Annotated in this window: 55 protein-coding genes and 2 tRNA genes (1 of these 57 running past the window's edge); 31 read left to right on the top strand and 26 right to left on the bottom strand. The window is 69.5% G+C overall.

Annotated elements, in window-relative coordinates; all coding sequences use genetic code 11:
- The 9 genes from H8N03_RS14805 to H8N03_RS14765 form a co-directional block, all read right to left on the bottom strand.
- On the bottom strand, positions 1-1,560 hold the 5' portion of the coding sequence (locus tag H8N03_RS14805; protein WP_187076971.1) for an alpha/beta hydrolase domain-containing protein. The gene continues 519 nt to the left of window position 1, outside the view; the window shows 1,560 of its 2,079 coding nt (coding positions 1-1,560); the start codon lies at positions 1,558-1,560; the stop codon falls past the left edge of the window.
- Between the two features lie 140 nt (positions 1,561-1,700).
- Positions 1,701-2,450: an SDR family oxidoreductase gene (locus tag H8N03_RS14800; protein ID WP_187076970.1), complete on the bottom strand. Its 750-nt coding sequence runs from the start codon at positions 2,448-2,450 to the stop codon at positions 1,701-1,703.
- Between the two features lie 292 nt (positions 2,451-2,742).
- The gene (locus H8N03_RS14795) at positions 2,743-2,982 is read right to left on the bottom strand and encodes a hypothetical protein (protein WP_187076969.1); all 240 of its coding nucleotides are present in this window, start codon (positions 2,980-2,982) and stop codon (positions 2,743-2,745) included.
- A gap of 237 nt (positions 2,983-3,219) precedes the next feature.
- Positions 3,220-3,295: transfer RNA gene (locus H8N03_RS14790), tRNA-Lys, on the bottom strand.
- Between the two features lie 17 nt (positions 3,296-3,312).
- Positions 3,313-3,388: transfer RNA gene (locus tag H8N03_RS14785), tRNA-Ala, on the bottom strand.
- Positions 3,389-3,442: 54 nt separating this feature from the next.
- Positions 3,443-4,312, bottom strand: coding sequence for an NAD(P)-dependent oxidoreductase (locus tag H8N03_RS14780; protein WP_187076968.1), 870 nt, complete (start codon positions 4,310-4,312; stop codon positions 3,443-3,445).
- Positions 4,313-4,372: 60 nt separating this feature from the next.
- Positions 4,373-5,731: an NAD(P)H-dependent oxidoreductase gene (locus H8N03_RS14775; RefSeq protein ID WP_187076967.1), complete on the bottom strand. Its 1,359-nt coding sequence runs from the start codon at positions 5,729-5,731 to the stop codon at positions 4,373-4,375.
- A gap of 2 nt (positions 5,732-5,733) precedes the next feature.
- A complete protein-coding gene (locus tag H8N03_RS14770; protein WP_187076966.1) occupies positions 5,734-6,615 on the bottom strand; it encodes a phytanoyl-CoA dioxygenase family protein in 882 nt (293 codons plus the stop codon).
- On the bottom strand, positions 6,612-7,307 hold the full coding sequence (locus H8N03_RS14765) for a GntR family transcriptional regulator (RefSeq protein WP_187076965.1): 696 nt from the start codon (positions 7,305-7,307) through the stop codon (positions 6,612-6,614). Before H8N03_RS14765 ends, H8N03_RS14770 begins: the two co-directional genes overlap by 4 nt.
- 102 nt (positions 7,308-7,409) lie before the next feature.
- On the opposite strand from H8N03_RS14765, the gene H8N03_RS14760 reads away from it, so the two are divergent.
- On the top strand, positions 7,410-8,264 hold the full coding sequence (locus H8N03_RS14760; protein ID WP_255428226.1) for an alpha/beta hydrolase: 855 nt from the start codon (positions 7,410-7,412) through the stop codon (positions 8,262-8,264).
- Between the two features lie 129 nt (positions 8,265-8,393).
- On the opposite strand, the gene H8N03_RS14755 is transcribed toward H8N03_RS14760, so the two are convergent.
- The gene (locus H8N03_RS14755) at positions 8,394-9,371 is read right to left on the bottom strand and encodes a GMP reductase (RefSeq protein WP_187076963.1); all 978 of its coding nucleotides are present in this window, start codon (positions 9,369-9,371) and stop codon (positions 8,394-8,396) included.
- 134 nt (positions 9,372-9,505) lie between these two features.
- Positions 9,506-10,156 (bottom strand): hypothetical protein, encoded by a 651-nt coding sequence (locus H8N03_RS14750; protein WP_354005132.1) that lies wholly within the window; start codon positions 10,154-10,156, stop codon positions 9,506-9,508.
- A 58-nt stretch (positions 10,157-10,214) separates the two neighbouring features.
- Here H8N03_RS14750 and H8N03_RS14745 point away from each other — a divergent pair, with 58 nt between their 5' ends.
- Positions 10,215-12,599 (top strand): UvrD-helicase domain-containing protein, encoded by a 2,385-nt coding sequence (locus tag H8N03_RS14745; protein ID WP_187076962.1) that lies wholly within the window; start codon positions 10,215-10,217, stop codon positions 12,597-12,599.
- Here the strand turns inward: H8N03_RS14745 and H8N03_RS14740 are convergent.
- The 5 genes from H8N03_RS14740 to H8N03_RS14720 form a co-directional block, all read right to left on the bottom strand.
- Positions 12,592-13,044 (bottom strand): hypothetical protein, encoded by a 453-nt coding sequence (locus H8N03_RS14740; protein WP_187076961.1) that lies wholly within the window; start codon positions 13,042-13,044, stop codon positions 12,592-12,594. The genes H8N03_RS14745 and H8N03_RS14740 overlap by 8 nt on opposite strands.
- A 230-nt stretch (positions 13,045-13,274) precedes the next feature.
- Positions 13,275-14,015: a FecR family protein gene (locus H8N03_RS14735; RefSeq protein ID WP_187076960.1), complete on the bottom strand. Its 741-nt coding sequence runs from the start codon at positions 14,013-14,015 to the stop codon at positions 13,275-13,277.
- The gene (locus H8N03_RS14730) at positions 14,012-14,791 is read right to left on the bottom strand and encodes a BPSS1780 family membrane protein (protein ID WP_187076959.1); all 780 of its coding nucleotides are present in this window, start codon (positions 14,789-14,791) and stop codon (positions 14,012-14,014) included. The genes H8N03_RS14735 and H8N03_RS14730 overlap by 4 nt, the downstream gene beginning before the upstream one ends.
- Before the next feature lie 19 nt (positions 14,792-14,810).
- Positions 14,811-15,782, bottom strand: a complete 972-nt coding sequence (locus H8N03_RS14725) for a homoserine kinase (protein ID WP_187076958.1) — start codon at positions 15,780-15,782, stop codon at positions 14,811-14,813.
- 1 nt (position 15,783) lies between these two features.
- On the bottom strand, positions 15,784-16,095 hold the full coding sequence (locus tag H8N03_RS14720) for a hypothetical protein (protein ID WP_187076957.1): 312 nt from the start codon (positions 16,093-16,095) through the stop codon (positions 15,784-15,786).
- A gap of 84 nt (positions 16,096-16,179) precedes the next feature.
- Here H8N03_RS14720 and polA point away from each other — a divergent pair, with 84 nt between their 5' ends.
- The 4 genes from polA to H8N03_RS14700 all read left to right on the top strand — a co-directional run bounded on the left by polA (position 16,180) and on the right by H8N03_RS14700 (position 22,980).
- Positions 16,180-18,999 (top strand): DNA polymerase I, encoded by a 2,820-nt coding sequence (gene polA / locus H8N03_RS14715; protein ID WP_187076956.1) that lies wholly within the window; start codon positions 16,180-16,182, stop codon positions 18,997-18,999.
- A gap of 186 nt (positions 19,000-19,185) precedes the next feature.
- Positions 19,186-19,767: an aldehyde dehydrogenase iron-sulfur subunit PaoA gene (gene paoA, locus H8N03_RS14710; protein WP_187076955.1), complete on the top strand. Its 582-nt coding sequence runs from the start codon at positions 19,186-19,188 to the stop codon at positions 19,765-19,767.
- Positions 19,764-20,741, top strand: a complete 978-nt coding sequence (locus tag H8N03_RS14705; protein ID WP_187076954.1) for an FAD binding domain-containing protein — start codon at positions 19,764-19,766, stop codon at positions 20,739-20,741. The genes paoA and H8N03_RS14705 overlap by 4 nt, the downstream gene beginning before the upstream one ends.
- 10 nt (positions 20,742-20,751) lie before the next feature.
- Positions 20,752-22,980, top strand: a complete 2,229-nt coding sequence (locus H8N03_RS14700; RefSeq protein ID WP_187076953.1) for a xanthine dehydrogenase family protein molybdopterin-binding subunit — start codon at positions 20,752-20,754, stop codon at positions 22,978-22,980.
- A gap of 103 nt (positions 22,981-23,083) precedes the next feature.
- Here H8N03_RS14700 and H8N03_RS14695 read toward each other — a convergent pair whose 3' ends face one another.
- Together H8N03_RS14695 and H8N03_RS14690 are read right to left on the bottom strand one after the other, a co-directional pair.
- Entirely contained in the window at positions 23,084-23,395 is a 312-nt protein-coding gene (locus H8N03_RS14695; RefSeq protein WP_255428225.1) for an I78 family peptidase inhibitor, read from the bottom strand.
- Positions 23,392-23,586 (bottom strand): 4-oxalocrotonate tautomerase, encoded by a 195-nt coding sequence (locus H8N03_RS14690; protein ID WP_187076952.1) that lies wholly within the window; start codon positions 23,584-23,586, stop codon positions 23,392-23,394. The genes H8N03_RS14695 and H8N03_RS14690 overlap by 4 nt, the downstream gene beginning before the upstream one ends.
- Before the next feature lie 78 nt (positions 23,587-23,664).
- Here H8N03_RS14690 and H8N03_RS14685 point away from each other — a divergent pair, with 78 nt between their 5' ends.
- Together H8N03_RS14685 and H8N03_RS14680 are read left to right on the top strand one after the other, a co-directional pair.
- A complete protein-coding gene (locus tag H8N03_RS14685; RefSeq protein WP_187076951.1) occupies positions 23,665-24,561 on the top strand; it encodes a dienelactone hydrolase family protein in 897 nt (298 codons plus the stop codon).
- 52 nt (positions 24,562-24,613) lie between these two features.
- Entirely contained in the window at positions 24,614-25,459 is an 846-nt protein-coding gene (locus H8N03_RS14680) for a ZIP family metal transporter (RefSeq protein ID WP_187076950.1), read from the top strand.
- Between the two features lie 88 nt (positions 25,460-25,547).
- Here the strand turns inward: H8N03_RS14680 and H8N03_RS14675 are convergent, their stop codons facing one another.
- Complete coding sequence (locus H8N03_RS14675) at positions 25,548-25,868, bottom strand: thrombospondin type 3 repeat-containing protein (RefSeq protein WP_187076949.1); 321 nt, start codon at positions 25,866-25,868, stop codon at positions 25,548-25,550.
- Positions 25,869-26,098: 230 nt separating this feature from the next.
- Here H8N03_RS14675 and H8N03_RS14670 point away from each other — a divergent pair, with 230 nt between their 5' ends.
- The 3 genes from H8N03_RS14670 to H8N03_RS14660 all read left to right on the top strand — a co-directional run bounded on the left by H8N03_RS14670 (position 26,099) and on the right by H8N03_RS14660 (position 29,147).
- The gene (locus H8N03_RS14670; protein ID WP_187076948.1) at positions 26,099-27,799 is read left to right on the top strand and encodes a hypothetical protein; all 1,701 of its coding nucleotides are present in this window, start codon (positions 26,099-26,101) and stop codon (positions 27,797-27,799) included.
- Between the two features lie 78 nt (positions 27,800-27,877).
- The gene (locus H8N03_RS14665) at positions 27,878-28,531 is read left to right on the top strand and encodes a DUF4142 domain-containing protein (RefSeq protein ID WP_187076947.1); all 654 of its coding nucleotides are present in this window, start codon (positions 27,878-27,880) and stop codon (positions 28,529-28,531) included.
- Between the two features lie 37 nt (positions 28,532-28,568).
- A complete protein-coding gene (locus H8N03_RS14660) occupies positions 28,569-29,147 on the top strand; it encodes a DUF4142 domain-containing protein (protein ID WP_187076946.1) in 579 nt (192 codons plus the stop codon).
- Positions 29,148-29,214: 67 nt separating this feature from the next.
- On the opposite strand, the gene H8N03_RS14655 is transcribed toward H8N03_RS14660, so the two are convergent.
- Complete coding sequence (locus tag H8N03_RS14655; RefSeq protein ID WP_187076945.1) at positions 29,215-29,706, bottom strand: DUF4019 domain-containing protein; 492 nt, start codon at positions 29,704-29,706, stop codon at positions 29,215-29,217.
- Positions 29,707-29,782: 76 nt separating this feature from the next.
- Entirely contained in the window at positions 29,783-30,691 is a 909-nt protein-coding gene (locus H8N03_RS14650; protein ID WP_354005131.1) for a DUF72 domain-containing protein, read from the bottom strand.
- A gap of 61 nt (positions 30,692-30,752) precedes the next feature.
- Between H8N03_RS14650 and H8N03_RS14645 the strand changes: the two genes are divergently transcribed.
- Entirely contained in the window at positions 30,753-32,825 is a 2,073-nt protein-coding gene (locus H8N03_RS14645) for an ATP-dependent helicase (protein WP_187076943.1), read from the top strand.
- Positions 32,826-33,021: 196 nt separating this feature from the next.
- Here the strand turns inward: H8N03_RS14645 and H8N03_RS14640 are convergent, their stop codons facing one another.
- Entirely contained in the window at positions 33,022-33,267 is a 246-nt protein-coding gene (locus tag H8N03_RS14640) for a hypothetical protein (protein ID WP_187076942.1), read from the bottom strand.
- Between the two features lie 128 nt (positions 33,268-33,395).
- On the opposite strand from H8N03_RS14640, the gene H8N03_RS14635 reads away from it, so the two are divergent.
- From H8N03_RS14635 to H8N03_RS14595, 9 genes are all read left to right on the top strand, one after another.
- The gene (locus tag H8N03_RS14635) at positions 33,396-33,620 is read left to right on the top strand and encodes a hypothetical protein (RefSeq protein ID WP_187076941.1); all 225 of its coding nucleotides are present in this window, start codon (positions 33,396-33,398) and stop codon (positions 33,618-33,620) included.
- Positions 33,621-33,639: 19 nt separating this feature from the next.
- Positions 33,640-34,353, top strand: a complete 714-nt coding sequence (locus H8N03_RS14630; RefSeq protein WP_187076940.1) for a tyrosine-protein phosphatase — start codon at positions 33,640-33,642, stop codon at positions 34,351-34,353.
- Positions 34,354-34,496: 143 nt separating this feature from the next.
- On the top strand, positions 34,497-35,000 hold the full coding sequence (locus H8N03_RS14625; protein ID WP_187076939.1) for a hypothetical protein: 504 nt from the start codon (positions 34,497-34,499) through the stop codon (positions 34,998-35,000).
- 22 nt (positions 35,001-35,022) lie between these two features.
- Positions 35,023-35,841, top strand: a complete 819-nt coding sequence (locus H8N03_RS14620; RefSeq protein WP_187076938.1) for an alpha/beta hydrolase — start codon at positions 35,023-35,025, stop codon at positions 35,839-35,841.
- A gap of 118 nt (positions 35,842-35,959) precedes the next feature.
- Positions 35,960-37,288: a cation:proton antiporter gene (locus H8N03_RS14615; RefSeq protein WP_187076937.1), complete on the top strand. Its 1,329-nt coding sequence runs from the start codon at positions 35,960-35,962 to the stop codon at positions 37,286-37,288.
- Positions 37,289-37,373: 85 nt separating this feature from the next.
- The gene (locus H8N03_RS14610; protein WP_187076936.1) at positions 37,374-37,547 is read left to right on the top strand and encodes a hypothetical protein; all 174 of its coding nucleotides are present in this window, start codon (positions 37,374-37,376) and stop codon (positions 37,545-37,547) included.
- Between the two features lie 22 nt (positions 37,548-37,569).
- On the top strand, positions 37,570-38,079 hold the full coding sequence (locus H8N03_RS14605; RefSeq protein ID WP_187076935.1) for a hemerythrin domain-containing protein: 510 nt from the start codon (positions 37,570-37,572) through the stop codon (positions 38,077-38,079).
- A gap of 165 nt (positions 38,080-38,244) precedes the next feature.
- Positions 38,245-38,664 carry a hypothetical protein gene (locus H8N03_RS14600; RefSeq protein ID WP_187076934.1) on the top strand — a complete coding sequence of 140 codons (420 nt, stop codon included), beginning with the start codon at positions 38,245-38,247 and terminating at the stop codon, positions 38,662-38,664.
- Positions 38,664-39,077: a hypothetical protein gene (locus tag H8N03_RS14595; protein WP_187076933.1), complete on the top strand. Its 414-nt coding sequence runs from the start codon at positions 38,664-38,666 to the stop codon at positions 39,075-39,077. The genes H8N03_RS14600 and H8N03_RS14595 overlap by 1 nt, the downstream gene beginning before the upstream one ends.
- Positions 39,078-39,141: 64 nt before the next feature.
- On the opposite strand, the gene H8N03_RS14590 is transcribed toward H8N03_RS14595, so the two are convergent.
- The 4 genes from H8N03_RS14590 to H8N03_RS14575 all read right to left on the bottom strand — a co-directional run bounded on the left by H8N03_RS14590 (position 39,142) and on the right by H8N03_RS14575 (position 42,816).
- On the bottom strand, positions 39,142-40,029 hold the full coding sequence (locus H8N03_RS14590; protein WP_187076932.1) for a sulfurtransferase: 888 nt from the start codon (positions 40,027-40,029) through the stop codon (positions 39,142-39,144).
- A gap of 85 nt (positions 40,030-40,114) precedes the next feature.
- Positions 40,115-41,014 carry a DMT family transporter gene (locus H8N03_RS14585; RefSeq protein ID WP_187076931.1) on the bottom strand — a complete coding sequence of 300 codons (900 nt, stop codon included), beginning with the start codon at positions 41,012-41,014 and terminating at the stop codon, positions 40,115-40,117.
- On the bottom strand, positions 41,014-41,646 hold the full coding sequence (gene leuD, locus H8N03_RS14580) for a 3-isopropylmalate dehydratase small subunit (RefSeq protein WP_187076930.1): 633 nt from the start codon (positions 41,644-41,646) through the stop codon (positions 41,014-41,016). The genes H8N03_RS14585 and leuD overlap by 1 nt, the downstream gene beginning before the upstream one ends.
- 21 nt (positions 41,647-41,667) lie before the next feature.
- Entirely contained in the window at positions 41,668-42,816 is a 1,149-nt protein-coding gene (locus tag H8N03_RS14575) for an aromatic ring-hydroxylating oxygenase subunit alpha (protein WP_187076929.1), read from the bottom strand.
- 139 nt (positions 42,817-42,955) lie between these two features.
- Between H8N03_RS14575 and xseB the strand changes: the two genes are divergently transcribed.
- The 10 genes from xseB to H8N03_RS14525 all read left to right on the top strand — a co-directional run bounded on the left by xseB (position 42,956) and on the right by H8N03_RS14525 (position 55,066).
- A complete protein-coding gene (gene xseB, locus H8N03_RS14570) occupies positions 42,956-43,183 on the top strand; it encodes an exodeoxyribonuclease VII small subunit (protein WP_187076928.1) in 228 nt (75 codons plus the stop codon).
- Positions 43,180-44,067, top strand: a complete 888-nt coding sequence (locus tag H8N03_RS14565; RefSeq protein ID WP_354005130.1) for a polyprenyl synthetase family protein — start codon at positions 43,180-43,182, stop codon at positions 44,065-44,067. Before xseB ends, H8N03_RS14565 begins: the two co-directional genes overlap by 4 nt.
- Before the next feature lie 4 nt (positions 44,068-44,071).
- Complete coding sequence (gene dxs, locus H8N03_RS14560; protein WP_187076927.1) at positions 44,072-45,958, top strand: 1-deoxy-D-xylulose-5-phosphate synthase; 1,887 nt, start codon at positions 44,072-44,074, stop codon at positions 45,956-45,958.
- Between the two features lie 211 nt (positions 45,959-46,169).
- Positions 46,170-47,249, top strand: coding sequence for a TRAP transporter substrate-binding protein (locus H8N03_RS14555; protein WP_187076926.1), 1,080 nt, complete (start codon positions 46,170-46,172; stop codon positions 47,247-47,249).
- A 212-nt stretch (positions 47,250-47,461) separates the two neighbouring features.
- A complete protein-coding gene (locus H8N03_RS14550) occupies positions 47,462-48,541 on the top strand; it encodes a TRAP transporter substrate-binding protein (RefSeq protein ID WP_187076925.1) in 1,080 nt (359 codons plus the stop codon).
- A gap of 146 nt (positions 48,542-48,687) precedes the next feature.
- A complete protein-coding gene (locus H8N03_RS14545; protein WP_187076924.1) occupies positions 48,688-49,767 on the top strand; it encodes a TRAP transporter substrate-binding protein in 1,080 nt (359 codons plus the stop codon).
- Between the two features lie 179 nt (positions 49,768-49,946).
- Complete coding sequence (locus tag H8N03_RS14540; RefSeq protein WP_187076923.1) at positions 49,947-51,029, top strand: TRAP transporter substrate-binding protein; 1,083 nt, start codon at positions 49,947-49,949, stop codon at positions 51,027-51,029.
- A gap of 74 nt (positions 51,030-51,103) precedes the next feature.
- Positions 51,104-52,786, top strand: a complete 1,683-nt coding sequence (locus tag H8N03_RS14535) for a cation:proton antiporter domain-containing protein (protein WP_187076922.1) — start codon at positions 51,104-51,106, stop codon at positions 52,784-52,786.
- Between the two features lie 175 nt (positions 52,787-52,961).
- Positions 52,962-53,999, top strand: a complete 1,038-nt coding sequence (locus H8N03_RS14530; protein ID WP_187076921.1) for an NAD-dependent epimerase/dehydratase family protein — start codon at positions 52,962-52,964, stop codon at positions 53,997-53,999.
- Positions 53,999-55,066 (top strand): dihydrodipicolinate synthase family protein, encoded by a 1,068-nt coding sequence (locus tag H8N03_RS14525; RefSeq protein ID WP_187076920.1) that lies wholly within the window; start codon positions 53,999-54,001, stop codon positions 55,064-55,066. The genes H8N03_RS14530 and H8N03_RS14525 overlap by 1 nt, the downstream gene beginning before the upstream one ends.
- The last annotated feature ends 28 nt before the right edge of the window (positions 55,067-55,094 follow it).

Here is a 55,094-nt window from a genome sequence, read left to right as displayed (position 1 = left end):
GGACTGCGCCGTCGTCGTGGTGAACACGGCCGTGCCGTCGCTCCGGCGCGGCATCCTGCTGGCGGGCGGCGCGGTGCCGTCGATCCACTGGTCCATCGCGACGAAGAGGGCGCGCAGCGCCGGGTTCGGGTCCGTGTTGTTGCGGAACTGGGCGCAGGTGCCCGCGGAGTTCGTGGGCGAGCCGGTCACCGTGTGCTCCAGGCCGGAGAGCAGGTAGAAGCGGACGTTCTCCGGGTCGGCGATGTCGTTGCCGGCCGTGTCGGTGTGCACCAGCGAGCCCGCCTTCACCCAGTACTCGTTCGCCGAATTGACGGACATGATCTTCGGGCACGTGTTCGTCTGCTGGCAGCGCCGGTTGCGCCCGTCGGTCCTGCCGGTGAGCGTGTCGGTCAGCGTGTTGTACGCGAAGGGGAAGGGCGCCTCCGGATACAGGTGGTTCTGGCGGTTGCGCTCGGTGCGGCCCGGCTGCGCGAAGCGGTAGTTGAGGAAGATGCCGTTGCCCGCGGCGATCCAGTTCTCGACGCCGTCGAAGACCTTGCGGCCGCGGATGTCCTCGTTGAAGCCCAGCCACACGAAGTCGTTCATGTAGCGTCCCGGCTGCGAGACCGTGTAGCCCAGGACGCGCTTCACGTCACCGGCCACGGGATTGGCAGTGCCTTGCGCATCGACGGTGTTGTGGCGCAGCCAGGAGATGAAGTCCCGCGTCGCCGCGAAGCCGATGCCTGCGACGACAGGGTCGATCGCGGTGTACGTGAACTCGTAGATCGCGCTCTGCTTGAACGCCGTGCCGGCGGGCAGCAGCCGGATGGACATGTCGCTCGCGTACTCCCACCCGGTCGACGGCACCGTCACCGGCGTGTCGGCCAGGTGGTCGCGCACCGTCAGCGTGGCTTTCGTCTTGTCGAGGGTGGCTGCCTTGTACGACAGCGTTGCACTCTGCGTGGTCGCGTTGTCGAAGACGATGTACTCGTAGGAAGGCCCGGTGATCGAGGACCCGTCGGGGTTCTTCGCGACCGGCACGTTGATCGTCATGCTGCCGCCGCCCGAGGGCGCGGACGGGTCCCACCCGTTCCAGGCCATCGTGTAGCCCTGCTTCATCAGGAAGGCGCCGCCGGCGTGCGCCGCGGTGCTCGGGTCGTTGCCGCCGCTGGACTGGTTGAACGCGCCGAACAGCTTGCCGCCCCTGTTGTTCACCTCGACGAACAGCTTGTGGTTCCCCTTCGCCAGGTCGGTGGGCTTGAGGATGTAGATGTCCATCGAATACTCGATGCGGCCGCGCGCGTTGCGGGGCGCGAGCACGAGGTCGGTGATCACCTGGTTGCGCGGATCGTTCGGGTCGATCTCGCCGTAGGCCTTGCCGACCAGCTTCTCGTACGTGCCCACGCTGCCGAAGGACGTGCCGTCGAAGGTGGTCGCGCGGGACGTGATCTCGATCTTCTGGATGCCGGCGGGCGCCAGGTCCGGCGGCCGGATGTCGATCCCGCTCCCGCCGCCGCCGCATGCGGCGAGGGCCAGGAGCGATGCTGCCGCGCCGGCGCGGACGAAGTTTCTCGGTTCCACTGTTGTCTCCTTCGTTGGGGAATCGCGCGCTGCGGACCACTATCCGCCTGCGGTGCATGCGCCGAACGAGGGAAAGCACGGAGCGGCCGCGCGCGCCTGCACACGGCCGAGTTCGAAACGAGAACCTTGGTCTTCGCGTGTCAGCGCGCCAGGTAGCCGCCGTCCACGGGGTAGTACGCGCCGGTCACGAAAGATGCCGCGGGCGAGCTCAGCCAGAGCACCAGTTCCGCCACTTCCTCCGGCGTGCCGAGCCGGCCCATCGGATGCAAGGCCGTGAGCTGCTGCGCCGTCGCGGCATCCTGCTCGAGGCCCGCGATCATCGGCGTGTGGATGAACGCGGGACCGACGGCGTTGATGCGCACGCCTTGCGCCCCGTATTCCACTGCCGCCGTCTTCGTGAGTCCCAGCACGCCGTGCTTCGCAGCGACGTACGCCGGTGCATTGGCGAAACCCACCGCGCCCAGGATCGAGGCCATGTTGACGATCGCGCCGCCGCCGGCCTTCAGCATCTGCGGGATCTGGTACTTCATGCAGTAGAAGACGCCCGAGAGGTTGATGCCGATCACGCGCTCCCAGCCCTCGAGAGGGTAGTCCGCGGTGGGCGCGAGATCGCCGCCGATGCCGGCGTTGTTGCACGCGATGTCCAGCCGTCCGTATTGCTGGATCGTGCGCGCGACCAGCGCTTCGCAATCCGCGGCGCGCGAGACGTCGGCGTTCACGTAGAGGGCATTGCCGCCGGTCTTGCGGAGGAGGGCGACCGTTTCCTCGCCGCCGGCCGTGTTCACGTCGGAGACGACGACCTTGGCGCCGGCGCGCGCATACGCGAGCGCGATGGCACGGCCGATCCCGGACGACCCGCCGGTGACGATGGTGACCTTGTCTTTCAGCATGGTGCGGGCTCCTTGCAGGCACTGTAGGAGCCGCGGCGGCGACGGCGATTGAGCCAGCGCAAGTGCCGCAGACCTTCACCCCAACGCCCTGCCGGGAGGGGAGGGAGGAAGGCCGGCCTCGTCGTCCGCCGGCACGAACATGTAGCCCGCGTCGCGCGCCGTGCGGATCACGCGCGGCTCGGCGTCCGGTACTGGTGCGACTGGTAGCCCGAGCCGCACCGAGCTGCGGGGCATCACCGCGTAATGCGGCAAGGGGGTGTCGTGCTTGCGCGCGGCGCCCCCGCGGCGCGGGTCAAGGCGTCGTGATGCCTCCGTACTCCGATTCCTCGGGGAGGCGCCTCGGTCCGGATGGCAAGTCGTGCGTGATCCGGATGCTTCCGTCCGGCGTCATGCGGATTCCGCTACCGAGGTCGAGGTCCGGCAGCGCCTCCACGGCGTCGGTTGGCCCGATGGCCAGCAGCAGGCCAGAGAACAGGACGACGGCGAGGACGACCGCGAGGACGAGCGTGCGGCGTGAGGACGGGAATCGCATGGCGTGCTCCGCAGGTACTGCAAGAACATCCTTGGGGTGGTGTGCGGCCATCCCGCCGGCAGCCGCAACCAGGCGGCCGGCACGACGAAGGAGGCTTCGTCAGCCGGCCCACTGTATGCCCCCTGGTGATGGGCCACAAGCAGCGCGCCCGCACAGCCGTCGGATGGGGGCCGCGCAACAAAAAGCGGCGCTACCTTTCGAGTAGCGCCGCTGCGTGCGGTGACGGAAGAGATGGAGTGGTGGGTCCTGTAGGATTCGAACCTACGACCTACGGATTAAGAGTCCGCTGCTCTACCAACTGAGCTAAGAACCCACTGTCGAAAAGAGTTGTGGTGGAGAGGAGGAGGATCGAACTCCCGACCTTCGCATTGCGAACGCGACGCTCTCCCAGCTGAGCTACCCCCCCACAACGAACGTTATTGTAGCAAAAGCCGCGCAGCCTTTTTTGCGCCGTCGCGACTCATCGCAGCCCGTTGCGCGACGCGAGCTCCACGAACAGGCCGGAATGGTCCAGGTCGGTGAGCCCGTGCTCGGCGGCCTGGGCGTACAGGCGCTCGAAGAGGCCGGTGATCGGCGCGTCGAAGCCGACTTCCTCCGCGGTGGCCAGGGCGTTGCGCATGTCCTTCAGCTGCACGGCGATCTTGGCGCGCGGGGCGAAGTCGCGCTCCACCATGCGCTGGCCGTGCAGTTGCAGGATGCGGCTGTCGGCGAAGCCGCCGGTGATGGCCTCGCGCACCTTCGCCATGTCGGCGCCGCCCTTGGCGCAGAGCAGCAGCGCCTCGGCGACGGCGCCGATGGTGATGCCCACGATCATCTGGTTGGCCAGCTTGGCGAGTTCGCCGGCGCCCGAGGGCCCGACGTGGGTGGCGCGCCCGAACACCTGGAACACGCCCTTGGCCCGCTCGTAGTCGGCCGCCTTGCCGCCGACCATGATGGCCAGGGTGCCGTTTTCCGCGCCGACCGTGCCGCCGGAGACGGGCGCATCGAGCTGCTGCACGCCGCGCTCGGCCAGCCGGGCCGCGTGGTCGCGTGCTTCCTTCGGCTGGATGGAGGCCATGTCGATGAAGAGCGTGCCCGGGCGCATGGCGTCCGCCGTTCCCTGCCGGAAGAGGACGTCCTCGATCACCGGCCCGTTCTCCAGCATGCAGACCACGATCTCCGCCCCGCGCACGGCGTCGGCGGCGCTGGCATGCACCTTCGCGCCGAAGGGCAGCAGCCGGTCCGCCTTGTCGCGGCTGCGGTTCCACGCATGCACCACGTGCCCCGCTTCGCAGAGGCGGCGCGCCATCGGGAAGCCCATGAGCCCGGTGCCGAGCACGGCGATCTGCATGGTGTGTCTCCGGAAAAGGAATGGGCCGCCATCATGGCGGCCCGGCCCGGGGAGCGCCTGTCACGCGGCTTTCAGCTGCGGGGCGGCGAATTGGGCTTCCAGCTCGCGGCGGATGCGGTACGCGTGGGTGGTGGTGTCCATGGCCACGTCCGACCAGCTCAGGCTCTGGCCCTTCTTCACCGGGCGCACCACCTTCACGTCGTGCGCCAGGCCGAGCGGCACCCCGCCCATGCGCACCGAGGCGTCCGCCGGCAGCAGCTTGCCCCACACCGTGTAGCCGCCTTCGCCGTCGAGGATCTCGCCCGGCTGCAGGTCGCGCTTGGCGGTGGCCACCACGTCGGCGTTCCAGCAGGTCGCCACGCCCGTGGCTTCGCCGCGCAGCGCGACGCTCGCCACCGACAGGCCCACCTCCAGGCCGATCAGGTGCCAGCGCTTGTACAGCGTGAAGTAGCGGCCGCTCGGGTCCGTGTGCGCCTTGTATTCCTCGAAGCAGTTCTTGATGTACTCCGTCTCCGCTTCCACGGTGACCCACACGCCCATGCGGATCTCGTAGGGGATCTCGCGGCCGTCGGTCTCCAGCGAGGAGATCACCTCCACCATGCCCTTGCGCTCCAGCACGCCGCCTTCGCTGCGCGGGCGGGTGACGTACGGGATGTCGGCGATGCTGGCGGGCGGGTAGAGGAGGCCGTCGCTCGGCACGGTCAGGCCGGTGGCGTTGGCGACGGCGGTGCTTTCGATGGAGGGCTTGGAGCCGTCCAGGAAGCTGTTGAACATCTTCGGGTTGAGTCCGCCGCGCTTCGCCTGCTCCGGCGTCAGGCCCCAGTTGTTCCACACGGTCTCGGGCGTGGATTCGCTGAAGTGCGGCAGCCACTTGTGGCCGCGGCCCGCCGCCACGACGGGGAAGCCGCAGGTGCGCGCCCAGTCCACCAGGTCGCAGATCAGGGCCGGCTGGTCGCCGAAGGCGAGCGAATAGACGACGCCGGCCTCGGCCGCCTTGCGCGCGAGCAGCGGGCCGCAGAAGGCATCGGCTTCCACCGTCACGTTCACCACGTGCTTGCGGTTCGCGAAGGCTTCCAGGCAGTGGTCGACGGCCGCGATCGGGTGGCCCGTGCATTCCACCACCACGTCGATGGCGGGATGGCGCACCAGCGCCTGCCAGTCGGTGCCCACGTGCGTGGCGCCGGTCTTGAGCGCTTCTTCCAGCGAGGCGGCCTGCGTGCGCTCCGGCTTCCAGCCCACCCGGGCGAGGTTGGCCCTGGCGTTGTCCGGCGAGAGGTCGGCAATGCCCGCCAGGTGCACGCCCGGCGTGCGCGGCACCTGCGCGAGGTACATGGAGCCGAACTTGCCGGCGCCGATCAGCGCCACGCGGATCGGCTTGCCTTCGGCCTGGCGTTGCAGGAGTTTCGCGTGCAGGGACATGGTCAGGCGGCCTTCTTCAGTTGGTCGAACGGTTCGGAGGTGGTGGCGAGCGCGCTGGCGGGCATGCCGTTCTTCCACGGCACGTCCACGGGGTAGGGCTGCAGCAGGCAGTCGTCCGGCAGGCAGGCGATGGGCGTGAAGTCGCGGTGCGCGATGTACTCCGGCCGCTTGAAGCGCCGGATGTGGTTGGACACGGCGCACAGGCTCAGGTAGACGCTCACGCGGTTCCACGGCGACAGGTTGCTGCTGGAGGCGTGCACCAGGCAGCTATGGAACAGGATCATGGAACCGGCGGGGCCCTTGGGGCTGACGATGCCGCCGTCCTTGCCGCCGGCCCGCTCGACGAGCTTCGCGATGAGCTCGTTGTCGACCGTCCACAGCGGGTAGCTGGTGGTCGTGAGGTCGTGCTTCGCTTCCACCACGCCCTTCTTGTGGCTGCCCGGGATGAACATCAGCGGGCCATTGAACTCGTTGACGTCGTCCAGGAAGATCGCGACGTTCATCGCACGCTCGGTGGGCATCATGTCGTCGTTCAGCCAGGTGCCGTAGTCCTGGTGCCACTGCCAGACGTCGCCCTCGAAAGCCATCTTCCCGTTGATCTTGAACTGGTGCATGTAGACCTCCTCGTCGAAGAGGTCCATCACCGGCTGCACCATGCGCGGGTGGCGCGCGAGCCGGGCGAAGGGCTCGCTGGTCAGGTGCGCGGCGAAGTTGGTGCGCACCGCGTCGCTGCCTTTTTCGCGCACGTTGTAGGCCTCGCGGCGGGCATACAGGTCCGGCACGGCGTCCGTCAGCGTGCGCGTCTCTTCCGGCGTGAACAGGCCGGGGAAGAACAGGTAGCCGTCGCGGTCGAACTGTTCCAGCTGCTGCGGGGTGAGTCTCACGTCTGTCTCCTGGGGTCGTTGGTGGGGGCGCTCTGGAGGACCTGCTCCAGCCGCTCCGCGAGGGTGCGGCTGGCCTGCAGGCTGTGGTCTTCGATGAGGCGGGCCGCGCGTTCGCCGTCGCCGGCCGCGATGGCATCGGCAATGCGCTGGTGTTCGTCCCACACCGCTTCGCGCTGGCCCATCTCCTGCAGCACCGCGCCCATCACGCGCTTGAGGTGCCGCCAGTGCAGCTGGGCGCTTTCGCCGATGAGGGGGTTGCCCGCCGCTTCGTAGATCGCGCGGTGGAAGCCCAGGTCGGCTTCGATCATGGCGGCGACGTCGTCGCTGCGCGCGGCGGCGCGGCCGGCGGCGATCACCTCGTCCGGCATGCGGTAACGCCGCTGCGCCGCCAGGCGGGCGGCCAGCGCGTCGAGGGCGCCGCGCACCTGGTAGATGTTGCGGATCGCTACCGTGTCGAGCGGCGCCACCTGCAATCCTCGGCCCGGGGCATCCTGCACGAAGCCGTCCTTCTTGAGCAGGCGCAGGGCCTGCAGGACGGGCTGGCGCGACACTGCCAGTTGCTGCGCGATCTCCTCCTGGGTGATGCGCGTGCCGGGTGCGAGGGTGCCGCCGCTGATCGCGTCCAGCAGGCTGCGGTAGACACGGTCGACCAGGTCCGGGGCTGCTTCGAGCTGAAGGAGTTGCGCAGGCATGTTCCGTACACTGTATACAGAACACAATGAGGAAACCGCCAAAAACCTCACCGACTGTATGTGACAAGTTGTGTCAACATGTTGCGAACTGCTGAGGTGGGAATGGAGAACAAGCGGGACGGAGCGTGGCACGACGCCATGTACAACAACCGGGACCGGGTGCCGGAGCACCCGGCCATCCTGGCGCGCTGGGCTGGAGATTCGGCCCAGGCACGGGCGGAGGGCCCGTGCGAACTGGACATCGCCTATGGCCGGGAGCCCGGCGAGCGGCTGGACGTCTTCCCGGCACCGAACGGCGATGCGCCGGTGCTGGTGTTCGTGCACGGGGGCTACTGGCGGGCGCTGGACAAGGCGGACCACTCCTTCGTGGCGCCGGCCTTCACGCGCGACGGTGCGTGCGTCGTGGTGCCGAACTACGCGCTGGCGCCGGCGGTCACCATTCCCCAGATCACGCTGCAGGTGGCGCGCGCGGTCGCGTGGACCTGGCACCACATCGGTCGCTACGGCGGCGACCGCCGGCGCATCGTCGTGGCAGGCCATTCGGCCGGCGGCCAGCTCGCGGCCATGATGCTGGCCTGCCTGTGGCAGCAGCTCGATCCGGCCCTGCCGCGCGACGTGGTGCGGGGCGCGCTGGCGATCTCGGCGCTGCACGACCTGGAGCCCATCATGAACACGCCGTTCCTGCAGGGCGCGCTGCGCCTCACGCCGGAGCAGGTGCAGCAGGCGAGCCCGGCGCGCTTGCCGGCGCCGCGGCAGGGCACGCTGTATTCCGTGGCCGGCGCGGGTGAAACGGCCGAATACCACCGCCAGAACCGGCTGATCCAGGACGCGTGGGGCCTGCGCCGCGTGCCGGTGTGCGAGCTGGTGCCGGGGAGGAATCACTTCACCGTGCTGGATGCGCTGGTGGAGCCGAAGCACAGGGTGCACCAGCTGGCGCTGGATCTGTTGCGGGATTGAGGTCCGATGCTGGGGTGCGCTTCGCGCCCGCAACCCAGCCTACCGGTGCGGCCCGCGCGCAGTCCGTAGGCTGGGTTGCGCGAAGCGCACCCCAGAAACGAAAAGGGCGCCCGCGGCGCCCTTCTTCTTTCACATCAGCAGGTGCTCCCCCGCGTTGTCCCCCCCGAGGATCACGTAGTTCACCTTCTTGATGTCCGCCAGCTTCGTGCCGCCGGCATAGCTGATCGAGCTCTGCAGGTCTTCCTGCATCTCGCGCAGCGTGTCCGCCAGCTTGCCCTTCACCGGCTCGAGGATGCGCTTGCCCTCGACGTGCTTGTACTCGCCCTTGTTGAAGTCCGAGGCGCTGCCGTAGTACTCCTTGTACAGGCGGCCGTCCACTTCCACCGTCGCGCCGGGCGATTCCTCGTGGCCGGCCAGCATCGAGCCGATCATGACCATCGTCGCGCCGAAGCGGATGCTCTTGGCGATGTCGCCGTGCTCGCGGATGCCGCCGTCGGCGATGATGGGCTTGGTCGCCACGCGGGCGCACCACTTCAGCGCCGACAGCTGCCAGCCACCCGTGCCGAAGCCGGTCTTCATGCGCGTGATGCACACCTTGCCCGGGCCGATGCCCACCTTGGTCGCGTCCGCGCCCCAGTTCTCCAGGTCGATGATCGCTTCCGGCGTGCCCACGTTGCCCGCGATCACGAACGAAGAAGGCAGCTTCTTCTTCAGGTGGTAGATCATGTTCTTCACCGTGTCGGCGTGGCCGTGCGCGATGTCGATCGTGACGAACTCCGGGACCAGGCCTTCGGCGGCGAGCTTGTCCACCGTCTCGTAGTCGGCCTGTTTCACGCCCACGGAGATCGAGGCGAACGCGCCCGCTTCCTTCATGCGGCGGACGAACTTCACGTTGTCCAGGTCGAAGCGATGCATGACGTAGAAGTAGCCGTTCTGCGCCAGCCACAGCGCCACGTTCTCGTCCAGCACCGTCTTCATGTTGGCCGGCACGACCGGCAGCTTGAAGCGGCGGCCGCCGAATTCGATGGAGGGGTCGCACTCCGAGCGGCTTTCCACGCGGCACTTGCGCGGCAGCAGCAGGACTTTGTCGTAGTCGAAGATTTCCATTTCCAGGCTCCGGAAACTGTTGTTGAACAGGTGAGCGCTTGGACTGGGACCCGGCGTCGTTCGCGGGGCAGGCCCGCAACGAAAAACCGGGCCACAAATGCTTGGGCCCGGTGATTGATTCTAAGCGGGCCCGCTTACCCGGAACATGCGGTCCGGCTGATAGCCCTGATACGCCCACGTGAATCGGCGAGCACCGCCACCAGCCTCAGCCGCTCCGGCTTCGCCCCGTCGTGGATCTGCATCGCGCGGCCGTCGGCGTGCCCCTTCGCCGGCTGCGACCAGTCGGGGCGGAACACGTTGCGCACCAGGTGGCGCTCCACGGGGCTGCCCTCGGTGCCGGCGGGCAGCTGCTCCACCAGCAGCAGCCAGGCTTGCCACGGGCCGCGGCCGGCGGATTTCAGCTCGATGGACGTGCCGATGTAGTCGTTGAAGGCGTCGCCTTGTGCCAGGCGCAGGCCCACCGCAGCGCCTTGTCGCCGACCGAAGACGGCGTCGCTCCCTTGCGGCGCGCTCCGGCCGAGCGTGGCAAGGCGCTCCGTCGCTTCGTCCAGCGCCACCGCGGCCAGCGGAGCGTCGTCCCCGCGGGTTCCGGGCACCACCCAGTCGATCGCGAAGCTGCCCGCCGCCGGCTCCGGCGTGGCGCGGTCGCGCCAGCAGTCCGCGCAATCGGCGCTCACGAAGCGCTCCAGCAGGGCGCCGGGCTGGGCGACGCCATCGCTGGTGCAGAGCGCCTGCGCCGCGAGGGGCAGCGCGAGGAGGAGGGCAGGGACGAGGCGGGCTGGCACGGCAGTTCGGATCGTGGGCGGGGCCGGTCGGTTCCCGGCCGCCTTTCTACAATGCCACATGTTCCCAGAAGCCGCCGCCGACTCGCCCCTGCTGCAGTCCCTCAACCCCGAGCAGAAAGCGGCCGTCACCCTCCCGGCCGAGCACGCACTCATCCTCGCCGGCGCCGGGTCCGGCAAGACGCGCGTGCTCACCACCCGCATCGCCTGGCTGCTGGCCACGGGCCAGATCGGCCCGGGCAACGTCATGGCCGTCACGTTCACCAACAAGGCGGCCAAGGAGATGATGACCCGCCTCACGGCCATGCTGCCGGTGAACGTGCGCGGCATGTGGATCGGCACCTTCCACGGCCTGTGCAACCGCTTCCTGCGTGCGCACTGGAAGCTCGCCAACCTGCCCGCCACCTTCCAGATCCTGGACACGCAGGACCAGCTCTCGTCCATCAAGCGGCTGATGAAGCAGCACAACGTGGACGAGGAGCGCTTCCCCGCCAAGGAGCTGCAGTGGTTTATCGCGGGCGCCAAGGAGGAAGGCCTGCGGCCCAACATGGTGGAGGTGCGGACCGAGGACGACCGCCGCAAGGCCGAGATCTACCAGCTGTACGAGGAGCAGTGCCAGCGCGAAGGCGTGGTCGACTTCGCCGAGCTCATGCTGCGCAGCTACGAGCTGCTGCGCGACAACGACGCGATCCGCGAGCACTACCGCCGCCGCTTCCACCACATCCTGGTCGACGAGTTCCAGGACACCAACAAGCTGCAGTACGCCTGGCTGAAGATGTTCGCCGGCGGGAACAACGCGGTCTTCGCCGTGGGCGACGACGACCAGAGCATCTACGCCTTCCGCGGCGCCCGCGTGGGCAACATGGCGGACTTCGTGCGCGAGTTCGACGTGCGCCACCAGATCAAGCTGGAGCAGAACTACCGCAGCTTCAGCAACATCCTCGATTCCGCCAACGCGCTGATCGCACACAACAAGACGCGCCTGGGCAAGAACCTGCGCACCGACCAGGGCCCGGGCGAGCCGGTGCGCGTGTACGAGGCGCCCACCGACATGGCCGAGGCGCAGTGGATGGTGGAGGAGATCCGCAACCTGTACCGCGAGGGCGTGCCCCGGCACGAGATCGCGGTGCTCTATCGCAGCAACGCGCAGTCGCGGGTGATCGAGACCTCGCTGTTCAACGCCGCGGTGCCTTACCGCGTGTACGGCGGCCTGCGCTTCTTCGAGCGCGCCGAGATCAAGCACGCGCTGTCCTACCTGCGCCTGCTCGAGAACCCGAACGACGACACGAGCTTCATCCGCGTGGTGAACTTCCCCGCGCGCGGCATCGGCGCGCGCACCATCGAGCAGCTGCAGGACGCGGCACGCGCGTCGGGCTCCTCTCTGCACGACGCGGTGAAGGCGACCACCGGCAAGGCCGGGGCCAACCTGGCCGCCTTCGTGCAGAAGATCGACGCCATGCGTGCCGAGACCGAAGGGCTCACGCTGCGCGAGATCATCGAGGTGATGTTGCAGCGCAGCGGCCTCGTGGAGCACTACCGCGCCGAGCGCGACGGCGCCGACCGCATCGAGAACCTGGAGGAACTGGTCAACGCCGCCGAGAGCTTCGTCACGCAGGAAGGCTTCGGCCGCGACGCGGTGGCGCTGCCCATCGACGAACTCGGCGCCAACGTGCTGCGCCAGTCCCCCGCCAGCCAGGGCCTGGACCCGAGCCTGCCGGAGGTGAACGAACCGGCGCCCGACTACGTGCCGCCGGATGCGGAGACGGGCGAGACGCTGTCGCCGCTCGCGGCCTTCCTCACGCACGCGGCGCTGGAGTCCGGCGACAACCAGGCGCAGGCCGGGCAGGACGCCGTGCAGCTCATGACGGTGCACGCCGCCAAGGGGCTGGAGTTCGACTGCGTCTTCGTCACCGGCCTGGAGGAGGGCTTGTTCCCCAGCGAACGCTCGCTCGCCGACTACGAGGGGCTGGAGGAGGAGCGCCGCCTGATGTACGTCGCGATCACGCGCGCGCGCAAGCGGCTGTACCTCAGCTACTCGCAGACGCGCCTGCTGCACGGGCAGACCCGCTACAACGTCAAGAGCCGCTTCTTCGACGAGCTGCCCGAGGGCGCGCTCAAGTGGCTGACGCCCAGGAACCAGAGCTTCGGCGGATCGGCCTTCGGCTTCGGCATGGGCTATCCGACCTCACGTTCCGGCAACTCGATGGCCACGGGCTACGGGCGCGACCGCACGGAGACCTTCGCCAGCCCGCCCGTGCCGCAGCAGAAGGCGGAGCCGGCGCACGGGCTGAAGCAGGGCATGAAGGTGTTCCACACCAAGTTCGGCGAGGGCACGGTGCTGACGATCGAGGGATCGGGACCGGACGCCCGCGCCCACATCAACTTCCCCCGCCACGGCCAGAAGTGGCTGGCGCTGGCGGTGGCGAAGCTGACGCCGGTTACCTAGCGAGGTGCCACTCCGGCTCGCGCAGCGCCTTCAGGAAGTCGTAGGCCGCCTGCAGGCAACCGTGGCGCGCCGCCCATTCCAGCTGCTCCTCGAAGCACATCCGCTTGGCCAGCGGCGGCGTCGCGGCCCAGGCGGAGCCCAGGAGCGGTTCGGCGGGGAGGGTGGCGCCGCGGGCGTGCTCCTTGAGGAGCGCGAAGAACTCCAGCCAGCGGGAGGGCTGCGGGCAGACGCGGTCGTCCTTGCGCGCGAGCGCCATCGCCTCGTAGACGCTCACCTCCATCGGTGCGAGGGCCAGGGGCTCCGGGCGCGCGGGCCGCACGCTGGCGAGCGGCATGGGCTCCGTCTCGGCGTAGGCGCTCTCCTCCCAGGGCGGCACCATCGGCAGGGTGGACTGGGGCTCCGTGTCCGGGAAGTCCTTGCGCTTGCCCCACAACGACTTGTTCATTTCGCTCACCTCCCTCGTGGCGGGCGGAATGGTAACAAAGGCTTACACGGGCGGGCAAAACCGGGCGTCGGCTGGGCCTTGGGCGGTGGGGTTCGCGGGCGCTCACCTTCCGGCGCTGGCGCGCCGCCACCCTACAAATGCTGGCGCTGTCGCGCCGCAACCGTACCAATGCTGGCGCCGTCCCCGAACAGAAGGCACAGCCGAGCCTCGGACAGCCCACCGCGTGCGCGTCAGCGCACCAGCGGATGCGGCGGGTGGTTCTCTTCCATGTACCCCGCCCCGTCCTTCACGCCCTTGCGCCCCAGCTCCTGCCAGCGCGTGGGCTGTCCCAGCAGCGCCGCGACCAGCTCCACTTCCTCGTCGGAGTGGTTGATCGCGCCCGCGGGCGTCAGCAGGCGGCCGTCGCGCGGCGCGACCTCCGCCCAGAAGGACTGGTGGTAGTCGGAGCGCGACACCGTCCGGTCCCGTCCCGCCACGAGTTCCACCGTGCCGTAGCAGTTGCAGAAGTAGCTGCGCCCGTCCTCGCGCACTTCCGTGTACACGCCGGTGCCGCGGATTCCTGCCGTGAGCGTCGGCGTGACGATCTGGCGCGACGGGCCCTTGCTCCACACGCTCACGATCGCGCCGGTCAGCAGCCGCAGGACGCTGACGGCCGACAGCGTGTCGCCGCGCTCCACCACGAAGCGGGAGTTCTGGCGCACCAGGAACGAGGAGTTGCCCATCACGAACACCAGGTGCCCGTCGGGCCCGGTCTCGATGCGGTCCCCGGTCTGGATGTACTGGTCCCGCCGCAGTTGCGCGCCGTTGACGAAGGCGTCGCCCCGCAGGTCCACGACGTTGCTGCGCTGCTGCGCCATGGCCGCGCCCCAGCCCCCCAACGCGGTCCAGGCGGCCGCCGCCTGCAGGAAGCCGCGGCGGCGGTACCAGAGCAGTTCGTCCTCGGTGCGTCCTTGCAGGGTGTGCTGGCTCATGGCGTGCTTTCTCCTTCCGGTGGGGCCGCGACCTCGCCCTCGCCGTCGGCGCGGAAGCTGTCGCGGAACGTGAAGTAGAGCGAGGTGGAGAACATCGCCACCAGGATCAGCACCGTGGGCATCATGATGCTGCGGGCGACCGCGAGGCCCCCCAGCATCATCCCGACGGTGCTGACGAAGAAGCCGATGGCCATGAACACGGCCAGCCAGGCCAGGCTGTACACGACGAAGGCGCCGAAGTTGCGGAAGCACGCGACCGCGCTGAAGAACAGGCTCTTCGCGGGCGCGACGCCATGCCAGTGCACGAGCGCCGGCGCGTGCCAGAACAGCACCACCAGCGGGATGTGCAGCAGCAGCACGAGCAGCGTGCGCGCGTCCACCTGCGGCGCGGCATCCACGGCGGTGGCGGCGGATTCCCCCACCACCAGCGCGCCCAGCACGCTCGCGAGCACCGAGCCCGCGGTGTAGATGACGCCCAGCACCAGCATGGCGCGGGCGCGCTGGCGGCCGGCGCGGAAGGCGCTGACCAGCACGGTGGGCATGGGGAAGCGCCCCGCCGCCGCTTCCGCGGTGGCCGCCATCAGGCCGAGCGTCGCTGCCGGCACCAGCATGGCGCCGAGGACGGGCCCGACCACGGGCAGCTGCGAGATCACCAGCACCACCGCCATGTACATGAAGAACAGGCCGGTCAAGGCCAGGGGCTGCTTCAGGAAGGTCTTCACACCGAGTTTCACCCACTCGATGCCGGTACGCGCGGGAACGATGTTCAGTTTCACGGCGTGTGTCGCGCCCCGTTCACAGGCCAGCGGCGGAGACCGGGTGGCGCACCCGTTCCCGCAGCACGCGCTCGAAATGGGAGGGGTCGTGCGGGTTCAGCAGCGAGGCCTCGCGCGGCAGGTGGAAGTCCCAGAGGCGGGAGATCCAGAAGCGCAGCGCCCCGGCGCGCAGCATGGCCGGCAGCAACTGGCGTTCGGCGGCGGACAGCGGGCGCACCGAGGCGTACGCCTCCACGAAGGCGCGGGCCCGCTCGGGGTGGTGCACGCCGGTGGGCAGGTCGATCGCCCAGTCGTTGAGGCACACCGCCAGGTCGAACAGCCAGGTGTCCACGCCGGCGAAGTAGAAGTCGAAGAAGCCGGTCAGCCGGTCGCCGTCGAACATCACGTTGTCGCGGAACAGGTCGGCATGGACCGGCCCGCGGGGCAGGGCGGCATAGGCGGAGGTGGCGGCCACGTGGTTCTGGAAGGCCAGCTCGCCGCGCAGCAGGGCGGCCTGCTCGGCGCTCACGAACGGCAGCACCACGGGCACGGTCTCGTTCCACCACGCCAGGCCGCGCAGGTTGGGCTGGCGCCGGCCGTAGTCGCGGCCGGCCAGGTGCATGCGGGCGAGCATGGCGCCCACCTGCGCGCAGTGGTCCGGGCCCGGCGCCAGTTCGTGCTTGCCTTCCAGCTTGTTCACCAGCGCCGCGGGCTTGCCGCAGACCGTGTGCAGGATCTCGCCGTTGCGGTCCGCCGCCGGGTCCGGCACGGGGATGCCATGCTGCGCCAGGTGCTTCATCAGGTACAGGTAGAAGGGCAGCTGTTCGGCCGTGAGGCGCTCGAACAGCGTCAGCACGAACTCGCGCGTGCCCAGCACGTCCCGCACGGTGACGAAGTAGTTGGTGTTCTCGATGCCGCTCTGGATGCCGCGCAGCTCGGCGAGCTCGCCCAGGTTGAGGGCGCGCAGCAGCGCGGTGGCCTCGTCCTGCGAGACTTCGGTGAAGACCGCCATCTCAGAAACCCAGGACGTTCCAGACGCGCTGCTTGCGCTCGGCGAAGCCGTCGCGCCCCTGCTCGGGCCGGCTGCGGGCCTGGTCGGTGGGCTGCAGCTCGTAGGCGGGCGCGCCGTTCTTCGGCTGCACCGTGACGCTCTGCACCTGGCCGCCGACGCGCACTTCGTCGATGCGGTTGTCCTTGTCCTCGGTGCGGATGTGCTCGATCTTCTGGTTCTTGCGCGGATCGAGCTTGCCTTCGCGCTCGATGGTGTTTTGCGCGAGGACGGGGAACGCCGCCGCGACGGAGATCAGGACCAGGAACTTTCCCATGTGCGGATTGTAGGGTGGCGGCGCGCCCGCGCCGGAAGGCGAGCGAAGCAAACCCCGCCGTGCCCGCAAAGGCACAATCCCCCCATGAGCGAGACGGACGCAGTCCCCCACCCCCAACCCAAGGTCCTCCTGCTGGTGGACGGCTCCAGCTACCTGTACCGCGCCTACCACGCGATGCCCGACCTGCGGGCCGTTCCCGGCGACCCCGCCAGCCCCGCCACCGGCGCGATCCGCGGGATGATCAACATGCTGCAGAAGCTGCGCCGCGACATCCGCGCGGACTACGCAGCCGTGGTCTTCGACGCGCCCGGCGCGACCTTCCGCGACGAGTTCTATCCCGACTACAAGGCGACGCGCTCGCCGATGCCGGACGACCTGCGCGCGCAGATCCCGCCGATCCACGAGGTGGTGCGCCTCCTGGGCTGGAAGGTGCTGCACGTGCCCGGCGTTGAGGCCGACGACGTGATCGGCACGCTCGCCTGCATGGGCACCGAGCGCGGGTTCGTGACGGTCATCTCCAGCGGCGACAAGGACCTGTCGCAGCTCGTGAACGAACACGTGACCGTGATCGACACCATGAACGACCGCCGCCGCGACATGACCGGCGTGGAGGTCGAATTCGGCGTGCCGCCGCGGCTGATGGTGGACTACCAGACGCTCGTCGGCGACGCCGTCGACAACGTGCCCGGCGTCGACAAGGTCGGCCCCAAGACGGCGGTCAAGCTGCTGAAGGAATACGGCTCGCTCGACGCGCTCATCGAGCGCGCGCACGAGGTGAAGGGCGCCGTGGGCGAGAACCTGCGCAAGGCGCTGGACTGGCTGCCCAAGGGCCGCCACCTGCTCACCATCCGCACCAACTGCGACCTCAAGGACCACATCCCCGGCTTCCCGGAGCTGGAGGACATCGTCATCGGCGGGCAGGACGTCGAGCAGCTGAAGGCCTTCTACGACCGCTACGGCTTCAAGGGCCTGGTCAAGCAGCTGGAGGAGCACGCCGTCCCGCCGGAGCTGCTGGAGGAGCGCCAGAAGGAGGCCCGCGGCCGGCCCGCGCCGGGCGGCCTGTTCGAGGAGCCGGACCTGTCCGGCCTCTCGCAGGCGACCACGCTGCACTACGAGACGGTCTTCACCTGGGCCGAGTTCGACACCTGGCTGGCGCGCATCGAGGCGGCACCGCTGGTGGCGGTCGACACCGAGACCGATTCGCTCGACGAGATGCTGGCTTCCATCGTCGGCCTGTCCTTCAGCCCGGAACCGGGCCTGGCGTGCTACATCCCGCTGACGCACGACTACCAGGGCGCGCCCGAGCAGCTGCCGCGCGAGGAGGTGCTCGCCCGGCTCAAGCCCTGGCTGGAAAACCCGGAGCGCAAGAAGCTGGGGCAGCACATCAAGTTCGACCGGCACGTCTTCGCCAACCACGGGATCGAGGTGCGCGGCTACCAGCACGACACGATGCTGGAGAGCTACGTCCTGGAAGTGCACAAGCCGCACGGCCTGGCCAGCCTGGCCGAGCGGCACCTGGGGCGCACGGGCATCGACTACGAGACGATCGCCGGCAGCGGCGCCAAGCACATCGGCTTCAACCAGGTGCCGATCGACAAGGCGGCCGAATACTCCTGCGAGGACTCGGACCAGACGCTCGACGTGCACCTGGCGCTGTGGAACAAGCTGGAGCCGGACGGCAAGCTGCGCTTCATCTACGACCTGGAGATGCAGTGCAGCGAGGTGCTGTACCGCATCGAGCGCAACGGCGTGCTGGTCGACAGCGCCGCGCTCGGCCGGCAAAGCCACGAGCTCGGGCAGCGCATCATGCAGCTGGAGCGCGAGGCGCACGAGCTCGCCGGGCAGCCGTTCAACCTGGGCAGCCCCAAGCAGATCGGCGAGGTGTTCTTCGTCAAGCTGGGACTGCCCGTGGTGAAGAAGACCGCGAGCGGCGCGCCGAGCACGGACGAAGAAGTGCTGGAGAAGCTGGCGGAGGACTATCCGCTGCCGGCGAAGATCCTGGAGCACCGCAGCCTCTCCAAGCTCAAGGGCACCTACACGGACAAGCTGCCGCAGCAGGTGCACCCGCGCACGGGCCGCGTGCACACGCATTACGCGCAGGCGGTGGCGGTGACGGGGCGGCTCTCCAGCAACGACCCGAACCTGCAGAACATCCCGATCCGCACGGCGGAAGGGCGCCGCATCCGCGAAGCCTTCGTCGCGCCGCCGGGGTGCCGCATCGCGAGCGCCGACTACTCGCAGATCGAGCTGCGCATCATGGCGCACATCAGCGAGGACGAGGCGCTGCTGCGCGCCTTCCGCGAGAACATGGACGTGCACCGCGCCACCGCGTCGGAGGTGTTCGGTGTCGCCCTCGACGAGGTGTCGAGCGAGCAGCGCCGCTATGCGAAGGTGATCAACTTCGGCCTGATCTACGGCATGAGCAGCTTCGGCCTCGCGCGCAACCTCGGCATCGAGACGTCCGCGGCCAAGAGCTACATCGACCGCTACTTCCAGCGCTATCCCGGCGTGAAGCAGTACATGGACGAGACGCGCCTCTCGGCCAAGAGCCGCGGCTACGTCGAGACGGTGTTCGGCCGCCGGCTGTACCTGCCCGAGATCAACTCGCCCAACGGCCCGCGCCGCGGCAGCGCCGAGCGGCAGGCCATCAACGCGCCCATGCAAGGCACGGCGGCGGACCTGATCAAGCTGTCGATGGTCCAGGTGCAGCAGCGCCTGGAGAGCGAGAACCGGCGCACGAAGATGATCATGCAGGTGCACGACGAACTCGTGTTCGAGATTCCCGAAGACGAGGTGGAGTGGGCGCGCGTGGAGATCCCGCGGATCATGGCGGGCGTGGCGGAACTGCGGGTGCCGTTGCTGGCGGAGTTCGGGGTGGGGGCGAACTGGGAAGAGGCGCATTGATGGAGGGGGGCGGGGTGCTGGGGTGCGCTCCGCGCAACCCAGCCTACGAACCGCCGGCCCCGTAGGCTGGGTTGCGCGGAGCGCACCCCAGCACGGCGTAAGCCGCGACCCACACCCCCGCGCGCCATTTCGCCGCAGCTGTCACACCACGGCTGCCTAGACTGTCCCGTCCCACAGGGAGAGTCCATGGCAGAGAAAGAACGCCCCGATGCAGGGGACGCGACGGGAGCACCTGCGCTGCTCCCCGCACCGGCGCAGCAGTCCTTGCCGGTCGGCCTCACCGTCAACGGCAAGGCCTGTGAGCTGCAGCTCGATACGCGCACGTCGCTGCTCGACGCCTTGCGCGAGCACCTCCACCTCACCGGCACCAAGAAGGGCTGCGACCACGGCCAGTGCGGCGCCTGCACGGTGCTGGTGGAAGGCCGCCGCATCAACAGTTGCCTGAGCCTCGCCGTCATGCACGACGGCGAGGAAGTCACCACCATCGAAGGCCTGGGCGAACCGGCCAGCCTGCACCCGCTGCAGCGCGCCTTCGTCAAGCACGACGGGTTCCAGTGCGGCTACTGCACGCCGGGGCAGATCTGCTCCGCCGCGGGCATGCTGCAGGAGCTGCGCGCCGGCATGCCGAGCCACGTCACCGCGGACCTGCAGCAGCAGCCGCTCCTGAGCGAGGAAGAGATCCGCGAGCGCATGAGCGGCAACCTGTGCCGCTGCAGCGCGTACCCGAACATCGTCGACGCGATCCGCGAAGTGGGGGAGGCGCCATGAAGCCCTTCACCTACGAACGCGCGAGCAGCGTCGAAGCCGCGGCGCAGGCGGTGGCGCAGAAGCCCGAGGCGAAGTTCATCGCCGGCGGCACCAACCTGCTGGACCTGATGAAGATCCAGGTCGAGACGCCGCTGCACCTCGTCGACGTCAACCGCCTCGGCCTCGACCGCATCGAGGACACGCCCGAAGGCGGGCTGCGCATCGGCACGCTGGTGCGCAACAGCGACCTCGCCGCCGACGCGCGCGTGCGAGATCGCTACCCCGTGCTGAGCCGCGCGCTGCTGGCCGGCGCGTCGGGCCAGTTGCGCAACAAGGCCACCACCGGCGGCAACCTGCTGCAGCGCACGCGCTGCTACTACTTCTACGACCCGAGCAAGCCGTGCAACAAGCGCACGCCGGGCTCGGGGTGTTCGGCCATCGGCGGCTTCACGCGCAACCATGCGGTGCTGGGCACCAGCGAGCACTGCATCGCCACGCATCCCTCCGACATGGCGGTCGCCATGCGCGTGCTCGACGCGCAGGTGGAGACCGTCGACGGGCAGGGCGGCCGGCGCGTGATCCCGATCGCCGACTTCCACCGCCTGCCCGGCGACACGCCGCAGGTCGACACCAACCTCGCGCACGGCGAGCTGATCACCTCGGTGGTGTTGCCACCGCCGCCACCCGGTAAACAGGTGTACCGCAAGGTGCGGGACCGCGCGTCCTATGCCTTCGCGCTGGTGTCGGTCGCGGCCATCGTGGAATCGGCCGGCGGCGTGGTCCGCAGCGGCCGCGTCGCCTTCGGCGGCCTGGCGCACAAGCCCTGGCGCGTGGACGCCGCGGAGCAGGCGCTGGCGAACCGCAAGGTCGACGAAGGCGCGCGCGACGCCGCGGACGCCGCGCTGCAGGGGGCGCGCGGCCAGGGCGACAACGACTTCAAGATCCCGCTGGCGCGCCGCGTGCTCGCGGGCGTGCTGGCCGAAGCGGCAGCGTGAGGGGAACGCGATGGAGATGAACCAACCCGCGCCGCCGAATGCGCTGGACGCCAACCGCCAGGGCCTGATCGGCCGCGACCTGGACCGCGTCGACGGGCCGCAGAAAGTGTGCGGCACGGCGCCGTATGCGTACGAGGTGCAGGAAGCGCCGGAACGTCCCCTCTACGGCTTCATCGTCGAGGCGCCCATCGGCTGCGGCCGGCTGGTGTCGATCTCCACGACCGAGGCGGAGCGCGCGCCCGGCGTCGTCCACGTCATGACGCACCTCAATGCGCCGGAGCAGGCGGCCTTCAGCCTGGAGGAAAGCGAGCGCTTCAACCGCCCGCATCCGGTGCTGGGCGATGCCGTCATCCCGCACTACGGCCAGCCCGTGGCCTTCGTCGTCGCCGGGACTTTCGAGCAGGCGCGTGCCGCCGGCTTCCTCGTGCAGGCGCAGTACGAAGCGATGCCCGGCCAGTTCCGGATGAAGGAGCACCTGGACCTCGCGGAGAAGCCGCCGGAGGAAGAAGGTAAGCAGGCGGACAGCGAGGAAGGCGATTTCGACACCGGCTTCGCCGCGGCCGACGTGCAGGTCGACGTGGAGTACGCGACGCCGGTCCACATCCACGCGCAGATGGAGCCGCATGCGGCACTCGCGTGGTGGGAGGGCGACCGCGTCGTCGTGCACTGCTCTACGCAGATGCTCGAGAGCGCGCAGAAGCGGGTGGCGAACACGTTGAAGATGCCCGAGGAGAAGGTGCGCATCGTCAGCCGGTTCATCGGCGGCGGCTTCGGCGGCAAGCTGCCGGTGTGGGCCGACGTGATCCTCGCGGTGCTCGCGGCCAAGGCGCTGCAGCGTCCGGTGAAGACCGCGCTCACGCGCCAGCAGATGTTCCACCTCACCAGCCACCGGCCCGACACGGTGCAGCGCGTGCGCCTCGGCGCCGGGCGCGACGGCAGGCTGCTCGCGATCGGTCACGAAGCCTGGTGCCATTCGGCGCGGCTCGACGACTACCTGGAGCCGGTGTGCACGTCCACGCGTTCGCTGTACGCCGCGCCGCACCGCATGACGCGCCAGCGGCGCGTGAAGCTGGACCTGCCCGTCGCCGATTCCTGCCGTTCACCCGGCGAAGCGGTCGGCATGCCGGTGCTGGAATGCGCGATGGACGAACTTGCGGAGAAGCTGGGCATGGACCCGGTGCAGTTGCGCATCGCCAACGAGCCCTCCGAGGACCCGGAGAAGCACGTGCCGTATTCGAGCCGGCAGCTCGTCGCCTGCCTCGAGGAAGGCGCGCGCCGCTTCGGGTGGGACCAGCGCCGGGCGCAGCCCGCGATGGTGCGCGAGGGCCGCTTCCTGGTCGGCATGGGCATGGCTTCGGCCTCGCGTTCCAACAAGCTGCAGCCGTCGAAATGCAAGGTGAAGCTCGGGGGCGACGGCGTGCTGGTGGCGCGCATGTCGATGACCGACATCGGCACCGGCAGCTACACGGTGTTCACGCAGATCGCCGCGGAGATGCTGGGCCTGCCGGTGGAGAACGTCCGCATGGAGCTGGGCGACAGCGACTTCCCGCCGACCGCGGGGTCGGGCGGTTCGTTCGGCGCGGCGAGTGCCGGTTCCGCGCTGTACGTGGCCTGCGAGGAGTTGCGCCGCAAGCTGGCGCAGTCCGCCGGCATCGCCCCCGACGAAGCGGAGTTCGCGGACGGCCACGTGCGGGGCGGCGGCAAGGGCGCGGCGCTCGCGAAGCTCGCCGGCCCTGACGGCATCGAGGCGGAAGGCGAGATCGCGCCCGGCACCATGGAGAAGCAGTACCGGCAGATGGCCTACGGCGCCTTCTTCGCCGAGGTCGCGGTCGACACGGAAAGCGGCGAAGTGCGCGTGCGCCGCCTGCTGGGCGTCTTCGCCGCGGGCCGCATCCTCAATGCCAAGACCGCGCGCTCGCAGCTCCTGGGCGGGATGATCTGGGGCGTCGGCACCGCCTTGCACGAGGAAGCCGCGCTCGACGCGCGCCACGGCTGCTTCGCCAACCACGACATCGCGGAATACCACGTGCCCGTGCACGCGGACATCCCGGCGATCGACGTGGTGCTGCTGCCGGAGGTGGACGACAAGGCCAACCCGCTGAAGATCAAGGGTCTCGGCGAACTGGGCATCAGCGGCGCCGCCGGCGCCGTGGCGAACGCGATCTACAACGCGTGCGGCGTGCGGGTGCGGGAGTTTCCGATCACGCTGGACAAGCTGCTGCCGGGCCTTCCGGCCTGACGCTCCGTCATTCCCGCGAAGGCGGGAACCCAGGGCTCCCGGGAACTCGCCGCGCGCGGCGAGCCTTCCAAGCCCTGGGTCCCCGCCTCCGCGGGGATGACGATCACCCGCAGCGGACCGCGGTGATCCTGTTCTCCGCATCCACCACCACGTTCACGCGCTCCGCGTTGAACTCCATCGTCACCACCTGGTTCGGCCGCAGGATGCGCGCGATGTGGGCGCCGGTGCGCTGGCGGATTTCCTCCACCAGCGGCGCGGTCTGCGGACGGCCCACGGCGTACTGCGCGGCGTCGGCATTGCAGGCCGAAGCGGGCGGGGGCGGGGGTGACGCGGGCGGCGCGGCGGGCGGTTGTTGCGCGCAGGCCGCGAGCAGCAGCGCGCAGGCGGGAAGGAAGGCGCGTCGCATCGCCGTCATCCCTTCTTCTTCTCGGACCACAGCTCGCCGCCGGTCGCCCAGTTCGACGGTGCGATGTCGAACAGCAGGATGTCGACGGATTCGGCCTTGCTGCCGATGGTCTCGACGCAGGCCTGGGTGAGCGCCTGCACGAGGGCCTTCTTCTGCTCGGGGGTGCGGCCCTCGAACAGTTCGACGCGGATGGTGGGCATGGATTCTCCTGGGACGAAAAAGGCGTAGTCTGCGCCAAGCCCGTAGACTCCGCGCTTTCGTTACTGCACGCACTTCCCATGCCGCGACACGACCTCGAGAACGACCTGCACGCCCTGGTGCCCGGTTCCGTCACGGAGCAGGGCGCGACCCGCCGCACCGCCCTGAAGGCCGCGCTCGGCGCAGGCTACGCCGCGGCGGCCGGGCCGCTCATGGCGCAGACGGCGATCCGCACGCCGGCGGACGGCCTGGTCGCAGGCGAGATCACCTACGAGGTCAACGGCTTCCAGGTCCCCGCCTACCGCGCCGCGCCCGCGGGCCGCACCGGCCTGCCCGTGGTGCTCGTCATCCACGAGATCTTCGGCGTGCACGAATACATCGCCGACACCGCGCGCCGCTTCGCGCGCGCGGGCTACCTCGCCATCGCGCCGGAGCTCTTCGCGCGCCAGGGCGACCCCGGCAGCTACGGCGAGATCGCGAAGCTGCAGGCGGAGATCGTCTCGAAGACGCCCGACGCGCAGGTGATGGCCGACCTCGACGGCGCGCTGAAGTGGGCGGCGGCGAACGGCGGCGACGCGGGCAAGGCCGGCATCACCGGTTTCTGCTGGGGCGGGCGCATCACCTGGCTGTATGCCGCGCACGCGCCGGTGAAGGCCGGCGTGGCCTGGTACGGCCGGCTGGTCGGAACGCCCAACGCGCTGCTGCCCCGCAACCCCATCGACCTCGCGGGCAGCCTCAAGGCCCCCGTGCTCGGGCTGTACGGCGGCGACGACGCGGGCATTCCCCTGGACACGGTTGATAAGATGAAGGCGGGCCTGGCGCAGGGTTCGCCCGCCGCGCGGGCCTCGCAGTTCGTGGTGTACCCGGACGCGCCGCATGCCTTCCACGCGGACTACCGCCCCAGCTACCGGCAGGGGCCCGCGGATGACGGCTGGAAGCGCGCACTCGCGTGGTTCGCCGCGCACGGCGTCGCCTGAGAGAAAGAACAACGACACCAGCATCCGGCCGCCGCGGGGCGGCCGTCCGTCCGTGACCCTGATCACCATCCTCCTCGCCACCTTCGCGGCTGGCATCGGCAGCGTGTGGCTCGCCGCCGCCCTCATGCGCCTCGGCTGGCAGGACGCCGGCACGGGCGTGGCCGGCCGCGGCCTGCCGGAGCAGCACCTCCTGAGCCTCGCGGCGGGCGCGCTGCTGTCCACCGCGTTCATGCACCTGCTGCCCGAGGCGATGGAAAGCGGCCGCGAGGCGCACGCCCTGTTCGCCACGCTGCTCGTGGGCCTGGTGTTCTTCTTCCTGCTGGACAAGGCGGAGCTCTGGCACCACGGCCACGAGCACCACCACGGCGCCGAAGGCGACCACGCGCACGTGCACAAGCACCACCATGCGGAGGGCCACGGGCATGCGCACGGGCACGGCGAGGTGCGCTCGGGCGGCTGGGCCGTGCTGGCGGGCGACAGCGTGCACTGCTTCGGCGACGGCATCCTCATCGCATCGGCGTTCGCGGCGAGCCCGAAGCTCGGCGCGGTGGCGGCCATCGCGGTGCTCGCGCACGAGGTGCCGCACCACATCGGCGACCTCGCGGTGCTGCGCCAGAGCAGCGGCAGCCGGCGCGCGGCGCTGGTCAAGCTCACGCTCGCAGGGGCCATCACGCCCCTGGGCGGGCTGGTGGGCTGGTGGCTGGTGGACCAGCTGGTGGCCTACCTGCCCTTCTTCCTGGTCGTGGCGAGCAGCAGCTTCATCTACGTCGCGCTCGCGGACCTGATTCCGCAACTGCAGAAGCGCCTCGGCGCGCGCGAGACGCTTGCGCAAGTCGCCTGGCTGCTGGTAGGCATCGTCCTCGTCGTCGTCGTGAGCGCGGTCGCGCACCACGATTGAACGTGCTGGGGTGCGCTGCGCGCAACCCAGCCTACGCGCGGGGACCGTAGGCTGGGTTGCGCGCAGCGAACCCCAGCACCGTGGCTCGTCAGCGACGATAGGGGTTCGTCGGCCGGCGGTCCCAGCGGTTCGGCACGCCGTCCCCGTCGCGGTCGCGGTCCCAGCGGTTCGGGATGCCGTCGCGGTCCTGGTCGCGACGATGGGAACGCTGGTAGCCGTGGCCGTAGTGGTAAGGCCGCGGCGCCTGGTAGTACTGCGGGCCCGTGACCACGTAGCCCGGCTGCGAGTACGCCGGGTAGTAGGGCGTGCCGATCTGCACGTGCACCGAGGCACCCGCATGCGCCGGAGCGGCGAACGCGACCATCAGCGCGGCCGCACCGGCCAAGGTCATCCACGACGTCTTTCTCATGTGTGTCTCCTGTCTCATGGGGGCATGGTGGCCGCGCCATGTGAACGCGCGGATACGCGCATGCAAACGGCATGTGAACGCGGAGAGGTTTCGTTTCCGGATGGAACAGCAGTCCTACATGCCAGCGGATGTTGTCCGACAGGGTCAACCCGACGCCCGTCCTACGCTGAGTGCGCCGATCGCGAACATGTTCGTCGCGCATCGCGCTACATCCACAAGGAGTGAAAGACATGGCGTCTCGTGATTACGAAGACCGCGACCGGCAGGGCCGCTGGGGAAGTGGCGGCGACCAGCAGCAGGAGCGCGGCCAGGGATACGGCGGCAGCGAGTCGCGCGGCAGCTGGGGTGGCCAGGGTGGCGGCTACGGCGGGTTGCAGGGCTCGCAAGGGTCGCAAGCCTCGCAGGGTTCCCAAGGCTCCCAGGGTTCGCAGGGCGGCTACGGCCGCTCCGGGTCGGAGTTCGGCTCGCAGCAATCCTCGGGCTATGGCGGCTACGGTGGCGAAGGCCATGGCTACGGCCGCGGCTCGTCCGGTTCCGAGTACGGCGGCGGCAGCCAGGGCCAGGGCACCTGGGGCCGCGAGTCCGGCGGCAGCAGCTACGGCCAGGGCGGTGGCGGTTACGGCCAGGGTGGCAGCAGCTATGGCCAGGGCGGCGGCGGTTACGGCGGCCAGGGTGGCGGCGGCTACGGCAGCCAGGGCGGCCAGGGCAGCTGGGGCGGCCAGGCCGGCCAGAGCGACTGGGACCGTTACGGCGGCCAGCAAGGCAGCTGGGGCGGCGGCCAGGGCGGCGGCATGCACGGCAGCTACGGGCAGGGCAGCGGCATGGGCGGCAGCAGCTACGGCCAGATGGGCAGCAGCGGCGTCGGCAGCAACAGCACCTACGGCCAGATGGGTGGCGGCACGTACGGGCAGGGCGGCGGCGGCCACTACGGTGGCGGCGGCTATGGCCAGAGCGGCGGCGGCTACGGCAGCACCCAGGGGTACCAGGGCGGGCAAGGCAGCCAGGGCTACGGCCAGGGCCAGGGCTCGCAGGGATCGCACGGTTCGCAAGGCTACGGCAGCTACGGCGGCGGCATGGGCAGCATGGGCCAGGGCAGCTACGGCGGCGGCCAGGGCTACGGCAGCCAGGGCGGCTCGCAAGGCAGCTGGGGCGGCAGCCAGGGCTACGGCGGCGGGCAGGGCGGCGGCTACGGCAGCAGCCAGGGCAACTTCGGCGGTGGCGGCATGGGCAGCTACGGCCAGACCGGCTACGGCGGCAGCCAGAGCCAGGGCGGCAGCTACGGCGGCAGCGGCGCGGGCTACGGCCAGAGCGACTGGGGCCAGGGCGGCGGCGGTTACGGCAGCCAGGGTTCGGGCTGGAGTCAGGGCGGCGGCACCGGCACGCGCTCGCACACCGGCGGGCACGGCCAGGGGCACCACGACCCCGAGTACCACCAGTGGCGCGAGGAGCAGATCCGCAACCTCGACAACGACTACCAGTCGTGGCGGCAGGAACGCTATCGCAAGTTCAGCGACGAATTCACCAGCTGGCGCAACAGCCGCAGCGGCGGCCAGGGGCAGAACGACATGTCCGGTTCGATGGGCTCCGGCGGCTCGGGCTCTTCCGGTTCGTCGTACGGCCAGGGCGGCACGGGCGGCGTGAGCGGATCGGGCACCAGCGGCATGGGCGGCTCCGGCGGCACCAGCGGCACCAGCGGGATGGGCAGCTCCAGCGGCTCCGGCAGCTCGGGCAGCTACGGCAGCACGGGCCAGAGCGGCTCGAGCAGCCTGCAGGGCTCCAGCGGCATGGGCAGCGCGGGCACCTCCATGAGCGGCGGCACGGCCAATCCATCGAACGTCGGTTCGGGCAGCAGCGGCTCCACGGGGAGCAGCAGCGGCACGGCGGGGTCCAGCACCGGCAGCAGCAGTTCGGGCAGCAGCACGAAGAAGTAAGCCATTGAAGTTCATGCGGCGCCGTGCGAGCGGCGCCGCCTTTTTTTTCCTCGAGACCAAAGCACAAGGGAGATCCTCATGAAATCACGCCTCGCACAGGCACGCGCCGCGCTCCTGCCGGCCTTCCTCGGCCTCGCCCTGTCCTGGAGCACCGGCCAGGCCCAGACCACGGGCGCGGGCAGTTCCGTCACCGGCGGCCAGTCCTCGCCGGCCGCGCAGGCCGGCACCGGCACGCGCAACACGCCCGAGAAGAAGCAGGACGTGGCGCGCGCCGACCGCAAGTTCATCGAAGAGGCCGCCAACAGCGGCATGTTCGAGGTGCAGGTGTCGCAGCTCGCCGCGAGCAAGGCGACCGACCCGGCGGTGAAGAGCTTCGCGAGCATGCTCGTGGACCACCACACGGCCGCCAACAACGAGCTCGTGAAGATCGCCAACGGCCGCGGCATCGAGCTGCCGGCCGCGCCCAAGCGCGCGCTGCGACGCGATATCGAGAAGCTGGGCAAGAAGCAGAACGGCGAGGAGTTCGACCGCGCCTTCGTGCGCGACGTCGGCATCAAGGCGCACGAGAAGGACATCAAGCTGTTCGCCAAGGCGAGCAAGGACGTGAAGGACCCGGAGCTCAAGGCCTTCGTCGACAAGACCCTGCCGGTCCTGCGGGAGCACCTCGCTGCTGCAGAGAAATTGCCGCAGTCGGGCAAGAATGCCGCGACAATGGGCGCCAACAGGAAATAGCGATGGGGCGAGGCGGGGCGTGAACAGGAGTTGCGGGATGCGCTGGACGACGCTCGTCTTGTCTGCCACGGCCGTGCTGGCCGCGTGGCCTGCTTTTGCCACCGCCGCGCCCGGCAGCTATGCCGCGGCCGCCGCCGCGGAAGCGAAACCGCTGCCGCCCGCGCAGCGGCTCGAACGCCGCTTCCTGCAGATCTCCGCCGCCAACCTGCGCTTCCAGTCGGAGGCTTCGCAGCTCGCGGAGGCGCGCACGAACAACCCGGCGGTGAAGGACCTCGCCCGCACGCTGCTCGCGCGGCAGCAGACGGCGCAGCCCGAGTTGCTGCGCCTGCTGCACGTGCGCGGCATGGCACCGCCGATGCCGACCAACGAGCACGGCAAGGTGCTCAAGCAGCTCGCCAAGCTCACGGGTGCCAAGTTCGACCGGCTCTACGTCGACGAGGTCGTGCTGCGCTCGTACCAGGCCGACATCGCCAACTACGAGAAGGTGGGCGCCCAGGCCGAGGACCCGGTGCTCAAGGCCTGGATCGACCGGCAGCTGCCCACGCTGCGCTTCCACTACGCGAAGGCGGGCAAGGCACTGCCGAGCGCATCGCTGCGCGGGCAGCGCGCGGTGTGAATGACGATGGATCCTGGCTTCCGCCAGGATGACATTGCTCCCGCGGCGCGGCGCGCCGCGTGCAATGTCATTTCGGGCTGTAGCCCGTGACGCGCCAGCGGCCGTCGCTCTCGCGCACGGTCGTGACCGTCTCCTCGACTTCCCTGTTCGCGAACTTCGTGACGAACACCACCGTCACGTAGTCGCCTTCCGGGCGGCCGGGGAGCGTCTTCTTGTAGACCGCGATGCCGGGCGTGCGCTCCACGAGCGCCCCGTAGGGCTCGCGCACCCTGGGGACGTTGTCCATCCACGTGCCCAGCGGCACGTTCTGGCGGAACACCCCGCTCGATGCGTCCCACGCCGTGCCCCAGTCCTTGCGATCCAGCAGCAGCAGCCACCCGTGCGCGGCGTTCTGGCCGGCCTTCTCGAATTCGGGGTTGCTGATCACGCCATTGGCCGCCGCGGCCGGTGCCGCTGCCGGCGCGGGCGCGGCGGCGGCAGCCGGCTTCGTCTGCGCCTGGGCGGCCATCGCGAGCACCAGGCCCGTGGCCAGCAGGCCGAGGCGGACACGCTTGTTCATTCTTTCGTACTCCATCGGGAATCGGTTGCGGCAAGTCTAGCCGCTGCAGCCGGCGCCTCCGCCGCTGTACATCCCTTTACCGCGCTTTTACCCGCAGCAGCTCGCGCATCATCCGCGCGCCCACCTGGCCCTGGTCCTCGTGGTTGGTGTTGAAGATCACGTGCACCTGCCGGGCCTGCTCCGCCAGGTGCTCGATCTCCGGCACCATCGCGGCGAGTTCGTCCGCGTTGTACTGGTAGTCGAAGCGCGCCGACGACGCGGCGAGGCCCTTCTTGTTCCAGGTGTCCCTGTTGCGCCCGTGCAGGCGCACGATCGCGAGCCGCGGGTTGGTGACGTCCCACACGCAGGGCACGCAGTTCGCGAAGCCCTGGGGCGAGTCGACCACCGTGTGCACGAGGCCGAGGCCGCGCTCCCAGTCCAGGGTGGCTTCGAGGTGTTCGCCGAAGAACCAGGTCTGGTGCCGGAACTCCGCCGCGACGAGATGGCCCTCCATCTTCTCCACGCAGTGCTCCACGTGCGCCATGCTCGCGCGGTTGCGCAGCATCCAGGGCGCGAACTGGAAGTGCACGGCGCCCAGCTTGCCGGCCACCTGCAGCGGCGCGAGCGCGCCGCGAAACCGGCGCCAGAGCTCGTCGCGGATCTCGCCGGGCAGCTTCTCGTAGTACAGCGTGCGGGGCACGTCCGGGCCGAGCGCCTTCTGCAGGTCGCGATCCAGTGCGGTGGGCAGGGCCTGGTGTCCCGTGAGCAGGCGGAAGGCCTTCACGTTGAAGGTGAAGCCCGCGGGCGTGCGGTCGGCCCAGAGCTGCGCGGTCTGCGGCAGCGGCATCGCGTAGTAGCTCGAGTCGACCTCCACCAGCGGGAACTGCTGCGCGTAGAAGCGCAGACGCTGTTCCGCGGTCCTGCACCCGGGCGGATAGAAGCGGCCGCAGGCAATGAGCGTCTTGTCGGTCCAGGACGCCGAGCCGACGAGGATGTTGGCGATCACTGGATTAATATACAGGGTCAGTAGGCTGGGTTGCGCGAAGCGCACCCCAGCAACCAGGACCATGCAGTACCCCGATCCGCTCGAATCCCTGAACCCGCAGCAGCGCGAAGCCGCGACCCACGGCACGGGCGAGACCGCGGGCGACACCCGGCCGCTGCTCGTCATCGCGGGCGCGGGCTCCGGCAAGACCAACACGCTTGCGCACCGCGTCGCGAACCTGATCCGCCACGGCGCCGACCCCCAGCGCATGATGCTGCTCACCTTCAGCCGCCGCGCCGCGCAGGAGATGGAGCGCCGCGCGGGCAGCGTGCTGCAGAAGGCGCTGGGGCTCGCCGGCACGCAGCAGATGCCCAACCTGCCGTGGAGCGGCACCTTCCATGCGATCGGCGCGCGCCTGCTGCGCGAATACGCGCCGCGCATCGGCCTGGAGGAGAACTTCACCATCCACGACCGCGGCGACGCCGAGGACCTGATCGGGATGGTGCGGCACGAGATCGGCTTCTCCGACACGAAGAAGCGCTTCCCGCTCAAGGGCACCTGCCTGGGCATCTATTCGCGCGTGATGAACACGCGCGAGCCGCTGCACCTCGTGCTGCAGTCCGTCTACCCCTGGTGCACGCAGTGGGAGGACGAGCTGAAGAAGCTGTTCGGCGCCTACGTGGAGGCCAAGCAGCAGCAGAACGTGCTGGACTACGACGACCTGCTCGCCTTCTGGGCCGACATGGTGGCCGAGCCGACCCTCGCCGAGGAGATCGGCGCCCGCTTCGACCACCTGCTCGTCGACGAATACCAGGACACCAACCGGCTGCAGGCCGAGATCCTGCTCGCGATGAAGCCCACGGGGCAGGGCGTCACCGTCGTGGGCGACGACGCGCAGAGCATCTACGCCTTCCGCGGCGCCACGGTGCGCAACATCCTCGACTTCCCGCGCCAGTTCACGCAGGAGGCGCGCATCGTCACGCTGGAGCGCAACTACCGCAGCACGCAGCCCATCCTGGACGCGAGCAATGCCGTGATCGCCGCCGCGCGCGAACGCCACGCCAAGGACCTGTTCACCGACAAGGCCTCGAGCAACCGCGCGCAGCTGGTGCTGGTGCCCGACGAGGCCCAGCAGGCCCGCTGGGTGGCCGACCAGGTGCTGCGGCAGCGCGAGGCGGGCAGCACGCTGAAGGCGCAGTCGGTGCTGTTCCGCGCCAGCCACCACAGCGCCGCCCTCGAACTCGAACTCGCCCGGCGCAACATCCCCTTCGTGAAGTTCGGCGGGCTCAAGTTCCTGGAGGCGGCGCACATCAAGGACGTGATGGCCGTGCTGCGCTTCGCGCACAACCCGCGCGGTCGCATGGCGGGCTTCCGCGTGGCGCAGCTCGTGCCGGGCATAGGCGCGGCGACGGCGACGCGCCTGCTCGATGCGATGGCGGAAGCGAGCGACCCGCACCAGGCCCTGCAGGCCTTCGAGCCGCCGGCCGCGGCGAAGGCGGAGTGGACGCGGCTCGCCGCGCTGCTCGCGCAACTGCAAGAGCCCGGGCTCGCCTGGCCCGCGGACATGGAGCTGGCCAAGACCTGGTACCTGCCGATGCTGGAGCGCATGCACGACGACGCGCAGGTCCGGAAGCTCGACGTGGAGCAGCTCGCGCGCCTGGCCGCCGGCTACGCGAGCCGCGAACGCTTCCTCACCGAGCTCACGCTGGACCCGCCGGAGGTGACCAGCGACCAGAGCGGGCCGCCGCTGCGCGACGAGGACTACCTGATCCTCTCGACGATCCACAGCGCGAAGGGCCAGGAGTGGAAGGCCGTGCACGTGCTCAACGTGGTGGATGGCTGCATCCCGAGCGACATGGCCACGGGCACGACGGAGGAACTGGAGGAGGAGCGCCGCCTGCTCTACGTCGCGATGACGCGCGCGAAGGAGCACCTGCACCTGCTCGTGCCGCAGCGCTTCTACGTCTCGCAGCAGGCGGGCGGCGGCGACCGCCACGTGTACGCGGGGCGCACGCGCTTCATCACCGAGGCGATGCTGGCGCACTTCGAGCAGCTGGCCTGGCCGCAGGCCGACGCGGCGCACGCCGGCGCGCACGCGCAGCCGCAGGCGCCGGTGATGCAGGTGCGCGCGCGGGCGCGCGCGGCCTGGCGCTGAAGTTCCCGCGTGCGCCGCGGAAGCGAGCACGTCCTACGCCTCGCGCGGTGCACGGCCTACAAACACTGCCAACGTGCGGCCTACAGTGCCGCTCTTGACGCGGGTGCCTCCATCCGCCAAGCGATGGATCGCCAGGGGCAGGGCGATTCCTACGCGGAGCCGCAGGGTGAACCGACAGGCTCCGTGATTGGTCTGCCTAGATTGAGCGGGTGGCCGCAAGCAGGAACAAGCGGCCGTTCATGCATCCAAAGGAGCAAGCTATGGCATCGCGCAGTTCTTCTTCTTCCTCCAAGTCCTCCTCGTCGCCGAGCAAGTCGAGCGCGAGCAAGGGCGGCAAGGCCAGCGCCTCCAGCCGTTCTTCCAGCGGCCGCGCCAGCGCCAGCAAGAGCTCGGGCAGCAAGGGTTCCGGCAGCTCCAGCCGCTCTTCCAAGGCTTCGAGCAAGTGACGTGACGTCGCGGCGCAGCCGCGCGAGTCACGTCATCCCGGCGCAAGCCGGGATCCCTAGGGCCTCCCTACATGCCTGGCCGCTCGCGCCGCCAGGCATTCTTCTTTCCGGCACACGAGATCCCATGAATTCCCAACGACCCGACGACGCCGCCACCCTCCCCAGCACGAAGAGCCCCGGCAACGAAGGCGCCCGCGGCAGCCGCGGGCAGGCCAACAGCGGCGCGCAGTCCGGCAACCCGGACGGCGGCGCCAACGAGCGCGCACCCAGCGAGGGCACGCCCGACCTGCGCGATGCCGACGCCCAGGGCGGCGGGGGTGTCGCGAGCGAGTCGAGCCGATCGAAGTAGGCTCCGCGACAATGGAGGGATGCGCTTCGCGAGTTCCTCCAACTTCCGCCGCGTGGGCGTGGGGTCCGTGCCCGGGCTGCCCCTGCGCAAGCTGTACCGCTCCGACCACCTCGGCGCCCTGGACGCCGCCGACGCCGCCCAGATCCGCGCGCTGGGCATCACGCGCGTGCTCGATTTCCGCGGCGTGCACGAGCGCACCAGCGCCGCCTGCCGGCTCGAGCAAGTCACCGTGCACTCGCTGCCGATCGAGCCGACCATCGTGCAGAAGCTGGCCGAGATGCGCGAGGCGGGCGAGCGCCTCACGGGCGATCTCGTCGCCGTCCACATGCAGGACACCTACCGCGGCTTCGTGCGCCACAACACGGAGCGCTTCGCGGAGTTCTTCCAGCACCTGCTCGCCTCCGACGAACCCACCGTCTTCCACTGCACCGCGGGCAAGGACCGCACCGGCTTCGCCGCGGCCCTCCTGCTCAAGGCGCTGGGCGTGCCCGACGAGGAAGTGATGCGCGACTACCTGCTGACGAACGACCGCCTGGTGCTTCCCGAGGCGTCGCGGCTCGGGCTTCCGCGCGAGGCCATGGAAGTGCTGTGGCGCGTGCAGCCTGCTTTCCTGCAGGCCGCGCTGGACGAAGTGGACGCGCGCTACGGTTCGCTGGAAACCTACCTGCGCGAGGGCCTGCGCCTGCGGGATGCCGAGCGTGCCGCGCTGCGGCAGCTTTACCGCGAAGGGTAGGCCCTCCTGCCGGGCCCCGCGCCCGGCTCCTACGCGAGACCCCGGGCGGAACCGACAGGTCAGCGATTGCGCGGCGCGAACACTCCTGCCATGGGACTGCCGAAAGGCAGCCAATGGAAAACACCAAGGAAAAGGAGTCCGCGATGCCCAACCAGGAACAATCCCGCGACGGGATGCCGCGCAAGGACGACGACCGGCCCTCGCCGGACGTGAACCAGGCCACCGACGGCCAGGCCTCCGCCCGCGGCACCGGCGACGCGCCGGGCGTCGGCCAGCGTCGCGACCGGCCCACCGCCGGCGAAGAAAAGGGCATGCCGGTCTCCAGCGAATCGCCCTCCGCGCAGGACTACCGTGGCGACGGGCCGGCCAAGGTCGGCATCACCAGCGACAACCAGCCGGACCTCGTGTCCCCCTCCGGCGTCAACGAACGTGACCACGGCGCGGCGGACGACGCACCGCCCGCGGGCGGCGGTGCCCTGAACTTCGACGACGGCACCGACGAAGTCCATCCGCGCGGCAAGGTGACGGGTGCCGGCGGCACCTGGAACGAGAAATTCGCGAGCGACAGCGGCCGCCTGGGGGCGCCGAACCCCGGCCTGTCCGACCGCAACGGTCCGAGCGATCCCGATGCCAAACGCGGTCGCTAGCGCGGTCCGGGGAGGAGGCAACATGGTCTACGCGATCTTCTCCGCCTCGGTCCTCCTGGCCATCGGCGCGATCTACGCCGGTGCCATCGGATGGCTGTACTTCCGCCAGGAACGCCTGCTGTTCGAACCGGATCCGCTGCCGCAGGACGATCCGATCTGCAACGATCCGGACACGCGCGAGTTCTTCGTCGAGGTGCCCGGCGCGCGGCTGTCGGTCGCGCACATGCGGCGGCCCGATCCGCGGGGCGTCTTCTTCTTCCTGCACGGCAATTCCGGCAACCTGAAGAAGTGGTTCGTGGAGCTGGATGCCTTCCGCCAGGCGAACTTCGACGTCGTGATGTTCGACTACCGCGGCTTCGGCAAGAGCAGCGGCCAGATCGAGAGCGAGGAGCAGCTGCGCGCCGACGTGCTGTCGGTCTGGCAGCACTTCGCGCCCATGTACGAAGGCAGGCGCGTCGTCATCTCCGGCCAGTCGCTGGGCACCGGCCTCGCGGCGGGGCTCGCGGCCGACCTGTGCTCCAACGGGCGGGCGCCGGACCTCACCCTGCTCGTGTCGCCGTACAGCAGCATGAAGGCTCTGGCGGCGGAACTGTATCCCTGGGTGCCGATCCAGGTGCTGCGCTACCCGCTGCAGACGCTGGAGCATGCGGCGAAGCTGCTCGGCCCCGTGATGCTGATCCACGGCGAGAAGGACGAGCTCATCCCGATCCACCACAGCGAGAAGCTGTGCAGCGCGATGCGCTCGGCGCAGCTGCTGCGCGTCGACGGCGCGGGCCACAGCGACGTGCATCGCTTCCCCACCGTGCGCAAGGCGCTGCTGTCCGCGCTCGGGCGGCTCTGAAGAAGGGGCTCGTCATTCCCGCGAAGGCGGGAAACCAGTGCTATCGGACTGCGCCCGCGTTGCGGGCGCAGCTCTTCCCACGCCCTGGGCCCCCGCCTCCGCGGGGGTGACGGTAGCGATGCAAACCGCCCTCTGGTCCCTCATCGTCGGCCTGCTGCTCGTGCTGATGGCGCTCGCCGGCAGCGTGCTCAAGCGCCTGCCGCTGTCGACCGCCATGCTGTACCTGCTGGTGGGCCTCGCCGTCAGCCCGCTGCTGCTGTATCTCGTCGCACCGCAGCCGCGCACGCATGCACCGATCCTGGAGCACGTCGCGGAAGTGGTGGTGCTGCTGTCGCTGTTCACGGCGGGGCTGAAGCTGAGCCCCGGCCTGCGCGACCGGCGCTGGCTGCTGCCGGTGCGGCTGGCGCTCACGTCGATGGTGATCACCATTGCGCTGATCGCGCTGGCCGCGTACTTCTTCCTCGGGCTGCCCGCCGGTGCCTGCATCCTGCTCGGTGCCATCCTCGCGCCCACCGATCCCGTGCTCGCGTCGGACGTGCAGCTGCACGAGCCGGGCGACCAGGACAAGCTGCGCTTCGCGCTCACCGGCGAGGGCGGACTCAACGACGGCAGTGCCTTTCCTTTCGTGATGCTGGGCCTCGGCCTCCTCGGCCTGCACGATCTCGGCGCCGGCGGCTGGAAGTGGCTCGCCGTCGACGTGGTGTGGGCGACCGCCGCGGGACTGGCGTGCGGCTGGGTGCTGGGCCTCGCGGTGGGCCGCCTCGTGCTGTACCTGCGGCGCGAGCACAAGGAGGCCGTGGGCCTCGACGACTTCCTCGCGCTGGGACTCATCGGACTCGCGTACGGCACGGCCCTGGAGCTCCACGCGTACGGCTTCCTCGCGGTGTTCGCGGCCGGCGTGGCCTTGCGCCGCCTCGAGCAACGGCAGTCCGGCGGCGACGCGAGCCTCGCGAAGGTGGAAGAGGCGCTGGTGGATGCGGACCGCACCCTGGCGCACCAGGTCGCGGTCGACCCTCGCCACGCGCCCGCGTTCATGGCGCGCGCCGTGCTCGCGTTCAACGAACAGGCGGAGCGCATCGGCGAAGTCGCCGTGGTGATCACCATCGGCGCGCTGCTGTGGGCCGTCGCGTGGGAAAGCGCGGCGTGGTGGTTCGTGCCGCTGCTGCTGCTCGTGATCCGTCCGCTCTCGGTACGGCTGGGCCTGGCGCGGTCGCCGGTCTCGCGCGGCCAGCGCCTGCTGATCGGATGGTTCGGCATCCGCGGGGTGGGTTCGCTCTACTACCTCATGTACGCGCTGAACCACGGATTGCCGCGCCACCTGGCCGATCCGCTCGTGGCGCTCACCTTGTCGGTGGTGGTCACGTCGATCGTCGTGCACGGAGTCTCCGTCACGCCGCTCATGGCGGCGTACGAGCGTGCCTTGCGCCGCCCGCGCGGCCGGGCTTGAAGGAGGGCTTTCCTACATGACTGACGTCTTCGCACTGACAGCGCCGGGCGCGTGCATCTTTAGAGTGGTACGACGAGAAAGAGCCATGAATCCCACGCCCAAGACCCCGCGGCCGCAGGCCGCACGCAAGGAACGCACGCGCGCGGAGCGCCAGGAGGAGCTGCAACCGGCTCCCACGGGCGCCAATCGCGGCTCGCCCGCGGCGCCCGTGATGCAACAGTTCGTCAAGACCAAGGCAGAGCGCAACGGCCGCGGCTGACGCATTCCGACGGAGACGCCCCATGCACACCACCAAGAAACAGGCTCCCGACGCCATCGACCTGCTGGATGCGGACCACCTCGCGGTGCACGCGATGTTCGAGTCCTACCGCGACCTCGTGCGCACCGGCGCGCCGGCGCTGCAACGCCGCGCGCTGGCCGAGGAGATCTGCATGGAGCTCACCATCCATGCACGCCTGGAGGAAGAGCTGTTCTACCCTGCCGTGCGCGATGCGCTGAACGACGAGGATCTCGTCGACGAGGCGGAGGAACAGCACGGCAGCCAGCGCGAATTCGTCGCGCAGATCCTGTCGACGTCGCCGGAAGACGAGCTGTACGACGCGCGCGTCGCGGTGCTCGCCGAGTACGTCGCGCGGCACGTGCGGCAGGAGCGCGAGCAGGTCTTCAACCGCGCGCTCGCGTCGCGCCTGGACCTGCAGTCGCTTGCACGTTCGCTCACGATTCGCAAGGAAGAATTGCGCGCCGTATCGGATGCCCTGCGCGAAGATGCGCTGGCCTCGGCGCTCGCTTGAGGAGGCTGCAAGGCGCGGCGTTCCGGCCGTGCCTTGTCCTACAGCCTTCGACAGTGCGAGACGACATGGCCGAAGAGATCGCCCACTAAAGTGAGCCGCAGGCAACGGGGCCAACCCGCTGTCATCTCTCTCGATGCAATCCGATTCGAAACCAAGGAGTTCCTGATGATCAAGTCCCCGATCGCGCAATGCGCCGCCCTGGCCCTGATGGCTGCCCTGACGCTGAGCGCTTGCGGCAAGAAGGATGAGGCGGGCACCGCCGCCACCGACAGCTCCACCTCTTCGTCCACGACTTCCAGCACGTTGCCGTCGACGACGACGACGCCGAGCGACACGACCAACAGCACGACCGCCAGCGGCTCGATGGGCACGACCCCGTCCACCACCGACACGACCACCGGCAGCGGCACCTCCATGGGCGCCGGCACCGCTACCACCCCGGGCACCAGCACCGACATGGGCTCCGGCTCCACGGCGGGCAGCACCACCGGCACCGGCAGCAGCATGGGCTCCACGACCGGCAGCACCGGCGCGACCGGCGCCCCCACGGGCAGCACCACCGGCACGACCGGCACGGCCAAGTGATGTTGCGGCGCGCGTCCTGGCCTCTCGCGAGCCTGGCCGCCGCGTGCACGCTCGCCCTGGGCGCGTGCAGCAAGCAGGCGGACACGAACGCGACCGCCCCGGGGAGCCCGGGCACCGGCAACGCCACCGAAGTGGTGCGGCCGGCCGCTCCGGACGGCCCGCCGGGCGGGCCTTCGGGCATCGCAGGTTCCGCGCCGCACACGGGTTCTTCCGGCGGCGACGCGGTGCCGGGTGCCACGGGGCAAGGGACCGCGGAAGCGAACGGGCGCAGCCAGGCGGCACAGCCAGGCACCGGCCTCAATGGCGGGCTGGGCAGCAACACGGCGATGGGCGCTTCGGGCGCGAACGGCCCGACCGTCCCCGACGGCAGCGCCAACACGACGTCCGGTTCGGCCGTCGGCAGCCGTCCCTGAAGCTTCCCGCAACGCCATGAAAAAAGCCGGGCACGTCCCGGCTTTTTTCATGCGTGCGCGAGGATCAGCCTTTCTCCACGGGCAGGCCCGGCGTGCGGGTCCATTCGCTCCAGCTGCCCGCATAGAGGCCGGTGGGCGCGTAGCCCGCGACTTCCATCGCCACGAGATTCGGCACCGCGCTCACGCCGCTGCCGCACTGGTGCACGACGCCGGCCGGGTCGCGGCCGGCGAGCAGCGCGTCGAACTCGGTGCGCAACTGCTGCGGGCTCTTGAACAGGCCGTCCGGCCCGAGGTTCTGCGCGAACGGGCGATTGAGCGCGCCGGGGATGTGCCCCGCCACGGGATCGAGCGGCTCCGCTTCGCCGCGGTAGCGTTGCGGCGCACGTGCGTCGACGAGCGTCTGCGCCTGCTGCCCGAGGGCGGCGCGCACGTCCTCGGTGCTCACCAGCCGCCGCAAGGGCGGCCCCAGCTCGAAGTTGCTCTGGAAGTGCGACGGCTCGGTGCCCGAGCGCACCTCGCCGCCGGCGGCCTGCCAGGCCTGCAGCCCGCCGTCGAGGATGGCGACGGCATCGTGGCCGGCCCACTTGAGCATCCACCACAGGCGCCCGCAGTAGTTGGCGCCGTTGCGGTCGTACACCACGGCCTGCATGTCGTTGGCGAAGCCCACGCCGGACAGCCACATCGCGAACTTCTCGCGCCGGGGCAGCGGGTGCCGGCCTCCCGAGGCGGCGCCGCTGTGCGGGGCGACCTGGCCGTTCGCATCCAGCGAGCCCTTGTCGCTCAGCGCCGTGTCCAGGTGCGCATACACGGCGCCCGGGATGTGCGCCTGCAGGTACTGCTTCTCCCCGCTCGTGGTGTCCATCAGGTCGAAGCTGCAGTCGAACACCATCAGGCGGGCCTTCGCGGCCTGCAGGTCCATCAGCTGGCGGGCGGAGATGAGGGTGGTGTACATAGGGGCTAGGGGCTAGGGGCTAGGGGCTAGGGTGCATTGTGGCTGTTCCCTCGTCCCTAGCCCCTAGCCCCTAGCCCCTTTTCCCTCAATGTTCTTCCCCCGGCGCGTCCGGCGCCGCCCGGGCCCGCAGCACCGTGCCGGCGATGCCGCTGGCGCAGATCAGGCCCATGCCGATCCAGCCGACCAGCGGGATGCGGTCGCCGAACAGCACCAGGCTGTACAGGGCGCCGAAGACGATGCCCGAGTACTGCAGGTTGGCCACGAGCAGGGTGGGGCCGTGGCTGTAGGCCCGCGTCATGCACCACTGTCCCAGCGATGCGAGCAGCGCCATCGGCAGCAGCCACAGCGCATGGCCCCAGTCCCAGGGCGACACGCCGGTGACGAGCATGCCCGCCGCGCCCGCGACCATCGACCCCGCCGCGAAATAGAAGACGGTGCGCACCTCCGGCTCGCCGATGCGGCCGAGGGCCATCACCTGCAGGTAGGCGAAGGCGGAGAGCAGCCCCGACAGCAGGCCCACCAGCCCGGCGAACACCTGGTGCTGTTCGATGGTCGGGCGCAGCATGAGCACGACGCCAGCGAAGCCCGCCAGCACCGTGAGCGCCAGCGGCCCCTGGCGCGCGGGCAGGGCACCGTCGGTGCGCGGGTTCCAGGCGACGAGGGCGCCGCCCACGAGGAAGGCCGCGATCCACACGCTGCTCATGTAGTTGAGCGTCATGGCGGTGGCCAGCGGCAGGCCGGCGATGGCGTAGAACCACGCGCCGAGCGAGAGCACGCCGACCAGGCTGCGCCACGCGTGCATGAACGGGTAGCGCGTGGCCAGCGACGTGCGCCGCGAGCGTGCCCACAGCGCCATGATCACCATGCCGATCAGGCCGCGCCAGAACACGAGCTCGGCGGCGTTGAACCACGCGGAGGCGATCTTGATGCAGACCGCCATGGTCGCGAAGAACAGCGACGCGGCGAGCATCCACAGGGCTTGCATCAGGTCTCCGGGAACATCCTGGCCAGCCAGGGTTGGCGCGCGAGCCGCTCCGCCTCGAAGGCGCCGATGCGCTGGCGGTGCGCGAGGGTCGCGCCTATCCAGTCGATGTCCTGCGTGAGCAGCAGCCGTTGCCGCGGCGTGAGCTCGAAGCGGAAGCGTTCCGGCCCCGCGGACAGCGTGCCTTCGTTCACGTCGATGGCGACCGACAGCACGCCCGCTTGCGCGAGGTCGAACAGCCTGCGCACTTCGTGCCCCGCGAGCACGATGGGCGCGACGCCGTTCAGCGCGCAGTTCTGCCGGAAGATGTCGCCGAAGCTGGGCGCTACCACCGCGCGGAAGCCGTAGTCGCGCAGCGCCCAGACCGCGTGTTCGCGGCTGGAGCCGCAGCCGAAGTTGTCGCCCGCGAGCAGCACCGTCGCGTCGCGCAGCGCGGGCGCGTTCAGCACGAAGCCGGGATCGGGCCGGCGCAGCGCGTGGTCGCTGTCCAGGTCACCGGGATCGAGGTAGCGCCAGTTGTCGAACAGCACGGGCCCGTAGCCGCTTTTCGCGGTGGAGCGCCCGTACTGCTTCGGGAAGATCGCGTCGGTGTCGACGTTGCGCCGGTCCAGGGGCACCACGGTGCCCCTGTGCACGCCGGCAGGGAACGAAGGCACTCAGCGCAGCGCGGTCTGCGGGCCCATCGCGTCCCGGTACCACTCGTGGAAGTGCTGCATGCCGTCTTCCATCGGGCTCTGGTACGGGCCGACCTCGTTGTCTCCGCGGTCCATGAGGGCCTTGCGGCCCGCGTCCATCCGCAGCGCGATCTCGTCGTCCTCCACGCAGGTCTCCATGTAGGCGGCCTGCTGGGCTTCGACGAACTCGCGCTCGAAGGCCTGGATCTCCTCGGGGTAGAAGAACTCCACCATGTTGAGCGTCTTCCGGGGCCCGCGCGGGAACAGCGTGGAGACCACCAGCACGTTCGGGTACCACTCCACCATCACGTTCGGGTAGAGCGTGAGCCACACCGCGCCGTGCTTGGGCATGCGGCCGTCCTGGTAGCGCAGCACCTGCTCGTGCCACTGGCGGTACACGTCGGAGCCGGGCTTGCCGAGCTTGCCGGCCACGCCCACCGTCTGCACCGAGTAGTGCGGGCCGAACTCCCAGCGCAGGTCTTCGCAGGTCACGAAGTTGCCCAGCCCCGGGTGGAACGGGCCCACGTGGTAGTCCTCCAGGTAGACCTCGATGAAGGTCTTCCAGTTGTAGTCCACCTCGTGCAGCTCGGTGCGGTCGTACACGTAGCCGGAGAAGTCCAGGTCCGCCTTGGGACCCAGCTTCGCCAGTGCGCGGTTCACGTCGAAGCCGGCGCCGCCCTCGAACACGAGCCCGTTCCACTCCTGGACCGGGTAATTGTTCAGGTTCAGGCAGGGATCGGTCGCGAAATGCGGGGCACCCAGCAGCGTGCCCGCCTTGCCGCCATGGCCGGCGCTGTAGGTCCAGCGATGTAGCGGGCACACGATGTTGCCTCCCGACGAGGGCTTCTCGTTCACGGAGCCGCGCCCGCGCAGCATCACCGCCTGCCGGTGGCGGCAGACGTTGGAGATCAGCTCGATGCCATTGCGCGAGCGCAGCAGCGCCCGCCCTTCGCCTTCCTGGGGAAGGGCGTGGTAGTCACCCGACTCCGGGATGGCCAGTGCGTGCCCCAGGTAACGGGGCCCGTGCTGGAAGATGAGCTCCTGCTCCCGCGCGAAGAGTGCCGGATCGAAGTAGCTGGAAACGGGAAGTTGGCTTGCGGCCTGCTGTAACTGAAGACTTAAATCAGACATTTCACCTGACCTAGAGACTCCCCCTATGAAGGGGCAGGGCCACGCTCGGGAGCGCGACAGAAAGGGAGGGCGATTCTACCCTCCGGGGTCAGATGGGGTGGGCTCGCCTAAAATCCACTGTTGATCTGAACGCCATTGCATGACCAAGCCGCCCTTCAAACCTCCCGCCAGCTATGAAGCGGCGATGGAAGAGCTCGAGCAGCTCACGGGACTCATCGAGTCCGGCCAGCTCCCGCTGGAGCAACTGCTCGCGGGCTACGAACGCGGCGCCGACCTGCTGAAGTTCTGCCGCGAGAAGCTGCAGGCCGTCGAGGAGCAGATCAAGGTGCTCGACGCGGGCGTGCTGAAGCCGTGGGCCAGCGAGTGAGCTTTCACCTGAAGGACTGGTCGGCCGAACGACTCGATCGCGTGGAACAGGCTCTCTCCGCCTGGGTCCCTTCCGAAGCTCCCGCACAGCTGGGCGAGGCGATGCGCTACGCCGTGCTCGATGGCGGCAAGCGCCTGCGGCCCCTGCTCGTGCTCGGCGCGGCCGAAGCCGTGCGCGGCAACATGGACGCGGCGCTGCGCGCGGCCTGCGCCGTGGAACTGATCCATGCGTACTCGCTGGTGCACGACGACATGCCCTGCATGGACAACGACGTGCTGCGCCGGGGCAAGCCCACGGTGCACGTCGCGTTCGGCGAGGCCACCGCGTTGCTGGCGGGGGACGCGCTGCAGGCGCTGGCCTTCGAGTTCCTGGCGCCCGAGGACGCCGGCATCCCGGAGCGCACGCAGGCGGCGCTCTGCAGGCTGCTGGCGCAGGCCGCAGGGCACGCGGGCATGGCGGGTGGCCAGGCGATCGATCTCGCGGCCGTCGGCAAGTCGCTGACCGAGGACGAGCTGCGCCAGATGCACCGCCTGAAGACCGGCGCGCTGCTGCAGGCGAGCGTGGCGATGGGCGCCGCCTGCGGCCACACCACGGCGCTGGCGCGCCGCGGACTCGAGGAATATGGCCGCGCGCTGGGCCTGGCGTTCCAGGTGGTGGACGACATCCTCGACGTGACCGCGGATTCCGCTACCCTTGGCAAGACCGCGGGCAAGGACGCACTGCACGACAAGCCCACCTACGTGTCCCTGCTGGGCCTGGAGCGCGCGCGCAGCTATGCACGCGAACTGCTGGAGCAGGGCCGCGCGGCGCTCGCCACCACGGGCTTGCCGGACACGCAGGCGCTGCTGGCGCTGGCGGAGATGGTGGTCCACAGGGACAACTGAAAACATGGCTACGCTGCTGGAAACGATCAACGACCCCGCCGACCTGCGGCGGCTGCCGCGCACGCAGCTGCCGCTGCTGGCGGAAGAACTGCGGGCGTACGTGCTCGAGTCGGTGGCGCGCACCGGCGGCCACCTCAGCTCCAACCTCGGCACGGTGGAACTGACCATCGCGCTGCACTACGTCTTCAACACGCCCTGGGACCGCGTGGTCTGGGACGTGGGCCACCAGACCTATCCGCACAAGATCCTCACCGGCCGGCGCGACCGCATGGCGTCGCTGCGCCAGCTGGGGGGCCTCGCGGGCTTCCCGCAGCGCGCCGAGAGCGAGTACGACACCTTCGGCACCGCGCACTCGTCCACGAGCATCTCCGCCGCGCTCGGCATGGCCGTGGCGGCGAAGCAGAAGGGCGAGCAACGCAAGGCGATCGCCGTCATCGGCGACGGCGCGATGAGCGCGGGCATGGCCTTCGAGGCGCTGAACAACGGCGGCGTGCTGGACACCGACCTGCTGGTGATCCTCAACGACAACGACATGTCGATCAGCCCGCCCGTGGGCGCGCTGAACCGCTACCTGGCGCAGCTCATGAGCGGCCGCTTCTATGCGGCCACCAAGGAGCTGGGCAAGAAGGTGCTGCACGTCGCGCCGCCGCTCTTCGAGCTGGCCAAGCGCATCGAGGAACACGCGAAGGGCATGGTCGTGCCCGCGACGCTGTTCGAGAAGTTCGGCTTCAACTACATCGGCCCCATCGACGGCCACGACCTGGAGTCGCTGGTCCCCACGCTGGAGAACATCCGCCAGCTGAAGGGCCCGCAGTTCCTGCACGTCGTGACGAAGAAGGGGCAGGGCTACAAGCTCGCCGAGGCCGACCCCGTGGCCTACCACGGGCCCGGCAAGTTCGATCCGGCCGTGGGCCTGGTGAAGCCGGCCACGCCGCCCAAGCCGACGTTCACCCAGGTGTTCGGCCAGTGGCTGTGCGACATGGCGGCGCAGGACCATCGCCTGGTCGGCATCACGCCGGCGATGCGCGAGGGCTCGGGCATGGTGGAGTTCCACCAGCGCTTTCCCGAGCGCTACCACGACGTCGGCATCGCCGAACAGCATGCGGTCACCTTCGCGGCCGGCATCGCTTGCGAGGGGCTGAAGCCCGTCGTCGCGATCTATTCGACCTTCCTGCAGCGCGCCTACGACCAGCTGATCCACGACGTGGCGCTGCAGAACCTGCCCGTGGTGTTCGCGCTGGACCGCGCGGGACTGGTAGGGGCCGACGGGCCGACGCACGCGGGCGCGTACGACATCGCGTACCTGCGCTGCGTCCCGAACGTGAGCATCGCCTGCCCGGCCGACGAGAACGAGACGCGCAAGCTGCTCACCACGGCCTACCAGCAGGACCACCCCGTGGCGGTGCGCTATCCGCGCGGGGCCGGCGTGGGTGCCGCCGTCGAACCGGGCCTGCAGCCGCTGCCTTTCGGCAAGGGCGAGGTGCGCCGCCAGGGCCGCCGCGTCGCGGTGCTGGCTTTCGGCACGCTGCTGTATCCGGCGCTGCAGGCGGCGGAGAAGCTGGACCTGACGGTGGCCAACATGCGCTGGGCCAAGCCGCTGGACACCGAGCTGCTGCTGCAGCTGGCCGCGTCGCACGACGCGATCGTCACGGTGGAAGAGGGCGCGATCATGGGCGGGGCGGGCAGCGCGGTGACCGAGGCGCTGAACGCGGCCGGCGTCGTCAAGCCGGTGCTGCAGCTCGGGCTGCGCGACGAGTACGCGCCGCACGGCGATCCGGCGAAGCTGCTGGCGATGCAGGGGCTGGACGCGGCGGGGATCGAGGCTTCGATCCAGGGGCGGTTCGGCGGCATCCTGGAGCGGCCGGCGCCGAGCCTGAAGGTGGTGGGCTGAGCGGGCGCCCGTCGGTGGGGTTCGCTGCGCTCACCGTCCGCGGCTGTCGCCGCGCCACCCTACAGGGGGCGCATTCGTCCTCGTAGGGTGGCGCCGCGCAGCGGCGGAAGGTGAGCGAAGCGAACCCCACCGCAGGAAGCCCGGGAAAACCCGTTCCTGACAAAAACCTGTCAAATCCAGAATGGTCGCCTCGTCACCTGAGGAGACCGCCATGGACCGTCGTTCCCTGATCCGCAACGCAGGCATCGCGGGCGTGCTCGCGACCGGCATCGCGCCTGCCGTCCACGCCCAGCCGGCGATCCGATGGCGATTGGCCTCCAGCTTCCCGAAGTCGCTCGACACGCTCTATGGCGGCGCGGAAGTCTTCGCCGCGCGCGTCAAGGCGATGTCCGGCGGCAAGTTCGAGGTGTCCACGCATGCGGCCGGCGAACTGATGCCCGCGTTCGGCGTCGTCGACGGCGTGCAGCAGGGCACGGTGGAAGTGGCGCACACGGCGCCCTATTACTTCTTCGGCAAGAGCGAGGTGTTCGCGCTGGGCTGCGCGATCCCCTTCGGCCTCAACAGCCGGCAGATGACCGCGTGGATGTTCGAGGGCAACGGCCTGAAGCTGATGCGCGAGTTCTACGCGAAGTACAACATGCTCAACTTCCCGGCCGGCAACACGGGCGCGCAGATGGGCGGCTGGTACCGCAAGGAGATCAAGAGCGCCGCCGACATGAAAGGCCTGAAGTTCCGCGTCGGCGGCTTCGCGGGCAAGGTGATCGAGCGCATGGGCGGCGTGCCGCAGAACATCCCCGGCGGCGAGATCTACCAGGCGCTGGAGAAAGGCACGATCGACGCGGCCGAATGGGTGGGGCCGTACGACGACCTGAAGCTCGGGTTCAGCAAGGTCGCCCCTTACTACTACTACCCCGGCTGGTGGGAAGGCGGCCCGGAGCTGGACATCCTGGTCAACGACAAGGCGTTCAACGCGCTCTCCGCGGAGAACAAGGCCATCGTCGAATCCGCCGCTTCCGAGGCGCACATCATCGTGCAGGCCCGGTACGACGCGCGCAACCCCGCGGCGCTGAAGCAGCTGGTCTCCGCCGGCACCAAGCTGCGGGCCTTCTCCAACGACCTCATGTCGCGCGCCTTCAAGGAGTCCATGGCGCTCTACGAGGAGATCGGCGCGAAGAACGAGGACTGGAAGAAGATCTACGCGGACTACTCGAAATTCCGCGCCGAAGCGAACCTGTGGTTCCGGTTCACGGAAGCGACCTTCGACCGGTTCATGCAGACGCAAAAACTCTAAGGCGAAGACAAGGCGCCTGTCGGCGCCTTGTCTTCGATGATGCGGCCCTTCGGGCCGGTCCCAAAAGCAAATGCTGCTCGCCGCTGTTGCTCGGCAGGGAAAACCCCCGGCTGACAATAACCTGTCATTCCTAGAATGAGCCACCCTCGCAATCGATACGAAAGTAGGAAGTCGAGGTCCAAAGGCAAACCTAACGTGTGACAGGAGAGTTCATGGATCGTCGTTCCCTCATCAAGCAGGCCGGCATCGCGGGCGTGCTGGCTGCCGGCGTGGCGCCGGCAGTGCATGCGCAGACTGCCATCCGCTGGCGCCTCGCGTCCTCGTTCCCGAAGTCGCTCGACACGATCTTCGGCGCCGCGGACGTGTTCGCCGCCAGGGTCAAGGCCATGTCCGGGGGCAAGTTCGAGGTGTCCGTGCATGCCGCCGGCGAGCTGATGCCCGCCTTCGGCGTGGTGGATGGCGTGCAGCAGGGCACCGTGGAAGTGGCGCACACGGCGCCCTATTACTTCTTCGGCAAGAGCGAGGTGTTCGCGCTGGGTTGCGCGATCCCCTTCGGCCTGAACAGCCGGCAGATGACGGCGTGGATGTACGAGGGCAACGGCCTGAAGCTGATGCGCGAGTTCTACGCCAAGTACAACATGATCAACTTCCCCGGCGGCAACACCGGCTCGCAGATGGGCGGCTGGTACCGCAAGGAGATCAAGTCGCTCAAGGACATCAAGGGCCTGAAGATGCGCATCGGCGGCTTCGCCGGCCGCGTGCTGGAGCGCATGGGCGGCGTGCCGCAGAACATCCCCGGCGGCGAGATCTACCAGGCGCTGGAGAAGGGCACCATCGACGCCGCGGAATGGGTGGGGCCGTACGACGACCTGAAGCTCGGGTTCAACAAGGTCGCTCCCTACTACTACTACCCCGGCTGGTGGGAAGGCGGCCCGCAGCTGGACTTCTTCATCAACGACAAGGCGTTCAATGCCCTGTCGGCGGAGAACAAGGCGATCGTGGAGTCCGCCGCCGCCGAGGCGCACATCGTGATGCAGGCCCGCTACGACGCGCGCAACCCGGGCGCCCTCAAGCAGCTCGTGTCGTCCGGCGCCAAGCTGCGCCCCTTCTCCAACGAGATCCTTTCCGCGGCTTTCAAGACCGCCATGGGCGTGTACGAGGAGCTCAACGCCAAGAACGAGGACTGGAAGAAGATCTACGCGGACTACTCGAAATTCCGCGCCGACCAGAACCTCTGGTTCCGCTTCACGGAGGCGACGTTCGACCGCTTCATGCAGTCGCAGAAGCTCTAAGGCGCGCACCGCGACAGCGAAGGGCTCCGGAGGGAGCCCTTTTTTCTTACGGACATCCCCCAGCCCGCACCGCCAGCCGCGTGCAAGCTTGCCGCGCGGGCGGGCAACCATGATCCAGGCACTACTCATCCAACACCGGAGTTGCCATGGATCGTCGTTCCGCCCTCAAGCATGCCGGCCTCGCCGGCGTCCTCGCCGCCGGCGTCGCGCCCGCCGCGCACGCGCAGTCCGCGATCCGCTGGCGCATCGCGTCCAGCTTCCCGAAGTCGCTGGACACGATCTACGGCGCCGCCGAAGTGTTCGCGCAGAAGGTGAAGGCGCTCTCCAGCGGCAAGTTCGAGGTGTCCGTGCACGCCGCCGGCGAACTGATGCCTGCTTTCGGCGTGGTCGACGGCGTGCAGCAAGGCACCGTGGAGGCGGCGCACACGGCGCCCTACTACTTCTTCGGCAAGGACGAGACCTTCGCCATCGGCGGCGCGATCCCCTTCGGCCTGAACAGCCGGCAGATGAGCGCCTGGACCTTCGAGGGCAACGGCCTGAAGCTGATGCGCGAGTTCTACGCGCAGTACAACATGGTCAACTTCGCGTGCGGCAACACCGGCGCGCAGATGGGCGGCTGGATGCGCAAGGAGGTCAAGTCCGCCGCGGACTTCAAGGGCCTGAAGTTCCGCATCGGCGGCTTCGCCGGCCGCGTGCTGGAGCGCATGGGCGGCGTGCCCCAGAACATCCCCGGCGGCGAGATCTACCAGGCGCTGGAGAAGGGCACCATCGACGCGGCCGAGTGGATCGGCCCGTACGACGACCTCAAGCTCGGCTTCCACAAGGTCGCGCCCTTCTACTACTACCCCGGCTGGTGGGAAGGCGGCCTGCAGCTGGACCTCTACATCAACAACAAGGCGTACGCGGCCCTGTCCGCGGAGAACAAGGCGATCGTCGAATCGGCCGCGGCCGAGGCGCACGTCGTGACCCAGGCCAAGTACGACGCGCGCAATCCCGGCGCGCTGAAGCAGCTGGTGGCGCAGGGCGCGAAGCTGCGTCCCTTCCCCGCGGACCTGATGACGGCGGCGTTCAAGCAGTCGATGGCGCTGTACGACGAGCTCTCGGGCAAGAACCCGAACTGGAAGAAGGTCTACGCGGATTACGCCAGGTTCCGCTCCGACCAGAACCTGTGGTTCCGCTTCACCGAGGCGACGTTCGACCGCTTCATGCAGTCCCAGAAGCTGTAGTACGGAAGAGCGCATCTCATGCAAAAAGCCGCACGCAATGCGGCTTTTTGCTTAGCACATGCACCAGGACTGCGGGTTTCGCCCGACGGCGGTGCCAGCCTCCTGACAGCTTTGCCCCGAATGGGGGCGCATCATGCGCCCACTTTTTGTCACATCCCAAGTTTCAGGAGCTGTCCTCCATGGATCGTCGTTCCCTCATGAAGCGCGCCGGCATCGCCGGCGTCCTCGCATCCGGCATCGCGCCCGCGGTGCATGCCCAGGCCGCCGTACGCTGGCGCCTTGCTTCCTCCTTCCCGAAGTCGCTCGACACCATCTTCGGCTCCGCCGAGATGTTCTCGAAGACGGTCAAGGAACTCTCGGGCGGCAAGTTCGAAGTGTCCGTGCACGCCGCCGGCGAGCTGATGCCCGCGTTCGGCGTGGTCGACGCGATCCAGAACGGCACGATCGAGATGGCGCAGACCGCGCCCTACTACTTCACCGGCAAGGACCCGATCTTCGCGTTCGGCTGCGCCGTGCCCTTCGGCCTGACGGCGCGCCAGATGGACTCCTGGATGGAGCACGGCAACGGCCGCAAGCTGATGGACGAGTTCTACGGCAAGTACAACATCAAGAGCTTCAGCGCGGGCAACACCGGCACCCAGATGGGCGGCTGGTACCGCAAGGAGATCAAGAGCGCGGCCGATCTCAAGGGCCTGAAGATGCGCATGGGCGGCGGCCTGCTCGGCGAGGCGATGAACAAGCTCGGCGTGGTGTCGCAGAACATGCCCGCCGGCGAGGTGTACCAGGCGCTCGAGAAGGGCACGCTGGACGCCACCGAGTTCGTCGGCCCCTACGACGACGAGAAGCTGGGCTTCGCCAAGGTCGCTCCCTTCTACTACTACCCCGGCTGGTGGGAAGGCGGCGCGGAGCTGGAGTTCTTCGTGAACAGCAAGGCGTTCAACGCGCTGTCGCCCGAGAACAAGGCGATCGTCTCCGCCGCGACGCAGGTCGCCGCGCGCGACATGACCGCCAAGTACGACGCGGTGAACCCCGTCGCGCTCAAGCGCCTGGTGGCCAACAAGACCAAGCTGAAGCCCTTCCCGAAGGACGTGCTGCAGGCCGGCTACAAGGCGTCGATGGAAGTCTTCGCCGAGCACGAAGCCAAGTCGCCCGAGTTCAAGAAGATCCACCAGGACATGCGCGCCTTCCAGCGCGACCAGCTGCTGTGGACCCGCTTCTCGGAGTTCTACTACGACAGCTTCATGGCGTCGGTGAAGATCTGATCCTTCAGCGCGACGACAGCAAAGGCCGCAGCAATGCGGCCTTTCTGCTTCCTGCGCCGTAGTAGATTGGGGGCATGGAGCACAACATCCCCCTGATCACCACGATCGCCGGAGGCCTGGGGCTTGCCCTCGTCCTCGGCTTCGTGGCCGCGCGGCTGCGGCTGCCCGCGCTCGTCGGCTACCTGCTGGCCGGCGTCGTCATCGGCCCGTTCACGCCCGGCTTCGTCGCCGATACGCACATCGCCTCGCAGCTGGCGGAGATCGGCGTGATGCTCCTGATGTTCGGGGTGGGGCTGCACTTCTCCTTCGCCGACCTGCTCGCCGTGCGCCGCATCGCGGTACCGGGCGCGATCGTGCAGATTCTGGCTGCGACCGCGATGGGCGCGGGCGTTGCCATGCTGTGGGGCTGGAGCTTCGCCGGTGCGCTGGTGTTCGGCATCGCGCTCTCGGTCGCGAGCACGGTGGTGCTGCTGCGCGCGCTGGAAAGCCTGGGCATCCTGGACACGTTCAACGGGCGCGTGGCGGTCGGCTGGCTGGTGGTGGAAGACCTGGCGATGGTGCTCGTGCTGGTGCTGCTGCCGCCGCTGGCGGGCGTGCTGACGGGCGGCGCCGCGGACGCGCAGGCGATCTGGCGCAGCGTGGGCCGCACGCTGCTGTCCGTGGGGCTCTTCGTCGCGCTGATGCTGATCGTGGGCCGGCGCCTCTTCCCGTGGGTGCTGTGGCAGGTGCAGAAGGTGGGCTCGCGCGAGCTGTTCACGCTGTGCGTGGTGGCCGCCGCGGTGAGCATCGCCTACGGCGCCACGATGGTGTTCGGCGTGTCCTTCGCGCTGGGGGCCTTCTTCGCCGGCATGGTGCTGCGCGAGTCGCAGTTCAGCCACCGCGCGGCGGAGGAGACCCTGCCGCTGCGCGACGCCTTCGCGGTGCTGTTCTTCGTCTCCGTCGGCATGCTGTTCGATCCGCGCATCCTCGTCGACCAGCCGCTGCGCGTGGTCGCGGTCGTGGGCGTCATCGTCTTCGGCAAGTCGATCGCGGCCGCCGTGCTGGTGCTGCTGCTGCGCTACCCGCTGCACACCGCGCTGACAGTCTCCGCCAGCCTGGCGCAGATCGGCGAGTTCTCCTTCATCCTCGGCAGCCTGGGCATGGCGCTGGGCCTCCTGCCGCAGGAGGGCGCCAGCCTGATCGTCGCCGGCGCGCTGATCTCCATCGCGATCAACCCGCTGGTGTTCAAGGCGATGCGGCCCTTCCAGGCATGGCTGCTCGCACGCTCGCAGCTGGCGCGCCAGCTCGAGGCCCGCGACGACCCGCTGGCGGAGCTGCCCATGACCACCGACCCCAAGTACCTGTCGCGTCAGGTGGTGCTGGTGGGCTATGGCCGCGTGGGCCGCAAGGTGGCCGAGTCGCTGAAGGCCGCGGGGCTGCCTTACGTGGTGGCCGAAGAGAACCGCGAGATCGTGGAGCAGCTGCGCGCGCAAGGCGTGCCGGCCGTGAGCGGCGACGCGAGCCGTCCCGAGGTGCTGGTGCAGGCGCACATCGCGCGTGCCCGCCTGCTGGTGATCGCGATCCCGGACACCATCGGCGTGCGGCAGATGGCGGGCTACGCGCGCCAGCTGAATCCCCAGGTGGAGATCGTCGTGCGCTCGCACAACGAGGAAGAGGCGCGCCGCCTGGAGCAGGAGCTGTCGGGCCGCGTGTTCGTCGGCGAGCACGAGCTGGCGCTGGCGATGAGCCACTACGTGCTGGAGCGGTGCAAGGCGTAGGCCTTGACCCGCGCTCGTAGGCTGGGTTTCGCGCCAGCGAACCCCAGCGCATCCGCGCGATGCCGGGGTGCGCTGCACGCAACCCAGCCGACTTGCCTTGCGTTCGGAGGTCCGCCTTCGTTCTAAGGGTTCCCCCGATCTTTTCTTAATTCACCAATTGGTGAATAGTGGCGGCATGACGGAATCCGCCAAGGACCTGCCTGCCCGCATCGCGGACGTGGCGGCGCTCGAGGAATTGATGAGCCGGCCTTCGCCGGAACTGGTGCAGGCGCTGGAACGTGTCGACGGCGACCTGATGGTGCTCGGTGTCGGCGGCAAGATGGGCCCCACGCTCGCCCGCATGGCCAAGCGCGCCGGACCCGGGCGCCGCGTGATCGGCGTCGCGCGCTTTTCCGAGCCGGGCCTGCGCGAGCAGCTGCAGCAAGCCGGCGTCGAATGCATCGCCGCCGACCTGCAATCGCGCGAAGCGCTCGCGCGCCTGCCGGACGCGCCCAACATCGTGTTCATGGCCGGCCGCAAGTTCGGCTCCACCGGCAGCGAGTGGCTTACGTGGGCGATGAACGCCTACGTACCCGGCCTGGTGGCGGAGCGCTTCGCGCGCTCGCGCATCGTGGCGTTCTCTACCGCCTGCGTGTACCCCTTCGTCTCGAAGGAGACCGAAGGCGCGCCCGAATCGATGCCGCCGACGGCGCCGTCCGGCGAGTACGCGAACTCCTGCGTCGCCCGCGAGCGCCTGTTCGAGCACTTCTCGCACCTGCACCAGACACCGGGCCGCCTGCTGCGCCTGTCCTATGCGATCGACATGCGCTACGGCGTGCTGCACGACGTGGCGCAGAAGGTGCTGCGCGGCGAGCCCATCGACCTCTCCATGGGCCACGCCAACATCATCTGGCAGGGCGAGGCGAACGACTGGGCGCTGCGCTCGCTGGCGCACTGCACCGCGCCGACCACGCCGCTGAACCTGAGCGGCCCGCGCGTGAGCATCCGCGAGCTCGCGTGCGAATTCAGCCTGCGCCTGGGCAAGGCGCCGCGCTTCACCGGCTACGAGGCGGAGACCGCGTGGCTGGTCGATTGCCGCGAAGCCTTCCGCCTCTTCGGCGAGCCGCAGGTGGGGCTCGCGCGCATGCTCGATTGGACGGCGGACTGGGTGCAGCGCGGGGGCGCGTCGCTCAACAAGCCGACGCACTACGAAGCCCGCGACGGGAAGTACTGATGCACTGGTCCGAGATCCCGCGCGACAGCCTCGCCGTCCTGCGCCGCGGCGCGGCGATCCCCGCGCACCTGCTGGCGCTGGACGCGCAGCGCAAGCTCGATGCACGCCGCCAGCGCGCGATGACGCGCTACTACCTCGATGCGGGCGCCGGCGGCGTCGCCGTGGGCGTGCATTCGACCCAGTTCGCGATCCGCGACGTCGGCCTCTACCAGCCGGTGCTGGAGCTCGCGATGCAGACGGCGCGCGAGTGGGAGCCGCTCGGTGGCAAGCGACCGCTGTTCATGGTGGCAGGCCTCGCGGGCCGCACCGAGCAGGCCGTGCGCGAAGCACGCATCGCCCGCGGCCTCGGCTACCACGCGGGGCTCCTGAGCCTGGCGGCGATGAAGGGCGCGAGCGAAGACGAAATCGTCGCGCACTGCCGAGCGGTGGCGGAGGAGTTCCCGCTGGTGGGCTTCTACCTGCAGCCCGCGGTGGGCGGCATCCACCTGCCGATGACGTTCTGGCAGCGCTTCGCCGCGATCGACAACGTGGTCGCCATCAAGATGGCGCCCTTCCACCGCTATCGCACGCTGGACGTGATCCGCGGCGTGGTGGCGGCGCGGGCGGAGGAGCGCGTCACGCTCTACACCGGCAACGACGACCACATCGTGATGGACCTGCTCGCGCCCTTCCGCTTCGTGCGGGATGGCGCGCCGGTCACCGTGCGCGTGAAGGGCGGCCTGCTCGGGCACTGGAGCGTGTGGACCCGCGCGGCCGTGCAGTTGCTGGAGCGCATCCACGCCGCGGTCGAGGCCGGGCAGGCCGACATGGACCTGCTCGCCCTGGACAGCCAGGTCACCGACTGCAATGCGGCGCTCTTCGACGTGGCGCACGACTTCCACGGCTGCATCGCGGGCTGCCACGAGATCCTGCGGCGTCAGGGGATCCTGCAGGGGACGTGGTGCCTGGATGCGAACGAGGGATTGAGCCCGGGCCAGGCCGAAGCCTTGTCGCGGGTGCAACGCGATTACCCGCATCTCACGGACGACGCGTTCGTGGCGGAGCACAGGGAGCGGTGGCTGGCGTGAGGGGGCCGATCGCTGGGGTGCGCTTCGC

The organism is Ramlibacter cellulosilyticus, assembly GCF_014297465.1.
In the GTDB taxonomy this organism is placed as follows: domain Bacteria; phylum Pseudomonadota; class Gammaproteobacteria; order Burkholderiales; family Burkholderiaceae_C; genus Ramlibacter; species Ramlibacter cellulosilyticus.
This window is presented reverse-complemented; position numbering and strand designations above follow the sequence as displayed.

Bases quoted from the DNA above. Each gene is read 5' to 3' on its own strand.
- H8N03_RS14645 (WP_187076943.1), top strand. From the start codon at position 30,753: ATGCAGTACCCCGATCCGCTCGAATCCCTGAACCCGCAGCAGCGCGAA.
- H8N03_RS14575 (WP_187076929.1), bottom strand. From the start codon at position 42,816: ATGTCTGATTTAAGTCTTCAGTTACAGCAGGCCGCAAGCCAACTTCCC.
- H8N03_RS14795 (WP_187076969.1), bottom strand. From the start codon at position 2,982: ATGCGATTCCCGTCCTCACGCCGCACGCTCGTCCTCGCGGTCGTCCTC.
- H8N03_RS14555 (WP_187076926.1), top strand. From the start codon at position 46,170: ATGGACCGTCGTTCCCTGATCCGCAACGCAGGCATCGCGGGCGTGCTC.
- H8N03_RS14585 (WP_187076931.1), bottom strand. From the start codon at position 41,014: ATGCAAGCCCTGTGGATGCTCGCCGCGTCGCTGTTCTTCGCGACCATG.
- H8N03_RS14605 (WP_187076935.1), top strand. From the start codon at position 37,570: ATGCACACCACCAAGAAACAGGCTCCCGACGCCATCGACCTGCTGGAT.
- H8N03_RS14740 (WP_187076961.1), bottom strand. From the start codon at position 13,044: ATGAACAAGTCGTTGTGGGGCAAGCGCAAGGACTTCCCGGACACGGAG.
- H8N03_RS14800 (WP_187076970.1), bottom strand. From the start codon at position 2,450: ATGCTGAAAGACAAGGTCACCATCGTCACCGGCGGGTCGTCCGGGATC.
- H8N03_RS14615 (WP_187076937.1), top strand. From the start codon at position 35,960: ATGCAAACCGCCCTCTGGTCCCTCATCGTCGGCCTGCTGCTCGTGCTG.
- dxs (WP_187076927.1), top strand. From the start codon at position 44,072: ATGGCTACGCTGCTGGAAACGATCAACGACCCCGCCGACCTGCGGCGG.
- H8N03_RS14530 (WP_187076921.1), top strand. From the start codon at position 52,962: ATGACGGAATCCGCCAAGGACCTGCCTGCCCGCATCGCGGACGTGGCG.
- H8N03_RS14760 (WP_255428226.1), top strand. From the start codon at position 7,410: ATGGAGAACAAGCGGGACGGAGCGTGGCACGACGCCATGTACAACAAC.
- H8N03_RS14735 (WP_187076960.1), bottom strand. From the start codon at position 14,015: ATGAGCCAGCACACCCTGCAAGGACGCACCGAGGACGAACTGCTCTGG.
- H8N03_RS14610 (WP_187076936.1), top strand. From the start codon at position 37,374: ATGAATCCCACGCCCAAGACCCCGCGGCCGCAGGCCGCACGCAAGGAA.
- H8N03_RS14670 (WP_187076948.1), top strand. From the start codon at position 26,099: ATGGCGTCTCGTGATTACGAAGACCGCGACCGGCAGGGCCGCTGGGGA.
- H8N03_RS14525 (WP_187076920.1), top strand. From the start codon at position 53,999: ATGCACTGGTCCGAGATCCCGCGCGACAGCCTCGCCGTCCTGCGCCGC.
- H8N03_RS14705 (WP_187076954.1), top strand. From the start codon at position 19,764: ATGAAGCCCTTCACCTACGAACGCGCGAGCAGCGTCGAAGCCGCGGCG.
- H8N03_RS14745 (WP_187076962.1), top strand. From the start codon at position 10,215: ATGTTCCCAGAAGCCGCCGCCGACTCGCCCCTGCTGCAGTCCCTCAAC.
- H8N03_RS14595 (WP_187076933.1), top strand. From the start codon at position 38,664: ATGTTGCGGCGCGCGTCCTGGCCTCTCGCGAGCCTGGCCGCCGCGTGC.
- H8N03_RS14755 (WP_187076963.1), bottom strand. From the start codon at position 9,371: ATGGAAATCTTCGACTACGACAAAGTCCTGCTGCTGCCGCGCAAGTGC.
- H8N03_RS14600 (WP_187076934.1), top strand. From the start codon at position 38,245: ATGATCAAGTCCCCGATCGCGCAATGCGCCGCCCTGGCCCTGATGGCT.
- H8N03_RS14765 (WP_187076965.1), bottom strand. From the start codon at position 7,307: ATGCCTGCGCAACTCCTTCAGCTCGAAGCAGCCCCGGACCTGGTCGAC.
- H8N03_RS14685 (WP_187076951.1), top strand. From the start codon at position 23,665: ATGCCGCGACACGACCTCGAGAACGACCTGCACGCCCTGGTGCCCGGT.
- H8N03_RS14540 (WP_187076923.1), top strand. From the start codon at position 49,947: ATGGATCGTCGTTCCCTCATGAAGCGCGCCGGCATCGCCGGCGTCCTC.
- xseB (WP_187076928.1), top strand. From the start codon at position 42,956: ATGACCAAGCCGCCCTTCAAACCTCCCGCCAGCTATGAAGCGGCGATG.
- H8N03_RS14725 (WP_187076958.1), bottom strand. From the start codon at position 15,782: ATGGCGGTCTTCACCGAAGTCTCGCAGGACGAGGCCACCGCGCTGCTG.
- H8N03_RS14535 (WP_187076922.1), top strand. From the start codon at position 51,104: ATGGAGCACAACATCCCCCTGATCACCACGATCGCCGGAGGCCTGGGG.
- H8N03_RS14550 (WP_187076925.1), top strand. From the start codon at position 47,462: ATGGATCGTCGTTCCCTCATCAAGCAGGCCGGCATCGCGGGCGTGCTG.
- H8N03_RS14635 (WP_187076941.1), top strand. From the start codon at position 33,396: ATGAATTCCCAACGACCCGACGACGCCGCCACCCTCCCCAGCACGAAG.
- polA (WP_187076956.1), top strand. From the start codon at position 16,180: ATGAGCGAGACGGACGCAGTCCCCCACCCCCAACCCAAGGTCCTCCTG.
- H8N03_RS14655 (WP_187076945.1), bottom strand. From the start codon at position 29,706: ATGAACAAGCGTGTCCGCCTCGGCCTGCTGGCCACGGGCCTGGTGCTC.
- H8N03_RS14620 (WP_187076938.1), top strand. From the start codon at position 35,023: ATGGTCTACGCGATCTTCTCCGCCTCGGTCCTCCTGGCCATCGGCGCG.
- H8N03_RS14625 (WP_187076939.1), top strand. From the start codon at position 34,497: ATGCCCAACCAGGAACAATCCCGCGACGGGATGCCGCGCAAGGACGAC.
- H8N03_RS14660 (WP_187076946.1), top strand. From the start codon at position 28,569: ATGCGCTGGACGACGCTCGTCTTGTCTGCCACGGCCGTGCTGGCCGCG.
- H8N03_RS14545 (WP_187076924.1), top strand. From the start codon at position 48,688: ATGGATCGTCGTTCCGCCCTCAAGCATGCCGGCCTCGCCGGCGTCCTC.
- H8N03_RS14630 (WP_187076940.1), top strand. From the start codon at position 33,640: ATGCGCTTCGCGAGTTCCTCCAACTTCCGCCGCGTGGGCGTGGGGTCC.
- H8N03_RS14780 (WP_187076968.1), bottom strand. From the start codon at position 4,312: ATGCAGATCGCCGTGCTCGGCACCGGGCTCATGGGCTTCCCGATGGCG.
- H8N03_RS14675 (WP_187076949.1), bottom strand. From the start codon at position 25,868: ATGAGAAAGACGTCGTGGATGACCTTGGCCGGTGCGGCCGCGCTGATG.
- H8N03_RS14700 (WP_187076953.1), top strand. From the start codon at position 20,752: ATGGAGATGAACCAACCCGCGCCGCCGAATGCGCTGGACGCCAACCGC.
- H8N03_RS14690 (WP_187076952.1), bottom strand. From the start codon at position 23,586: ATGCCCACCATCCGCGTCGAACTGTTCGAGGGCCGCACCCCCGAGCAG.
- H8N03_RS14695 (WP_255428225.1), bottom strand. From the start codon at position 23,395: ATGACGGCGATGCGACGCGCCTTCCTTCCCGCCTGCGCGCTGCTGCTC.
- H8N03_RS14665 (WP_187076947.1), top strand. From the start codon at position 27,878: ATGAAATCACGCCTCGCACAGGCACGCGCCGCGCTCCTGCCGGCCTTC.
- H8N03_RS14720 (WP_187076957.1), bottom strand. From the start codon at position 16,095: ATGGGAAAGTTCCTGGTCCTGATCTCCGTCGCGGCGGCGTTCCCCGTC.
- H8N03_RS14775 (WP_187076967.1), bottom strand. From the start codon at position 5,731: ATGTCCCTGCACGCGAAACTCCTGCAACGCCAGGCCGAAGGCAAGCCG.
- paoA (WP_187076955.1), top strand. From the start codon at position 19,186: ATGGCAGAGAAAGAACGCCCCGATGCAGGGGACGCGACGGGAGCACCT.
- H8N03_RS14590 (WP_187076932.1), bottom strand. From the start codon at position 40,029: ATGTACACCACCCTCATCTCCGCCCGCCAGCTGATGGACCTGCAGGCC.